Origin of the sequence: Aeromonas sp. S8(2024) (assembly GCF_041403085.1) — a bacterium.
Lineage (GTDB): Bacteria > Pseudomonadota > Gammaproteobacteria > Enterobacterales > Aeromonadaceae > Aeromonas > Aeromonas dhakensis.
Genome location: NZ_JBGLRF010000011.1, coordinates 1 through 56552 on the forward strand (window position 1 = coordinate 1; position 56552 = coordinate 56552).

Annotated in this window: 51 protein-coding genes and 1 pseudogene (1 of these 52 running past the window's edge); 31 read left to right on the plus strand and 21 right to left on the minus strand. The window is 63.5% G+C overall.

The window, feature by feature from the left end; all coding sequences use genetic code 11:
• Positions 1-339 precede the first annotated feature (339 nt).
• Positions 340-840, plus strand: a complete 501-nt coding sequence (locus ACB031_RS19995) for an NUDIX domain-containing protein (protein ID WP_371140118.1) — start codon at positions 340-342, stop codon at positions 838-840.
• 29 nt (positions 841-869) lie between these two features.
• Here ACB031_RS19995 and ACB031_RS20000 read toward each other — a convergent pair whose 3' ends face one another.
• Together ACB031_RS20000 and ACB031_RS20005 are read right to left on the minus strand one after the other, a co-directional pair.
• On the minus strand, positions 870-2153 hold the full coding sequence (locus ACB031_RS20000) for an ATP-binding protein (RefSeq protein ID WP_371140119.1): 1284 nt from the start codon (positions 2151-2153) through the stop codon (positions 870-872).
• Positions 2150-2830, minus strand: coding sequence for a response regulator transcription factor (locus ACB031_RS20005; protein ID WP_211028054.1), 681 nt, complete (start codon positions 2828-2830; stop codon positions 2150-2152). Before ACB031_RS20005 ends, ACB031_RS20000 begins: the two co-directional genes overlap by 4 nt.
• Positions 2831-2991: 161 nt before the next feature.
• Between ACB031_RS20005 and ACB031_RS20010 the strand changes: the two genes are divergently transcribed.
• A complete protein-coding gene (locus tag ACB031_RS20010) occupies positions 2992-4152 on the plus strand; it encodes an efflux RND transporter periplasmic adaptor subunit (RefSeq protein ID WP_371140120.1) in 1161 nt (386 codons plus the stop codon).
• A gap of 2 nt (positions 4153-4154) precedes the next feature.
• Positions 4155-6098, plus strand: a pseudogene (locus ACB031_RS20015) (MacB family efflux pump subunit); the annotation flags it as partial.
• Positions 6099-6406: 308 nt separating this feature from the next.
• Here ACB031_RS20015 and ACB031_RS20020 read toward each other — a convergent pair.
• The 5 genes from ACB031_RS20020 to ACB031_RS20040 form a co-directional block, all read right to left on the minus strand.
• Complete coding sequence (locus tag ACB031_RS20020; RefSeq protein WP_371140121.1) at positions 6407-7243, minus strand: transporter substrate-binding domain-containing protein; 837 nt, start codon at positions 7241-7243, stop codon at positions 6407-6409.
• On the minus strand, positions 7240-8001 hold the full coding sequence (locus tag ACB031_RS20025) for an amino acid ABC transporter ATP-binding protein (protein WP_319906739.1): 762 nt from the start codon (positions 7999-8001) through the stop codon (positions 7240-7242). The genes ACB031_RS20020 and ACB031_RS20025 overlap by 4 nt, the downstream gene beginning before the upstream one ends.
• On the minus strand, positions 7998-8660 hold the full coding sequence (locus tag ACB031_RS20030; RefSeq protein WP_010635061.1) for an amino acid ABC transporter permease: 663 nt from the start codon (positions 8658-8660) through the stop codon (positions 7998-8000). The genes ACB031_RS20025 and ACB031_RS20030 overlap by 4 nt, the downstream gene beginning before the upstream one ends.
• 74 nt (positions 8661-8734) lie before the next feature.
• Positions 8735-9400, minus strand: coding sequence for an amino acid ABC transporter permease (locus tag ACB031_RS20035; RefSeq protein WP_252420687.1), 666 nt, complete (start codon positions 9398-9400; stop codon positions 8735-8737).
• Complete coding sequence (locus ACB031_RS20040; protein WP_010635059.1) at positions 9397-10608, minus strand: threonine synthase; 1212 nt, start codon at positions 10606-10608, stop codon at positions 9397-9399. Before ACB031_RS20040 ends, ACB031_RS20035 begins: the two co-directional genes overlap by 4 nt.
• 234 nt (positions 10609-10842) lie before the next feature.
• Between ACB031_RS20040 and ACB031_RS20045 the strand changes: the two genes are divergently transcribed.
• The 3 genes from ACB031_RS20045 to ACB031_RS20055 all read left to right on the plus strand — a co-directional run bounded on the left by ACB031_RS20045 (position 10843) and on the right by ACB031_RS20055 (position 16025).
• Positions 10843-12990, plus strand: a complete 2148-nt coding sequence (locus tag ACB031_RS20045; protein WP_010635058.1) for a prolyl oligopeptidase family protein — start codon at positions 10843-10845, stop codon at positions 12988-12990.
• A gap of 189 nt (positions 12991-13179) precedes the next feature.
• Positions 13180-15336, plus strand: a complete 2157-nt coding sequence (locus ACB031_RS20050; RefSeq protein WP_319906743.1) for an AsmA family protein — start codon at positions 13180-13182, stop codon at positions 15334-15336.
• A 152-nt stretch (positions 15337-15488) separates the two neighbouring features.
• Complete coding sequence (locus ACB031_RS20055; RefSeq protein WP_010635057.1) at positions 15489-16025, plus strand: GNAT family N-acetyltransferase; 537 nt, start codon at positions 15489-15491, stop codon at positions 16023-16025.
• Between the two features lie 60 nt (positions 16026-16085).
• Here the strand turns inward: ACB031_RS20055 and ACB031_RS20060 are convergent, their stop codons facing one another.
• From ACB031_RS20060 to ACB031_RS20075, 4 genes are all read right to left on the minus strand, one after another.
• Positions 16086-17177, minus strand: coding sequence for a type I restriction endonuclease (locus ACB031_RS20060; RefSeq protein ID WP_010635056.1), 1092 nt, complete (start codon positions 17175-17177; stop codon positions 16086-16088).
• Positions 17178-17423: 246 nt separating this feature from the next.
• Positions 17424-20297, minus strand: coding sequence for a bifunctional [glutamate--ammonia ligase]-adenylyl-L-tyrosine phosphorylase/[glutamate--ammonia-ligase] adenylyltransferase (gene glnE / locus ACB031_RS20065; RefSeq protein ID WP_371140122.1), 2874 nt, complete (start codon positions 20295-20297; stop codon positions 17424-17426).
• Positions 20298-20427: 130 nt separating this feature from the next.
• Positions 20428-20868, minus strand: a complete 441-nt coding sequence (locus tag ACB031_RS20070) for a GNAT family N-acetyltransferase (RefSeq protein ID WP_371140123.1) — start codon at positions 20866-20868, stop codon at positions 20428-20430.
• Between the two features lie 92 nt (positions 20869-20960).
• Positions 20961-22211 (minus strand): methyl-accepting chemotaxis protein, encoded by a 1251-nt coding sequence (locus tag ACB031_RS20075; RefSeq protein ID WP_017764774.1) that lies wholly within the window; start codon positions 22209-22211, stop codon positions 20961-20963.
• 31 nt (positions 22212-22242) lie between these two features.
• On the opposite strand from ACB031_RS20075, the gene ACB031_RS20080 reads away from it, so the two are divergent.
• The 11 genes from ACB031_RS20080 (at position 22243) to ACB031_RS20130 (ending at position 36338) form a co-directional block, all read left to right on the plus strand.
• On the plus strand, positions 22243-23064 hold the full coding sequence (locus ACB031_RS20080; RefSeq protein WP_017782385.1) for a potassium channel family protein: 822 nt from the start codon (positions 22243-22245) through the stop codon (positions 23062-23064).
• 152 nt (positions 23065-23216) lie between these two features.
• Positions 23217-23822: a TIGR04211 family SH3 domain-containing protein gene (locus ACB031_RS20085; protein WP_005309324.1), complete on the plus strand. Its 606-nt coding sequence runs from the start codon at positions 23217-23219 to the stop codon at positions 23820-23822.
• Positions 23823-24091: 269 nt separating this feature from the next.
• On the plus strand, positions 24092-27256 hold the full coding sequence (gene putA / locus ACB031_RS20090) for a bifunctional proline dehydrogenase/L-glutamate gamma-semialdehyde dehydrogenase PutA (RefSeq protein ID WP_371140124.1): 3165 nt from the start codon (positions 24092-24094) through the stop codon (positions 27254-27256).
• A 215-nt stretch (positions 27257-27471) separates the two neighbouring features.
• Entirely contained in the window at positions 27472-28251 is a 780-nt protein-coding gene (gene nudC, locus ACB031_RS20095; protein ID WP_371140125.1) for an NAD(+) diphosphatase, read from the plus strand.
• A gap of 143 nt (positions 28252-28394) precedes the next feature.
• Positions 28395-29462 carry a uroporphyrinogen decarboxylase gene (gene hemE, locus ACB031_RS20100; protein ID WP_010635049.1) on the plus strand — a complete coding sequence of 356 codons (1068 nt, stop codon included), beginning with the start codon at positions 28395-28397 and terminating at the stop codon, positions 29460-29462.
• A gap of 181 nt (positions 29463-29643) precedes the next feature.
• Complete coding sequence (locus ACB031_RS20105) at positions 29644-30573, plus strand: ROK family protein (protein WP_371140126.1); 930 nt, start codon at positions 29644-29646, stop codon at positions 30571-30573.
• A gap of 49 nt (positions 30574-30622) precedes the next feature.
• Positions 30623-31633 (plus strand): erythrose-4-phosphate dehydrogenase, encoded by a 1011-nt coding sequence (gene epd, locus ACB031_RS20110; protein WP_010635047.1) that lies wholly within the window; start codon positions 30623-30625, stop codon positions 31631-31633.
• Between the two features lie 62 nt (positions 31634-31695).
• Entirely contained in the window at positions 31696-32859 is a 1164-nt protein-coding gene (locus ACB031_RS20115) for a phosphoglycerate kinase (protein ID WP_017764769.1), read from the plus strand.
• Between the two features lie 115 nt (positions 32860-32974).
• Positions 32975-34054, plus strand: coding sequence for a class II fructose-bisphosphate aldolase (gene fbaA / locus ACB031_RS20120; RefSeq protein ID WP_005309342.1), 1080 nt, complete (start codon positions 32975-32977; stop codon positions 34052-34054).
• A 221-nt stretch (positions 34055-34275) separates the two neighbouring features.
• Entirely contained in the window at positions 34276-35577 is a 1302-nt protein-coding gene (locus ACB031_RS20125) for an NAD(P)/FAD-dependent oxidoreductase (protein ID WP_371140127.1), read from the plus strand.
• A gap of 320 nt (positions 35578-35897) precedes the next feature.
• Positions 35898-36338: a hypothetical protein gene (locus tag ACB031_RS20130; RefSeq protein WP_371140128.1), complete on the plus strand. Its 441-nt coding sequence runs from the start codon at positions 35898-35900 to the stop codon at positions 36336-36338.
• Positions 36339-36368: 30 nt separating this feature from the next.
• Here ACB031_RS20130 and ACB031_RS20135 read toward each other — a convergent pair whose 3' ends face one another.
• The 4 genes from ACB031_RS20135 to cutA all read right to left on the minus strand — a co-directional run bounded on the left by ACB031_RS20135 (position 36369) and on the right by cutA (position 39488).
• A complete protein-coding gene (locus ACB031_RS20135; protein ID WP_005309347.1) occupies positions 36369-36782 on the minus strand; it encodes a hypothetical protein in 414 nt (137 codons plus the stop codon).
• 78 nt (positions 36783-36860) lie between these two features.
• A complete protein-coding gene (locus ACB031_RS20140) occupies positions 36861-37394 on the minus strand; it encodes a GNAT family N-acetyltransferase (RefSeq protein ID WP_371140129.1) in 534 nt (177 codons plus the stop codon).
• Positions 37384-39174, minus strand: coding sequence for a protein-disulfide reductase DsbD (locus ACB031_RS20145; protein ID WP_371140130.1), 1791 nt, complete (start codon positions 39172-39174; stop codon positions 37384-37386). The genes ACB031_RS20140 and ACB031_RS20145 overlap by 11 nt, the downstream gene beginning before the upstream one ends.
• Positions 39171-39488: a divalent-cation tolerance protein CutA gene (gene cutA, locus ACB031_RS20150; RefSeq protein WP_371140131.1), complete on the minus strand. Its 318-nt coding sequence runs from the start codon at positions 39486-39488 to the stop codon at positions 39171-39173. Before cutA ends, ACB031_RS20145 begins: the two co-directional genes overlap by 4 nt.
• A 193-nt stretch (positions 39489-39681) precedes the next feature.
• Here cutA and ACB031_RS20155 point away from each other — a divergent pair, with 193 nt between their 5' ends.
• Positions 39682-40020: a hypothetical protein gene (locus ACB031_RS20155; protein WP_019839856.1), complete on the plus strand. Its 339-nt coding sequence runs from the start codon at positions 39682-39684 to the stop codon at positions 40018-40020.
• Positions 40021-40115: 95 nt separating this feature from the next.
• On the opposite strand, the gene ACB031_RS20160 is transcribed toward ACB031_RS20155, so the two are convergent.
• Entirely contained in the window at positions 40116-40553 is a 438-nt protein-coding gene (locus ACB031_RS20160) for a PACE efflux transporter (protein ID WP_005309357.1), read from the minus strand.
• A 124-nt stretch (positions 40554-40677) separates the two neighbouring features.
• On the opposite strand from ACB031_RS20160, the gene ACB031_RS20165 reads away from it, so the two are divergent.
• On the plus strand, positions 40678-41556 hold the full coding sequence (locus ACB031_RS20165) for a LysR family transcriptional regulator (protein WP_371140132.1): 879 nt from the start codon (positions 40678-40680) through the stop codon (positions 41554-41556).
• Between the two features lie 18 nt (positions 41557-41574).
• Here ACB031_RS20165 and ygfZ read toward each other — a convergent pair whose 3' ends face one another.
• Positions 41575-42480, minus strand: a complete 906-nt coding sequence (gene ygfZ / locus ACB031_RS20170) for a tRNA-modifying protein YgfZ (protein WP_371140133.1) — start codon at positions 42478-42480, stop codon at positions 41575-41577.
• Positions 42481-42593: 113 nt separating this feature from the next.
• On the opposite strand from ygfZ, the gene ACB031_RS20175 reads away from it, so the two are divergent.
• Together ACB031_RS20175 and ACB031_RS20180 are read left to right on the plus strand one after the other, a co-directional pair.
• Positions 42594-42863, plus strand: coding sequence for a succinate dehydrogenase assembly factor 2 (locus ACB031_RS20175; protein ID WP_005309363.1), 270 nt, complete (start codon positions 42594-42596; stop codon positions 42861-42863).
• 19 nt (positions 42864-42882) lie between these two features.
• Positions 42883-43260: a protein YgfX gene (locus tag ACB031_RS20180; RefSeq protein ID WP_017779326.1), complete on the plus strand. Its 378-nt coding sequence runs from the start codon at positions 42883-42885 to the stop codon at positions 43258-43260.
• A 193-nt stretch (positions 43261-43453) separates the two neighbouring features.
• Here ACB031_RS20180 and nadB read toward each other — a convergent pair whose 3' ends face one another.
• The gene (gene nadB, locus ACB031_RS20185) at positions 43454-45061 is read right to left on the minus strand and encodes an L-aspartate oxidase (protein ID WP_017786464.1); all 1608 of its coding nucleotides are present in this window, start codon (positions 45059-45061) and stop codon (positions 43454-43456) included.
• A gap of 182 nt (positions 45062-45243) precedes the next feature.
• On the opposite strand from nadB, the gene rpoE reads away from it, so the two are divergent.
• The 10 genes from rpoE to pdxJ all read left to right on the plus strand — a co-directional run bounded on the left by rpoE (position 45244) and on the right by pdxJ (position 54078).
• Entirely contained in the window at positions 45244-45825 is a 582-nt protein-coding gene (rpoE, locus tag ACB031_RS20190) for an RNA polymerase sigma factor RpoE (RefSeq protein WP_005309371.1), read from the plus strand.
• A 22-nt stretch (positions 45826-45847) separates the two neighbouring features.
• Positions 45848-46447 (plus strand): RseA family anti-sigma factor, encoded by a 600-nt coding sequence (locus ACB031_RS20195; RefSeq protein ID WP_041203163.1) that lies wholly within the window; start codon positions 45848-45850, stop codon positions 46445-46447.
• 18 nt (positions 46448-46465) lie between these two features.
• Positions 46466-47446 (plus strand): MucB/RseB C-terminal domain-containing protein, encoded by a 981-nt coding sequence (locus ACB031_RS20200; protein ID WP_010635033.1) that lies wholly within the window; start codon positions 46466-46468, stop codon positions 47444-47446.
• 93 nt (positions 47447-47539) lie between these two features.
• Positions 47540-48001 carry a SoxR reducing system RseC family protein gene (locus ACB031_RS20205; protein ID WP_005309378.1) on the plus strand — a complete coding sequence of 154 codons (462 nt, stop codon included), beginning with the start codon at positions 47540-47542 and terminating at the stop codon, positions 47999-48001.
• Positions 48002-48119: 118 nt separating this feature from the next.
• Positions 48120-49913: a translation elongation factor 4 gene (gene lepA, locus ACB031_RS20210; protein ID WP_005309379.1), complete on the plus strand. Its 1794-nt coding sequence runs from the start codon at positions 48120-48122 to the stop codon at positions 49911-49913.
• A gap of 3 nt (positions 49914-49916) precedes the next feature.
• Positions 49917-50840 carry a signal peptidase I gene (lepB, locus tag ACB031_RS20215; RefSeq protein WP_005309381.1) on the plus strand — a complete coding sequence of 308 codons (924 nt, stop codon included), beginning with the start codon at positions 49917-49919 and terminating at the stop codon, positions 50838-50840.
• A complete protein-coding gene (gene rnc / locus ACB031_RS20220; protein WP_371140134.1) occupies positions 50841-51512 on the plus strand; it encodes a ribonuclease III in 672 nt (223 codons plus the stop codon).
• A 58-nt stretch (positions 51513-51570) separates the two neighbouring features.
• Positions 51571-52470: a GTPase Era gene (gene era / locus ACB031_RS20225; RefSeq protein ID WP_005309385.1), complete on the plus strand. Its 900-nt coding sequence runs from the start codon at positions 51571-51573 to the stop codon at positions 52468-52470.
• Positions 52471-53178, plus strand: coding sequence for a DNA repair protein RecO (gene recO / locus ACB031_RS20230; protein WP_017785654.1), 708 nt, complete (start codon positions 52471-52473; stop codon positions 53176-53178). It begins immediately after the preceding gene.
• A gap of 162 nt (positions 53179-53340) precedes the next feature.
• Complete coding sequence (pdxJ, locus tag ACB031_RS20235) at positions 53341-54078, plus strand: pyridoxine 5'-phosphate synthase (protein WP_017779321.1); 738 nt, start codon at positions 53341-53343, stop codon at positions 54076-54078.
• 120 nt (positions 54079-54198) lie between these two features.
• Here pdxJ and ACB031_RS20240 read toward each other — a convergent pair whose 3' ends face one another.
• The 3 genes in view from ACB031_RS20240 to agaF are tightly spaced (each overlapping or abutting the next) and all read right to left on the minus strand, a layout consistent with a single transcriptional unit that may run on beyond the window.
• Positions 54199-55053: a tagatose bisphosphate family class II aldolase gene (locus ACB031_RS20240; protein ID WP_371140135.1), complete on the minus strand. Its 855-nt coding sequence runs from the start codon at positions 55051-55053 to the stop codon at positions 54199-54201.
• On the minus strand, positions 55044-56243 hold the full coding sequence (gene nagA, locus ACB031_RS20245; protein WP_371140136.1) for an N-acetylglucosamine-6-phosphate deacetylase: 1200 nt from the start codon (positions 56241-56243) through the stop codon (positions 55044-55046). Before nagA ends, ACB031_RS20240 begins: the two co-directional genes overlap by 10 nt.
• A protein-coding gene (agaF, locus tag ACB031_RS20250) for a PTS galactosamine/N-acetylgalactosamine transporter subunit IIA (protein WP_010635027.1) crosses the window boundary here: on the minus strand, positions 56244-56552 show its 3' portion. It continues 126 nt past the right edge of the window; only the last 309 of its 435 coding nucleotides appear in the window; its start codon lies beyond the right edge, outside the window — the gene reads right to left on this strand; it ends in the stop codon at positions 56244-56246.

A 56552-nucleotide genomic window follows, 5' to 3' on the forward strand; every position in this document is an offset into this window, starting at 1 on the left:
GGGAAGGCCTTTTTGCTATCTGGCTTTTGCAAACGGGATGAGGAAACAAGAGACAACCGCCAGGGCTGCGACTTGCCACTGGCAACTCGGTCCCTGTCTGTTGTCCTTTGTCCTTTGTGCTTGAGCCGGACTCTGTCCGTCTCCCCGTCCGCTCCGCCACGAACAAGAAGCCCAGTCTAACGACTGGGCTTTTTTTCGTTTGCTTCCCTCTCTATTACCTTTTCTCCCTCTTTTATATCCCGCTGATTTATCACGTCATGGGCGTTGTGCCTCAAGGCTTTCCATCAGGGATGAGGTTCGGCATACAATGCGCCTTTGGTGTCAGATGAGAGTCCCCCTATGTTTTGTCCCCGTTGTGGTTTCGGAACGCTGCAACAGCACAGCGAGAAAGAGTTTGCCTGTGGCTGTGGTTTTCACTATTTCCAGAATGTGGCGTCGGCCGTGATGGTGGCACTGTGCTGGCAGGACGAGCTGCTGGTCGCGGTGCGGGCCCGGGATCCCGGCCGGGGCTTGCTGGATCTGCCGGGGGGCTTCGTCGATCCCGGCGAATCGCTGGAGGAAGCCTTGGTGAGGGAGCTCAAGGAGGAGCTGGGGCTGGATCTGACGGGGGAGACGCTGCGCTACCTGGGCTCCTATGCCAACGTCTATCCCTATGACGATGTGACCTATCACACCTGCGACACCGTCTTTCTGCTGGAGTTGGCGCACAAGCCTTTGGTGGCGGCGGCCGACGATGTGGCCGCCTGTGAGTGGCGCAAGCTGGCCGGCCTTGCCCCTGCCGAGTTTGCCTTTCGCTCTACCGGCGCCGCCATCAGTCAATTGCAGCGGCTGCGGGGCTAACCAGCAGCAGTGATGACTGGGCGGAGCAGCTAGCCCGGCAGGTGGAGGGTGACGATCAGGCCGCCCTCTTCGCCGTTTCTGGCGTCGACCCGCCCGCCCCGGGCCTGGATGGCCTTGCGGGTGATGGCAAGGCCCAGCCCATAGCCCTTGCCTGCGGCGGGGGAGCCGATCCGCACGAAGGGATCGAAGATGCTGGAGAGCTTGCTCTCATCCACCCCCATCCCCTGATCCGCCACCTCGATGACGAACTCGCAGCCCTGGTGCATCAGGGTCAGGTGGATGCACTGGCCTGCTTGCGAGAAGCGCAGGGCATTGCGAAGCACGTTGTCGAGGGCCCGGCGGATCAGCTCCGCCTGTCCGCAGACCGTGTACTCCCGGGTTTCATCCACCCAGGTTTTTATCTCGACCCCCATGTGCTGCGCCTCGTAGCGGGCATCGCTCACCACGGCGTCGACCAGTCCCTGCAGATCGTAATACTCCTCGCCATCCCGCTCGCCATGGCCGGCACGAGTGAGGGTCAGCAGCTCGCCGATCATCTTGTCCATGCGCTGGGTCTCGAGCTGGATCCGCTCGAGGGATCCCTCGATCCTGGCCGGATCCTGCTGGGCGAGGCCGATGGCCAGCTGCAACCTGGCAAGGGGGGATCGCAGCTCGTGGGAGACGTCATGCAACAGCTGCTCGCGGCTCTCCACCAGCAGTTGCAGCCGTTCGGCCATGGCATCGAAGTCGCGGGCCGCATCGCTGATCTCGTCGTGGCGCCGCCGCATGGCGGGGTAGAGGCGCACTGCCAGATCTCCCTGGGCGAGGCGTGCGAACCCCTGTCGGAAGCGGTTCATGGGACGGGTCAGGTGCCAGGCGAGCAGGGCACTGAAGAAGAGGCCGCCAAGCCCGCCGATCCACCACATGGGGGGCGGCATGTTGAGCCAGTTGCGATGGGGCTGGGGCGGGGCCAGCAACTGCAGCAGACCGGCGCCGTCATAGTCGAGCAGATAGCGCTGGCCATCGGCCCCCAGCAGGATGCGGCCGCCCAGCGTCGTGGCTGGCTCTGTTGTGATCGGTTCAAGCTGCAGCAGCCTTCGCTCCTGAGCCGGCCAGCTGGCCTGCAGGGCTGCGACTGCAGCCGGTCCCTGTCGCTGCAGCAGGCTGGCGGCCGCCTCCAGCTGGCGTTCGGCCAGCTGGTTGGCCATGCGCTGCTCCGGCGACCCTTCGTGGCGATAGAGGCTGAACGCCACCCACAGCAGCTGGCTCATCATGATGATGGTGAACCAGAAGCCGAACAGGATCTTCCAGAACAGGCGCCCCTTGAGGATCATGCCAGCCGGTATCCTATGCTGCGCACCGTCTCGATGCCGATGGCTTCGCCCGCGAGGGCCTGCAGCTTCTGGCGGATATTGCAGATGTGCACGTCGACGCTGCGATCATAGGGCTCGCGTGGGCGGCCCAGCCCATGCAGGGAGAGCTCATCCTTGCTGACCACCCGCTCCGGCGATCGCAGCAGCAGCTCCAGCAGGTTGAACTCGGTGGCGGTCAGCTCCAGCGGCTGCGTTTGCCAGTGGCACTGACGGGTGGCGGGGGAGAGCACCAGCTCGCCAAGGCGCAGGCCCTGCTCTTTGCCCGGATGGGCGGGGGCAGGCTCGACCCGGCGCAGCACGGCCCTCAGTCTGGCCACCAGCTCCCTCGGGTAGCAGGGCTTGGGCACATAGTCATCGGCCCCCATCTCGAGTCCGATCACCCGATCGATATTGTCCCCCTTGGCGGTGAGCATGATGACGGGGATCCGGCTGTCGCGGCGGATCTGGCGCAGCACCTCGCTGCCATTCAGATCGGGCAGCATGATGTCGAGCACCACGGCGGCATAGTTGCCGGAGAGGGCGTGCTGCACGCCGCTCTTGCCGGTCAGCACATGGGTGGTGGCAAAGCCTTCGCCGCCCAGGTATTCGCTCAGCATGGTGCCAAGCTCCAGATCATCATCCACCAGCAGGATCTTCATCGCTCTTCTCCGTCTCGGGTTGGCGCCATTTTCCCGTGTCCGTCTCCGCTTGACAGCTGCTTTTACGCAATCCTTACACTGCCCTGCAAGAGGCTTAACCGGACATTGGAGTAGATTGCCCGGGTCTGCTTCACCCTCTGTTTAAGCCAAGGATATCCGCGATGCCCCCTGTCCGTCTCCCTGCTGTTCGCCTGCTGCTGCCCGCCCTGCTGCTGGTCGGCGCCGGCTGGCTGTGGCTGCCTTCCAGGGCGGCGCCGGCTGCCGCCTATATCACGGCTTCGGTCGAGCGGCGGGATCTGGAGCAGAGCGTGCTGGCCGACGGCACCCTGCAGGCCCAGAAGCTGGTGAGTGTGGGGGCCCAGGTGTCGGGGCAAATCAAGGCGCTGCACGTGGCACTGGGGGACGAGGTGAGGCAGGGCGATCTGCTGGTCGAGATCGACGATCTCACCCAGCAGAACGCCCTCAAGGATGCCGAAGCTGCTCTCGACAACGTGCAGGCCCAGCTGGCCTCACGCCGGGCAACTTTGCGCAACAACCAGCTGGCCTTCGAGCGCCAGCGCAAGGTGCTGGCTCGGGGACTGGGCAGTCAGGCCGACTACGACAGCGCGGAGGCGACCCTGACGGCCACCCGTGCCGACATCCGGGCGTTGACGGCGCAGGCGGTGCAGGCCCGCATCGCGGTCGATACCGCCAAAGTGAACCTGGGTTACACCCGCATCGTCTCCCCCATGGCGGGCACCATAGTGGCGATCCCGGTGGAGCAGGGGCAGACGGTCAACGCGGTGCAGAGTACCCCGACCATGGTCAAGGTGGCACGGCTCGACACCATGACGGTGGAGGCGCAGATCTCGGAGGCGGACGTGATCAGGGTGAAGGCCGGCTTGCCCAGCTATTTCACCGTGCTAGGAGCGCCCGAGCAGCGCTACCAGGCCAGCCTGCGTGCCATCGAGCCCGCCCCCGACACCATCAACGACGACACGACCAGCAGCAGTTCGACCAGCACGGCCGTCTACTACAACGGCCTGTTCGAGGTGGAAAATCCGCAGCGGGCCCTGCGCATCGGCATGACGGCCCAGGTGCACATTGTGCTGGCGACCGAACGCAACGCCCTGGTGATCCCGGCCATCGCCCTGAGCGAGGGGCGGGTACAGGTGGTGGATGAGGGCGGTCGCCCCCAGTGGCGGCAGGTGAAGGTCGGCCTCAACAACAAGGTGGATGCCCAGATCCTGGACGGGTTGGCGGAGGGGGAGGCCGTGGTGGTGAGCCAGTTGACGGCCCAGCACCAGCAGAGCGGGCGGATGGGTCCGCCCATGGGGATGTGATGATGAGAGAACCACTGCTGCAACTGAGCGGTATCCGCCGCCATTTTGGCGACGGGGAGCGGCGCGTCGAGGTGCTCAAGGGCATCGACCTGACCATAGCGCGGGGCGAGATGGTGGCCATCGTCGGCGCCTCCGGCTCCGGCAAGTCGACCCTGCTCAATATTCTGGGCTGCCTCGATCAGCCGAGCGAGGGCGACTACCGGGTGGCCGGACGGGAGACGAGCCGGCTGACGGCCGATGCGCTGGCGACCCTGCGCCGCGAGCACTTCGGCTTCATCTTTCAGCGCTACCACCTGCTGGGGGATCTCAGTGCCCGCGACAACGTGGCGCTGCCCGCCCTCTATGCCGGTCTGGCTGGCGATGCGCGCAAGGCGCGGGCCGAGAGCCTGCTGCAGCGACTCGGGCTCGGCAGCCGGCTCGACTACAAGCCGAGCCAGCTCTCCGGCGGCCAGCAGCAGCGGGTCAGCATTGCCCGCGCCCTCATCAACGGCGGTCAGGTGATCCTGGCGGACGAGCCGACCGGCGCCCTCGACAGCCAGAGCGGGGCCGAGGTGCTCGGCATATTGAATGGGCTGCACCGCGAGGGGCATACGCTGGTGATCGTGACCCACGACATGGTGATCGCCGAGCAGGCCGAGCGGATCATCGAGCTGAAAGATGGCGAGGTGGTGGCCGACCGTCGTTATGAGCCGGCACAGCCGCTTCCCGCACACATTGCGTCCCGGGTCGGCGAAGGGGCTCGCGGTGGCCTGGCCGGGCGGCTCGGCGCCGCCTTCAAGATGGCGCTGCTGGCCATGCAGGCCCAGCGCATGCGCACCTTCCTCACCATGCTCGGCATCATCATCGGTATCGCCGCCGTGGTGTCTGTGGTGGCGCTCGGGCGCGGCTCCCAGCAGCAGGTGCTGGCCAACATCAACGCCATGGGCACCAGCACCCTGGAGATCTTCCCCGGCAGCGGCTTCGGTGATCGGCGGGCCGAGGCGATCCTGACCCTCAGGGTGGAGGATGCCGAGGCCCTCGCCGGGCTTGGTTATGTGCACAGCGTGACCCCCAGCCTGGCCACCAGCGTCACCCTGCGCCGGGGCAGTCAGGCGGTGCTGGGTTCGGTGAACGGGGTGGGGGAGCAGTTCTTCCAGGTGCGCGGCTATCGACTGCTGCAAGGCATGCTGTTCGATGCCACCAGCGTGGCCGACATGGCGCAGGAGGTGGTGATCGACGAGAACAGCCTGGCGCGCCTGTTTGCCGCGGGGGAGTCGCCACTCGGTCAGGTGATCCTGCTGGGTAGCCTGCCGTGCCGGGTGATCGGGGTGGTGGCCCGCAACCAGAGCGGCTTTGGCAGCGACGAGAACCTCAACGTCTGGATCCCCCACACCACGGCCATGACGCGGATGCTGGGCCAGAGCCACCTGCGCAGCATCAGCGTGCGGGTGCAGGATGAGGTGGCGCTGGCCGCCGCCGAGGATGGCATCACCCGCCTGCTGCGCGAGCGTCACGGCAGTCAGGATTTCTTCGTGCTCAACACCGACAGCATCCGTCAGGCGATCACCAGCACCAATGCCACCCTGACTCTCTTGATCGCCATGATTGCGCTCATCTCCCTGGTGGTGGGCGGCATCGGGGTGATGAACATCATGCTGGTGTCGGTGAGCGAGCGCACCTGCGAGATCGGCGTGCGGATGGCGGTGGGGGCCAGAACCGGCGACATACTGCAGCAGTTCTTGATCGAGGCGGTGCTGGTCTGCCTGCTGGGCGGGGCGGCCGGGGTGCTGCTCTCCCTGCTGGTCGGCGTCTTGTTCGAGCACTTCAGCAGCCAGTTCAGCCTGAGCTACTCCCTGGACGCCGTGCTGATGGCCTTCTTCTGCTCGAGCCTCATCGGCGTGCTGTTCGGCTTCTTCCCGGCGCGGCGGGCGGCGCGGATGGACCCCATCCACGCCCTGGAGCGGGAGTTGGCACTCTCTTCGGCGCCCGCGGCGCCACCCCATTCGCCGGCGTTGCCGAGGGCTCATCCCGCCCCCGGCGGCGCGGCGAATTGGCCGGACGGCACCCTGTGCCAGTCCGGCAGCCTGAACCGTGTCATCGACGTGACACAGCCTGCTCTGCGCGGGTTTTCAACCGGGCCCCTGGCCCGGTTCTTTTTCCCATGCGAAAAAAAGGCGCCACCCGAAGGGGACGCCTGAAAGGTCAAACCTTGCGGTTTGCGGACCAACGGAACCAAGACTTCACACACATCACACTCTCAGCACTTCTGGCAGGCTCAGCCCTGCCACTTGCCTCCTTCCACTATCACGTCGTCGGGATCGGTATCGGCGCTTAAGTGATCGCGCACATACTGGTCGTAGAGTTTCAGCAGGTACTGCTCTTCCCCCAGCTTGGCGAGACGGTCGTTGACCCAGTCCCGCAGCTCGATATTGCCCTTCTTCACCGCCGGCGCGATGGGGTCTTCCGAGCCCAGCTTCTCGGGCAGCACCCGATAGCCCGGGTTCTCCTTGGCCCAGCTGAACAGCACCAGGTTGTCCTGGGCATAGGCGTCGCCACGGCCCTGGGCCAGCGCCTGCAGGGATTCGGTGTTCTTCTCGAACTTGAGCACCTTCCACTCCGGGTGGTTGCGGGTCAGCCAGATGTCGGCCGTGGTGCCGGTGGTGACGATCAGGGTCTTGTCCGCGAGATCGTCCAGCCCCTTGGCGGCGCTCTTCTCCGGCACCAGCACCTGTACCGCCACTCGCAGGTTCGGGTTGGTGAAGTCCACCACCTGCCGCCGCTCCGGGGTCACCGTCATGTTGGCGAGGATGAGATCCACCTTGTCGCTCTGCAGGAAGGGGATGCGGCTGGCGGGCTCCACCGCCACGAACTCGACCTTGTTCTCGTTCCCCAGCAGATCCTTGGCGAAACGGCGACCGAGGTCGGTGTCAAAGCCGACGTAGTTGCCCTTCTCGTCCACATAGCCAAACGGGGGCTTGTCGGTGAAGACGCCGACGATGAGCTTGTCACGGGCCTTGATCTTGTCGAGGGAACCGTCCGCCGCATGGGAGGCGCCGCTGGCGAGACCCAGTCCCAACAAGGCACTGAACAGAACCGAGGTGATTTTTTTCATGCTGACTCCTTTCGTTTGATGACAGTTGTATAAGAAAACTTGGCGAGGAACTGGCGGGCACGCTGGCTCCTGGGATTGTCGAAAAATTGATGGGGGGCGGCCTGCTCCAGAATGTGGCCGCCGTCCATGAAGACGATGCGATCCGCCACCGCCTGGGCGAACGCCAGCTCGTGGGTGACGATGAGCAGGGTCATGCCGCTGCCGGCGAGATCGCGGATCACCTCCAGCACCTCCTGCACCATCTCGGGATCCAGCGCAGCGGTCACCTCGTCAAACAGCATCACCTGCGGGTTCATGCACAGGGCCCGCACGATGGCGATGCGCTGCTGCTGGCCACCGGAGAGCTGGCGTGGATAGTCGTGGCGCCGCTCCCACAGGCCGATGCGGGTCAGCAGCTGTTCCGCCTGCAGCAGGGCCTCGGCCCGCTCCCGCTTCTGCACCTGCAGGGGGCCGAGCAGCACGTTCTCCAGCACCGTCAGGTTGGGGAACAGGTGATAGCTCTGGAACACCATGCCGATGCGTTGTCGCAGCCGCTGCCAGTCGGTGCTGGCATCCAGCAACTCTCCGTCGAAGCGGATCTCGCCCCCCTGAATGGGTTCGAGCCCGTTGAGGGTGCGCAGCAATGTGCTCTTGCCGCAGCCGCTCGGCCCCAGGATGACGATCACTTCCCCGGCGTTCACCGTGAGGCTGACCTCATCCAGTACCCGGTGTTGGCCGAATTGTTTGCTGACAGCATTGAGCTCAAGCAGAGGTGTCATACCGCATTACCCCATTGTTGCTCCAGCCGGCGCGAGGCGAGCGAGAGCGGATAGCAGACCAGAAAAAAGAACAGGAACAGCAGAGCGTAGATGAGCAGCGAGCCATAGGTGCGCTCGATGATCTGCTGGCCCACCTTGATCACCTCCACCACCCCGATCAGCACCGCTAGCGAGCTGGTCTTGATGATGCGGGTGTAGATGTTGATGGTCGGCGGCGTCAGCCGTTGCAGCGCCTGGGGCAGCAGCACGTGGCGATAGAGCTGCCAGCGGGAGAGCCCGAGCGCCAGGCCGGCCTCCTGCTGGCCGCGGGCGAGGGATCCCAGGCCGCCGCGCACCACTTCGCCTACCTCGCTGGCGCCCCACAGGGCCAGCACCAGCACGGCACACCAGAAGGCCGGGATATCCAGGCCAAAGAAGATCGGCAGCCCGAAGAAGAAGAGGTAGAGCCAGACCAGCACGGGCACCACCCGAAACAGCTCGAGATAGAGACGCAGCAGCCCCTGCACCAACCGACCGCCCTGCTGCGCCAGCACGCCGTAACCGACCCCGCCCAGGGTGGCGAACAGGATGGCTAGCAGCGAGATGGCGAGGGTCTGGCCCGCGCCCACCGCCAGCAGCGGCAGCGCCTGCGTCAGCTGCTCAGTGACCGGACTGACCATAGCGAGCCCTCCTTTCCTGCACCTTGGTGACGAGTGATAGCGGTAGCAGGACGATCGATGCCTGCATCAGCGATTCAATGACCGAACTGACCATGTTGCAGCCTCCTTTCAACGACGCGCAGAGCGAGCGACAGCGGCAGAAAGATCAGCACGCACATCAAGGTCAGCACCGCCAGCATCTCGTAGGTCTTGTAGTAGAGGGCGATGTAGTTCCTGGTGGTGTAGAGCAGCTCCGGCACGGCCACCGCCGAGGCGACCGTGGTCTCTTTGAGCAGGAAGATGAAGTTGGCAAACAGCGCAGGCAGGCTGGCAAGCCAGGCCTGGGGCAGTTGCACGTGGCGCAGCAGCTGCCAGCGGGAGAGGCCGATGGCTCGCCCGGCCTCCAGCTGGCTGGGGGGGACAGCCTGAATGCCCGCCCGCAGCGCCTCGGTCAGGTAGCCACCGCCGAGGAAGGTCATGGCGATCACCGCCGTGGCAAAGCCCGACAGCGACAGGCCGAGCGCCGGCAGCCCGAAGTAGAGAAAGAACAGCTGGATCAAGAGCGGCGTGTTGCGGGCCAGCTCTACATAGGCGCGGATCACCCCGTTCAGCCAGGGCTTGTGCAGGCTCAGCAGGGTCACATTGAGCATCGCCACGGCGAGCGAGGTGAGGATCACGATGGCGCCGAGCTGCAGGGTGACCCAGACCGATTGGCCGAACGCCGGCAGGGTGCTGAGAACAAAGGACCAGTCGAAGCTCATGCCGGGATCCTCCCGTCGCGGCGTAGCCGCTGGGGCACGACCGTGATGGCATCCGGGTACTTGATGCCGGCACCGGTGTTGAGCACCACCACCCGCTCGCCTCCCTGGATCCAGCCCGCTTCCCGCAACTGGCGGGCGGCGGCGAAGGCGGCCGCCCCTTCCGGGCAGACGAAGCAGCCCTCCTGAGAGGCGAGCTGACGCAGCTCGCGCTGGATGGTGCCATCTTCCACCGCGATGGCGCAGCCCTCGGTGCGATAGAGGGCGTCCAGCACCAGAAAATCCCCCAGCGCCTTGGGCACATTGATGCCGAACGCCAGGGTCTGGGAGTCGGGCCAGAAGCGCGATTCGCGCTCCCCCTGCTGCCAGGCCTGGACGATGGGCGCGCAGCCGCTCGCCTGCACCGCTACCAGGCGCGGCAGCGGCCCCTGCACCCAGCCCAGCTCCTGCAATTCCCGCAGCGCCTTGTAGATGCCGATGAGGCCGACCCCGCCGCCGGTGGGGTAGAGGATCACGTCCGGCAGGGTCCAGCCGAGCTGCTCGGCGATTTCAAACCCCATGGTCTTCTTGCCCTCGATGCGATAGGGCTCCTTGAGGGTGGAGGCATCGAACAGCCCCTGCTGCACCACCGCCTCGGCCACCTGGCGACCGGCGTCGCTGATGAGGCCGTCCACCAGATAGAGGCGGGCACCGGCCAGGGCGCTCTCTAGCCGGGTGATGGCGGGGGCTGCCTGCGGCTGGACTATGGTGCTGCACAAGCCGGCGCGGGCGCCGTAGAGTGCCCAGGCCGCACCTGCGTTGCCGTTGGTGGGCATGGCGAAGTGGCTGACGCCGAGTTCGCGGGCGCGGGAGACACCGACCGCGGCGCCGCGGGCCTTGAAGGAGCCGGTGGGGGTGAGGCTCTCATCCTTCATCCAGAGATCCGGAATGCCGACCTGCTTGCCGAGACGCGGCAGCGGCAACAGCGGGGTGAAGCCTTCCCCCAGGGTGACCACCTGGGCGGGGTCGCGTACCGGCAGCAGCTCGTGGTAACGCCACAGGCTGGCGGGACGACCCAGCAGGGCGGCCGGGTGCCAGGCCTGCTTCAGGGCCTCGAGGTCGTAGCTGGCCAGCAAGGGGGCGCCGACCGGGCTCAGCTGCTGGGGCTGATCGGCATCCACCATCTCGCCGGTCTTGCTGCAACGCAGGTGTGATAGGTAGCTGTACGGCATGCTTTATCCTGAATGGCTCACGTTGGCTGGTGTCTTATTTCATCCTGTGACCCAAGTGCCGGATAACAAACAAAATAAACTGGCAAACCTAAGCGAAAAAATTCATATGACTCCGATTTCTCCGGGTTGTGGCGGTTTCCCGCTCATGTTGCCTGGTCACCCGCTGGGGGGTTGGGCCATCCGGCACTCTTTGCTAACCTGCCCGCTTCACTGAAACCGCAGGGAGCCGCATCGATGCGAGCGATTGTCAGCCTGCTGGCCCTGTCACTGCTCTGTGCGTGCAGCGGCCAGCCAACCCAAGAGGATGCCATGTCAGGGAAAACGCGCCTTCACTACCCCGTCACCCGCCAGGGTGAGCAGGTGGATCACTACTTCGGTCAGGCCGTGGCCGACCCCTATCGCTGGCTGGAGGATGATCGCAGCCCCGAGACCGAGGCCTGGGTCAAGGCCCAGAATGCCGTGACCCGGGACTACCTGGCACAGATCCCGTATCGCGCCGCCATCAAGGAGAAGCTGGCCGCCTCCTGGAACTACGCCAAGGAGGGGGCGCCGTTTCGCGAGGGGCGCTACCACTACTTCTTCAAGAACGACGGCCTGCAGAACCAGAACGTGCTGTGGCGCCAGCAGGAGGGCAAGTCGGCCGAGGTGTTCCTCGATCCCAATACCCTCAGCCCCGATGGCACCACGGCGCTGGATCAGCTGAGCTTCTCCCGCGATGGCCGCATCCTGGCCTACTCCTTGTCGCTGGCGGGCAGCGACTGGCGCGAGATCCACCTGATGGACGTGGAGAGCAAGCTGCCGCTGGAGGCGCCCCTCAAGGATGTGAAGTTCAGCGGCATCAGCTGGCTCGGCAACGAGGGCTTCTTCTACTCGAGCTACGACAAGCCCGACGGCAGCGAGCTGTCGGCCAAGACCGATCAGCACAAGGTCTATTTCCACCGGCTCGGCACGGCGCAGGAGGATGACCGGCTGGTGTTCGGCGCCATCCCGGCCCAGCACCACCGCTACGTGGGGGCGACCGTTACCGAGGATGACCGCTTCCTGCTCATCTCGGCGGCGAACTCCACCTCCGGCAACCGCCTCTATGTGAAGGATCTGAGCCAGGAGAACGCGCCGCTGTTGACGGTGCAGGGGGATCTGGACGCGGATGTGAGCCTGGTGGACAACAAGGGCGGCACCCTTTACCTGCTGACCAACCGGGACGCCCCCAACCGTCGGCTGGTGACGGTGGATGCCGCCAACCCGGGGCCGGCCCACTGGCGCGACCTTATCCCCGAGCGTCAGCAGGTGCTGACGGTGCACAGCGGCAGCGGCTATCTGTTCGCCGAATACATGGTGGATGCCACCGCCCGGGTCGAGCAGTTCGACTACGAGGGCAAACGGGTGCGCGAGGTGGCGCTGCCCGGCCTTGGCAGCGTCAGCGGCTTCAACGGCAAGCACGATGATCCCGCCCTCTACTTCGGCTTCGAAAACTATTCCCTGCCGCCCACTCTCTATCGGTTCGAGCCAAAGAGCGGCGCCATCAGCCTCTATCGCGCCTCGGCGGCGCCGTTCAAGCCGGAGGATTACGTCTCCGAGCAGCGCTTCTACCAGAGCAAGGACGGCACCCGGGTGCCGCTCATCATCAGCTACCGCAAGGGGCTGAAACTCGATGGCAGCAACCCGACCATCCTCTACGGTTATGGCGGTTTCGACGTGAGCCTGACCCCGAGCTTCAGCGTGTCGGTAGCCAACTGGCTGGATCTGGGGGGCGTCTATGCGGTGGCCAACCTGCGCGGGGGCGGCGAGTACGGTCAGGCCTGGCACCTGGCGGGCACCCAGCAGAACAAACAGAACGTGTTCGACGATTTCATCGCGGCGGCCGAGTACCTCAAGGCCGAGGGCTACACCCGCACCGATCGGTTGGCGATCCGCGGTGGCTCCAACGGCGGTCTGCTGGTGGGGGCCGTGATGACCCAGCGGCCGGATCTGATGCGGGTTGCCCTGCCAGCGGTGGGGGTGCTCGACATGCTGCGCTACCACACCTTCACCGCCGGTGCGGGCTGGGCCTATGACTACGGCACCAGCGCCGACAGCGAGGCCATGTTCGACTACTTGAAGGGCTACTCGCCGCTGCACAACGTCCGACCCGGGGTCAGCTACCCCTCGACTATGGTGACCACGGCGGATCACGACGATCGGGTGGTGCCGGCTCACTCCTTCAAGTTTGCCGCCACCCTGCAGGCCGACAATGCCGGCCCCCATCCCCAGCTCATCCGCATCGAGACCAATGCCGGGCACGGGGCGGGTACGCCGGTGGCCAAGCTGATTGAGCAGAGTGCGGACATCTATGCCTTCACCCTGTACGAGATGGGCTACCGGGAGCTGCCGCGTCAACCTTGATCCGAGCGAGACGGGCACCAGCCATCCACTATCATCAGGGCCCTGCGGGGCCCTTTTTATTGCCGCGCGTTTGAACGCCGACCTGCGACCATCCCTGTCTCGCCGCTGGCCCGTTTTGGCAGACGGGCCCCATCTGTTATCCCCCCGGTGGTATAGTCAGTCACAAGATCCGCATTCAAGGAGCCCATCGTGAAGAAGATCATCTACATCCTGCTGGGGTTGGCGCTGGCGGCAGTGGTGGCCATCACCGCCCTGGTGTCCCTCATCGACCCCAATCAGTTCAAGCCTCAGCTGGTTGAGCAGGTGCGCAAGAGCACCGGCCGCGAGCTGGTGATGGAGGGGGCGATCGGCTGGCGCTTCTGGCCGAGCCTTGGCCTCTCTCTCGAGAAGGTGGCGCTGCGCAACCCCGCCGGCTTTGCCGAGCCCGACCTGGTGCGCTTCGAGCGCGGGGAGGCCTCGGTGGGCCTGCTGCCGCTGCTCTCCCACAAGCTTGAGATAGGCAAGGTGACCCTGAGTGGTGCCCACCTGTTTATCCAGACCAAGGCTGACGGCAGCTCCAACCTGAGCGATCTCATCAAGACGACCAAACAGGGGGCGGATGCCTCGCCGGCGGGCGAGAGTCAGCCGGCTGCCCCGGCCGCCAGTGACAAGCAACCCTGGCAGATCAGCCTGCAAGGGGTGGAGCTGCAACAGGCCAGCGCCCTGCTGCAGGACGATCGCAACGGCACCGTCTCCCGCCTCGAACAACTGGACCTGAACCTGGGCCAGCTGGTGGTGGATCAGTGGGTGCCGGTGACCCTGGCCGCCAAGGGGGCCCAGGGGGTGCTGGCATTTGATCTCAAGGGGCAGGCCCAGCTCAAGCTGGCCCAGGATGAGAGCCGCAGCGAGCTCAAGGAGCTCAGCCTGGAGGGGAACCTGAAGGATCCGGTGCAGCGGCTCGACGCCTTCTCCCTCAAGGCCGATCGGCTGGCGCTGGGGGAGTGGAGCAGCCTCACGCTCAGTTTGCAGGGCGCCCAGGGGGCGGCGGACAAGCCGACCCTGGCCGGCACCCTGGAGGGCACCCTCAAGGCGCGGCTCGATGAGAACCGGCAACTGCTGGAGGTGTCGGATGCCGTGCTGGCCGCCAAGCTCAGCGGTGATGCCCTGCCACGTCCGCAACTGCAGGTGAAGCTGGCGGGCTTTGCCCGTGCCGAGCTCGACAAGCAGAACGTGACCCTGACCAACCTGGTGATGGGGGTGGATGACGCCCTGCTGAGTGGCAACGGCAGCGTGCAGCTGGGCGCCGTGCCCAGGGTGGAATTCGACCTCAAGGGGGAGAAGCTGGATCTTGACGGCTGGCTCGGTCAGCCGGCCAAGGCCGCACCCGCCGCGGCCAGTTCGGGCGCGGCAGCCCCGGCCGGGACGACGGCGCAGGCCGCCGCCCCCGCCGCCAAGGCGCTCTCCACGGCCGAACCGGATCTGACCGCCCTCAAGTCGGTGGATCTGGCCGGCCGGTTGCAGCTGGGCAGTGTGCGGTTGAAGGGACTGGATCTGAGCGCCGTCGACCTGCAGCTCGCCCTGGCCGGTGGCCAGCTCACCCTCAAGCAGTTCAGCGCCGGCGTGGCCGGTGGCAAGGTGACGGCCAGCGGCGTGCTCGATGCGCGGCAAAAGCCGGCTCGCTATCAGGCCCACAAGCGGGTACAGGGGGTCGATGTGCGGCCGCTGCTGCAGACCCTGGCCCAGACCGATCTGCTGGAGGGCAAGGGGGATCTCGAGGTCGAGGTGCAGGGGGCCGGCCTCTCCGAACTGGCGCTGCGCAGCCGGATGCAGGGCAAGGTGAACCTCAAGTTGAGCGATGGTGCCCTGCACGGCATCAACCTGGCTGAGATGATCCGCGAGGCACGGGCCACCCTGACCGGCAAGGGGGCGGATCAGGTGAAGGAGGCGCGCAAGACCGACTTCAGCGCCCTCACCGCCAGCTTCCGGATTGCCGACGGGGTCGCCCAGAGCGACGACATCCAGCTGTTCGCCCCCGCTCTGCGGGTGAAGGGGCAGGGCCAGACCGCTCTGGTGCCGGAGACCCTCGACTTCCTGTTCCTCACCTCCGTGGTGGAGAGCAGCAAGGGGCAGGGGGGCAAGGATGTGGACGAGCTTAAGGACATCACCATACCGGTGCGCATCGGCGGCCACTGGCAGGCGCCGAGTTACCGGCTCGACGTGAAGGCACTGCTCAGCAACAACAAGCTGCTGGAGGAGAAGGCCCGCAAGGAGGCCGAGCGCGGTCTCAAGAAGCTGCTGGGTGACAAGGCCGACAACGAAGGGGTGAAGGGGGTGGCCGATCAGCTGCTCAAGGGCTTGTTCAAATAGCCTAGCCCTGTTGTTTTATCGCCATGCAGAGCCCGCCCCGTGCGGGCTCTGTGCGTTTTGGCCGGGAGGCGGGGACGCGCCGGTAGTGAAAGAGAGGGGTGTTTGGACCAGATAAAGATGGTATCACTGTGGTTTTACCAAGGAGCAGATGAATGAGTCGAAGTGAAATCGCAAGAGAGATATCCCATCCGGACTGGCCGCTGGTCTGGCAGATCTACGGCAGCAGCTTTCCCCGCTACGAACAGCGCCTGCCGCAGCATCAGCAACGCAAGATGGGGGACTCCCGCTTTCACTGTCAGCTCTTTTATCAGGGCGAGCAGCTGCTCGGTTTCATCTTCTGGTGGGACTGCGGTGAGCAGATCTACATCGAGCATCTGGCCATCAACCCGGCCCTGCGCGGCCAGAACCACGGCTCACGCCTGCTTGCCGCCTTCTGCGAGACGGCGGGGCGCCCGGTCATCCTGGAGATAGACCCGCCAGAGGACGAGATTTCCCTTCGCCGGCTGCGCTTCTATCAGTCGCTGGGCTTTTGCCTGAGCGAGCATGACCACGTGCACCCGCCCTATCAGCCTGATTGCGAGGGACATGCGCTGCGGGTGCTGAGCTATCCGGCCCCGCTCGACAAGGAGGATTATCGGCGTTTCAACAAGGTGCTGGTGGAGACAGTGATGGATCACGGCCCGGCCTGAATCAGTGACAGGCACTCTATTGTGAAGTGAAGGGGGAGGTCTCTCCCCCTGATAGCAGGATTATTCGTAGACGGCAGTAGTATGAAGCAGTTGATCTGCAAAAGTGAAAATCTCATCTATTGAGCCAATCGGATGTCGAGTTTCTTTCTTTTCCTCATCAAACAGGCCTATATATTTTTGGCGAGAGTTAAAATGTAATCTGCAAAGTGGTTTCCGGTTATTGTCATCCAGCAGGATTCCAAAATAACTTTGGGTATCTCTGGGGGCAATCCTGGCGACATCAAATTGCTGTCTGAGTATTGCTTTAACCACATTGAACGCTTCCATTTCTTCAATAGTGGTGTCTACTCTGGATTTTTCTTTATTGTTATCATTTTCGCTGTTGTCACTAGGCAGATCGCTCTCTGAGATTGATGAGACAGTTGAAGTACTGACACTATTACCTATTGCAGACTTCAATCTTGCATTGATGCTATCGTTGAGGAATTGGTTCAGTGCTTTCTTGCTGATATCAGTGAACGACTGCTTCACCCTGGCTGTCAGTACGCCATCATAAATACGAGATGCAAAGAATTTGACGAAATCCTCTTCTGGAGAAGCAAATTGCTCGGCAAGTAGTTTTTTGATCTGGCTAAGATATTTGAGTTCTCCTGCAGCATCAACAACGGACTCAACATCGAAGGCGGTTTTAGTCAGTTTTAATACTTCAGGAACGACATGCTCATCTATGTCCTCAAGATCCAATGTTAGAAATGGTTTTTCATCCATTTTATTTGGTGCATCCAGGTCGGTATAAAATTCATACTGAGCACCATTGGTGAGAATGCCAATTCTGGCATTGGTGACCGAGAAATAACGAAAGAGTTGGCCTGAATGTTTTGCAGACAGCTTTTCACTGTATTTTTTACATTCAACCAGAATTTGAATTTGGCCATCCTTCAGAATGGCATAGTCAACCTTTTCTCCCTTTTTGATACCGGTATCTGCGGTGAACTCGGGGATTACCTCGGTGGGGTCAAAGACATCATAACCGAGAACACGATTGAGAAATGGCATGACAAAGGCATTTTTGGTCGCTTCTTCAGTGGTGATCATCGATGCTTGTTGCGCAATTTTTTTGGATAGACTCTGTAGCTGTTCTGAAAAATCCATTTCTTCCTCTCTGTATGGCGGCAAGGTGGTACTTTTTAACGCTATATTCCCCTCCATCATTTCCGGGCTGAATAATGGAGACTGGATACCCATAACCTCTGCTTATATTCAGCAAAGTGCCATACGATTCCAAGGTTTGTATGCCTGAAACAGGATCTAGCTCACCGCTATTGAGTTTTATGTGAAAAATATTTGGCTCATTGTCGCAAAGAGCAATTAAAAGGGGCGCCTCGGCGCCCCTTCCGTTTACTCCCCCAGCTGTTGTTGCCAGACCGCCAGCACATGGCCTCGTTCGGTCAGCAACTGGTCGTCCCCCACCTTGCGGGAGACCTCGGAGAGGTTGAGGCGATGGCCGAGGTTGCGGATCTCCAGATAGGCGTGCTTGAGCCCCTCCGCCTGCTCCAGGGTCAGCACCCCCGCCAGCACGCACTCGTCGAAGATGCGCACGTTATCGGACCAGCGGGTGAGCGCCTCGGGTTCGCCGCAGGCGTGGGCCAGCACCAGGTACTGGGCGATGAACTCGATATCCACCATGCCGCCGGGGGATTGCTTGAGATCGAACTCTCCGGCACCCGCCTTGAGCAGGTGATCCCGCATCTTGTGGCGCATCTCGCGCACCTCGCGGGCCAGGGTCGGCAGGTCACGCTCCTTGGCCAGCACGGCGCGTCGGATGCGGGCAAACTCGGCGATCACCGCCTCATCGCCATAGATGGGACGGGCCCGCACCAGCGCCTGATGCTCCCAGGTCCAGGCCTCGTTTTGCTGATACAGCTCATAGGCCGACAGCGATGAGACCAGCAGGCCAGAGTCGCCGGAGGGGCGCAGCCGCATGTCGATCTCGTAGAGGATGCCGGAGGGGGTGCGGGTGCTGAACAGGTGCAGGATCCGCTGGGCCAGACGCAGGTAGAACTGGCGACTGTCGATGGGCTTGCGCCCGTCGGTGTAGCTGTTGGGGTCACCGCCGTGCAGGAACACCAGGTCGAGATCGGAGCCGTAGCCGAGCTCGATGCCGCCCAGCTTGCCGTAGGCCACCACCGCAAAGCCGCGCTGGCCGCTCACCGCCACCTCGGGCGGCACTCCGTAGCGTTCGCTCATCTGGGCCCAGGCCTGATTGACCACCTCTTCGGTGATCGCCTCCGCCAGCCAGGTGAGGTGGTCGCTCACCTTCATCAGCGGCAGGGCGCCGGCAATGTCGGCCGCCACGATGCGCAGCAGCTGCACCTGCTTGAACTGGCGCAGCGCCTCCATCTGCTGCTCCACGTCCTCTTCGGGGATGCGCAGCAGGAACTGGCGCAGCTGGGGCTTGTACTGATCGAGCGGGGTGGGGTGATAGAGGTGCTGGGGGTCGAGCAGCTCGTCCAGCAAAATCGGGTAGCGGGCCAGCTGCTCGCTCACCAGGTGGCTGGCGTCGCAGAGCCGCACCAGCTGGCGCAGGGCGCCCGGGTTCTCCGCCAGCAGCTGCAGATAGGCGCTGCGGGTGAAGATGCGGGTGAGTAGCTCGCACACCCGCTCGAACAGACGGGCGGGTTGCTCGCTGGCGACCACCAGTCGCAGCAGTTCCGGCATCAGCCAGTCCAGCGCGATGCGCCCCTGTGGGCCGACCTGACGGCGCTTGTACTCCTCCTTGAAGCGCAGCAGGGCGGTGCAGAGCGAGGCGGGCTCGGCCACCCCCTGGGCGGTCAGCAGTTGCTCCAGCTCGGCGGCGTCAAGCTCGGTGCGCCACAGATCGAGCCAGAGCTGCTCCAGATGGGCGGGGGCCTCTTTTTCCTCCCCCACCACGGCGGCGAACTCTTGGTGGACGGCCGCCATCTCCTCGTCCAGGTGGGCCATAAAGGCGCCCCAGTCGGTAAAGCCGAGGGACGCGATGAGGCGCTGGCGATCCCGCTCCTCGGTGGGCAGGGTCTGGGTCTGCTGATCGCCGATCTCCTGCAAGACGTTCTCGACCCGGCGCAGGAAGCGATAGGCCTCCAGCAGGCGGTCGCAATGGGTGGATTCGAGGGCGCCGCACTGGGCGATGGCGGCCAGCGCCTCCGGCAGATGGCGCACCCGCAGCGCTGGTTCACGACCGCCACGAATAAGCTGCAGCGCCTGGGCGATGAACTCCACCTCGCGAATGCCGCCAGCCCCCAGCTTGATGTTGCCCTCCAGCCCCTTGCGACGCACCTCGGCGGCAATCATCGCCTTCATCTGGCGCAGGCCGTCGATGACGCCAAAGTCGATATAGCGGCGAAACACGAAGGGACGCAGCATCTCGGCCAGCTCCACCGCGTGTTCGCACTGGGGCCCCAGCACCCGCGCCTTGACCATGGCGTAGCGCTCCCAGTTGCGACCGTGGTGCTGGTAGTAATCCTCCATGGCGGCAAACGAGATGGCGAGCGGCCCCGCGTCGCCAAAGGGGCGTAAGCGCATATCAACCCGAAACACCTGGCCGTCGACCGTGCTCTGGTGCAGGGCGTTGATGATGCGTTGGCCCAGCTTGATGAAGAACTGCTGGTTGGCGAGCTCGCGCCGCCCACCGACCGTGTAGCCGTTCTCGGGGAAGGTGAAGATAAGGTCGATGTCGGAGGAGAAGTTGAGCTCGCCACCACCCAGCTTGCCCATGCCGAGAATGAGCAGCGGCTGCGGGTTGCCGTTGCCGTCCATCGGGGTGCCCAGCTCGCCACACTGCTTGGCGTAGAGCCAGTCGCGGGCGGAGCAGATGAGCGCATCCGCCAGTTTGGTGAGGTGGATAAAGCTCTCTTCAACCTCGGCATGACCCAGTAGTTCGCGCCAGGCGATCACCAGCATGCGGCTGCGGCGGAACTGGCGCAGGATGCGCTTGAGCGCCTCCTCGTCGTCCACCTCGGCCAGCAGAGCGGCCAGATCGCGCTGGTAGGCAGGCCAGCGTTCGGCCTGATCCAGATCTCCGGAGGCGAGCAGCTCGGTCAGCAACACCGGCTGTTTGAAGAGGGAATCGGCGACAAAATCGGAGAGACCGAGCAGGGTCAGCAGAGTCTGGCGCACCGGCTCGGGTTGCGTGCCGTAGTCGGGGGCCAGTTCAGTCAGCCGTTGCCAGTGGCGCTGGGCCAGCTCCTGCAGCAGGGGGGAGAAGGCGGAGAAAGAGGGAGAGTGCTGGGCCACGGTTGCCGTCCTTGTGATTAACGAAACTGCCGGATAAAAAGCTGGCTGCCAATCTAGCACTGTCGGGCCCCCGCGTCACAGCGCAGGGGCGAGAAGCATGATCCGGCGGGAATTATCGACAGCCGACCATTCAGGTGCGCTGGTAGATATCGGGGTGGTAGATCTCCATCAGGCTGCCTGGGCTTGCTGGCGGCACGAAGCCAAAACCGGCGTAGAGGCCGTGGGCATCGGAGGTGGCGAGGGAGAGGCGACGCAGCCCCTGCAGCTCGGGATGGTCGAGTATGGTCGCCACCAGTGCCTTGCTGTAGCCGCGGCCGCGATACTCAGGCAGCACGAACACGTCGGCCAGATAGCCGAAGGTGGCGCGGTCTGTGATGACCCGGGCGAAGGCGACCTGCTGGCCGCCGAGGTAGCCACCAAAGCAGAGCGAATGGTTGATGGCCCGCAGCAGGGTGGCAAGGGGGATGCCACGGCACCAGTAGGCCTGTTCAGACAGGAAGCGGTGGATCAGCGGCAGGTCGAGCCGCCCCTGGTCGGCGCTGATTTCAAGCGCAAGTTCTGTGGTCTGCATCCTGGCTCCTTGCCGCGCTGTAAAAAGAAAGGCCCCTCGTGGGGGCCTTTCAGTCTAACCGGATTGCGGCGTTCAACAACAGCGGCCCTGTGTCAGGCCAGCTTGAAGGCCTGAATATGAGTATCCAGGGTCTGGCTGTGGCGCTCCACCAGTTCGGAGGCCTCCTGCAGCTCGCGCAGCACCACGACGGAACCCTCCACCACCTGCTTGACCTGCTCCAGGTTGCCGCTCATCTCCTCGGCCACCGAGCTCTGCTGCTCGGAGGCGGCGGCGATCTGGCGGTTCATGTCGGCCACCCCCTGTACCCGCTGCACTATGGTGGCGAGCTGGTCGCCGGCCTGGGTCACCTGCTCCACCCCCTTGTCGGCCTGCTGCACGCTCTGGGCCATCAGTTCGGCGGCCTGGCGGGCGTTGCCCTGTAGCTGCTCGATCATCTTCTGGATCTCGACGGTGGCGGCCTGGGCCCGGTTGGCCAGCTCCCGTACCTCGGAGGCGACCACCGCGAAGCCACGGCCCGCTTCACCGGCACGGGCGGCTTCGATGGCGGCGTTGAGCGCCAGCAGGTTGGTCTGTTCCGAGATGCCGCGAATGGTGTCCACGACGGAGCCTATCTGATCGACCCCCTGTTCCACCTGGTTGACCACGGTGGAGGAGCGTTGAATGTTGCCGGAGAGGGTGTCGATGGTGTTGACGGTGGCAGCCACGCAGCGGCTCCCCTCTTCCGCCAGCTGGCTGGTTTCGGCAGTGGCGTGGGAGGCCTGCTCCGCATGGGCGGCCACCTCGCGGATGGCGCCCACCATCTGGCTCATGGCGCTGGCCAGCTGCTCAATCTGGGTGAACTCCTCGCTGATGGCCTCGTTGGCCTCCTCCATGCAAAGGGTCACCTGGGAGGCGATGTCGTTGAGCTCCTTGCAGGCGACGCGCTGGGTGCCGAACACCTCCTTGAGGTTCTCCTGGGAGTGGGCCACCGCCTTGGCGATGTCGCCGAATTCGTCACGGGACTTGAGCAGCACCCGGTGGCTCAGATCCTTGCGGGCAAAGCGTTCCAGCAGGCCCACCAGATAGTGCACCTGCTTGACCATCAGGCGCGAGCCGGTCAGCAGCAGTACCACGAAGACCAGCCCCATGATGGCGGTCTCCATCAGCCCGGTCCAGAGCAGGCTGTTGGCGATGGTGTCTGCCTTGTCGGGGGCGATCCCTTCGCTGAGCAAGGTGGTTTCCAGATTGCTGGCGTCGAACCAGAGCTTGATCAGCAGCAGCACAGTACTGAACACCATGAGCAGTACCACTTTGGGTACCAGCCGGATATTGCTCATTCGCTTCTCCAGCGGGTTTAACTGCATAATATTTCTCCTTTTAATGACCGGTTTTCCTTTGTCCTCAGGACTATCGGCATTATCTTCCTTTTTATTAATTCGCACCGTGCCTAAAGTGGGAAAATGTATGCGCCATCACTTAACTCATCTACGCGCCATGGATCTGTTGATGGCGTTTCTGTCGGTGATCTCGGTTGTGCTGGTCACGGCCCGCTGGTGGGGTCATCAAACCCTGGCCCCCCAGACCCTGCAGCTCTTCTATGACGTCGACAGCCTGATCTGCTACTTCTTCCTCGGTCACTTCGCCTATGGCTGGATCCGGGCCCCCGACCGGATGGCCTTCTTCAAGGCCAACTGGTTCTATCTGCCGGGCAGTCTGCCCATGGTGGAGCAGCTGCGCTGGGCCCGGCTCATCCAGTTGTGGCGGATCTACCAGCTGCTGCGGGATCAGCCGGATCTGCTGGCCATGTTTCGCCGCGAGCGCAACGAGACCACCCTCTCCGGCATCCTGTTTCTGTTCTTCCTGCTGCTGGGGGTGGGCTCAGGGGTGATGTACTGGGTCGAGTCGGGCCAGCCCGGCAGCCAGATCCAGACTCCCTACGATGCCTTCTGGTGGACGCTGGTGACCCTCTCCACCGTGGGGTATGGCGATCTGGTGCCCAAGACGGAGGAGGGACGCTTCGTCGCCAGCCTGCTGATCCTGTTCGGGGTCGGTCTGTTCGGTGCCATCAGCGGTTTCATGGCCAGCCTGTTCCTGCAGCCGGGACGGGGGGATGCGGAGCTGGAGAAGTGGCGCCATCACCAGAGCGCACAGCAGGATCTGCTGCTGCAGGAGCTGCGAGCCTTGCGGGCCGAAGTGAAGGCACTGAAACAGAAATAGGCAGCGGCGTCCGGAATGGTCGCGTCGCGATAGAGACAAGTTGCGAGCCACCTCTCAGCTCGGGGGGGAGCCCTTTTCTTTGCTTGTCCTTTGACCCGCCGGCGGCTTAACATTCGCCAGTCACCTAACCAAACGAAGAGAACCGATCGACCATGCGCGCCCTTCTCGGGATCCTGATCTGCTTGTGTGCCCAACAGGCACTGGCCGATACCCGCTATGTTTCAGACAACATCTTTACCTTTATTCACAATGGTCCGGGCACCCAGTACCGGATCCTTGGCAGCGTCAAGGCGGGTGAGCCGCTGGACGTCAAGGCAGTGAACAACGAGGCCGGTTTTACCCAGGTGGTGGACGGTCGCGGCCGTGAGGGCTGGATCAAGAGCAGCGAGTTGCAGGGCGAGATCAGCCTGCGCGAGCGGCTGCCCCAGGTACAGAAAGAACTGGAGGAGGCCAAGGCCCGCCTGCTGAACCTCAACGGTGACAACGAGAAACGCTTCGCCGAGAAGGATGGCAAGATCGCCGAGCAGAGCAAGGAGATCGCCACCCTCAAGGCCCAGCTGGCCAGCCAGGGCGAAGAGATGGGCAACCTCAAGGAACAGAACGACGCCCTGACCCAGAGCTACGACAACCAGGAGCACGACATGCAGATGGACTGGTTCATCCGCGGTGGTGCCATGGTGGGTGGCGGCATCCTGCTCGGCATCCTGCTGCCCATGCTGCCCCGTCGCCGCAGCCGCGGCGATCGCTGGATGAACTGACAACCGCTGTCGGCAGCAGCGTGAAGGGTCGCCATGGCGACCCTTCTTTTTTGCCTGGCGAAAAATTGTATACAAAATAAGGCGATGAATTTTGCCTGGTAGGCATATGGCGCCGATATAGTGCGCCATATGAGCCAATCAGCGATCTTTGTTAATAACAGGCAACAATTTCATTTCATCTATGGGTTGATATTGTATACATTATCGGCGTTTCGGCGGCACGACCGCCTTCGTCGATATCAGCCCTAGGGCGTACAGGAAGACCCCATATGTTCAAAGCTACCCAAGTGCTTGCCGCTGACTACATTCCCTCCGATCTGGTCGCTCTGCGCGAAGCCATCACCCAGAACTACGTGGTGGATGAAAATGCCTATCTGGCCGAACTGTCGGCCATGCTGCCGGGGGATGGCGCCTCGCTGGAACGGGTGACCCAGCGTGCCCGTACCCTGGTGACCAAGGTGCGCAAGGAGAGCGGATCCGGCGACGGCATCGACGCCTTCCTGCAGGAGTACAGCCTGGATACCCAGGAGGGGATCATCCTGATGTGCCTGGCGGAGGCGCTGCTGCGCATTCCCGATGCCGAGACCGCCGATGCCCTGATCAAGGACAAGCTCTCCGGCGCCAACTGGTCGTCCCATTTTCGCAAGAGCGACTCCACCCTGGTGAACGCCTCCACCTGGGGGCTGATGCTGACCGGCAAGATCATCAAGCTGGACAAGAAGCTGGATGGCAACCCGGCCAACCTGCTGGGCCGCATGGTCAACAAGCTGGGGGAGCCGGTGGTGCGCTCCGCCATGTACGCCGCCATGAAGATCATGGGCAAGCAGTTCGTGCTGGGGCGCGACATGAAGGAAGCCCTCAAGGCGAGCCGCAAGTCCCGCGAGAAGGGTTACACCCACACCTACGACATGCTGGGGGAGTCCGCCCTGACTCTGGCCGATGCCGACAAGTATTTCGGTGACTACCAGCGCGCCATCGAGGCGGTGGGCGGCGAGCGCATCAGCGACGGCGGCCCGGCCCCCTCCATCTCCATCAAGCTGTCGGCGCTGCATCCGCGCTATGACGTGGCCAACCGCGAGCGGGTGCTCGGCGAGATGTGCGAGCGGCTGGTGGGACTGGTGCGTCTGGCCCGCGACAAGGACGTGGCCATCAGCATCGACGCCGAAGAGATGGACCGCCTCGAGCTCTCTCTCGATCTGTTCGAGCAGCTCTATCGCTCCGAGGCGAACCGCGGCTGGGGCAAGCTCGGCATGGTGGTGCAGGCCTACTCCAAGCGCGCCCTGCCGGTGCTCTGCTGGCTCACCGCGCTGGCCCGCGAGCAGGGAGATATGATCCCGGTGCGGCTGGTGAAGGGGGCCTACTGGGACAGCGAGCTGAAATATGCCCAGCAGGCCGGTCTGCCCGGCTACCCGCTGTTTACCCGCAAGGCGGGTACCGACATCTCCTACCTCGCCTGCGCCCGCTACCTGCTGAGCGAGCCGACCCGCGGCTTCATCTCGCCCCAGTTTGCCACCCACAACGCCAACACAGTGGTCAGCATTCTGGAGATGGCCGGCGATCGCCAGTTCGAATTCCAGCGCCTGCACGGCATGGGGGAGGAGCTGCACAACGCGGTACTGAACGAGCAGCCCGGCCTGCACTGCCGCATCTATGCGCCGGTGGGTGCCCACAAGGATCTGCTGCCCTATCTGGTGCGCCGCCTGCTGGAGAACGGGGCCAACACCTCCTTCGTCCACAAGCTGGTGGACCCCAACACCCCGGTCGACTCCCTGGCCGAGCACCCGCTGCGCACCCTCAAGCGCTACTCCAGTCTGGCCAACGATCGCATTCCGCAGCCGGTAAACCTGTTCAGCGACCGCAAGAACTCCAGCGGCGTCAACATGAACATCGTCTCCATCCAGCGCCCCTTCTTCGCCAAGTTGAAGGAGCTGGAGAGCAAGCAGTGGCTGGCGGGCCCCATCGTCGATGGCGAGACCCTCAAGCGCAACGAGGCCCGCGTGGTGCTGAGCCCGCAGGATGTGAGCCTCACCGTCGGCAAGATCCACTGGGCCGACGAGCAGGCGGTGGAGCAGGCGCTGGCCTCGGCCCATGCCGCCTTCCCGCGCTGGCGCGAGACCCCGGTGAGCGAGCGTGCCGCCGCCCTTGAGAAGCTGGCGGATCTGCTGGAAGCGAACCGCGAGCAGTTCATCTCCCTCTGTACCCGCGAGGCGGGCAAGCTGCTGCAGGACGGCATCGACGAGGTGCGCGAGGCGGTGGACTTCTGCCGCTACTACGCGGTGCAGGCCCGTGGCTTGATGGGGCAGGCTACCCTGCTGCCCGGTTACACCGGCGAGATGAACGAGCTGTTCCTGCAGGGGCGTGGCGTGTTCGTCTGCATCAGCCCGTGGAACTTCCCGCTGGCGATTTTCCTGGGCCAGGTTGCCGCGGCGCTGGCCACCGGCAACACAGTCATCGCCAAGCCTGCCGAGCAGACCGGTCTCATTGCCCACCTGGCGGTGACCCTGGCCCATCAGGCCGGCATTCCGGGCGACGTGCTGCAACTGCTGCCGGGTGACGGCGCCACCGTGGGTGCCAAGTTGACGGCGGATGCCCGCATTGGCGGCGTCTGCTTCACCGGCTCCACCGAGACCGCCAAGCTCATCAACATGACCCTGGCCCAGCGCGATGGCGCCATCCTGCCGCTCATCGCCGAGACCGGCGGCCAGAACGCCATGATCGTCGACTCCACCGCCCTGCCGGAGCAGGTGGTGCGCGACGTGGTGAGCGCCGCCTTCCAGAGCGCCGGCCAGCGCTGCTCCGCCCTGCGGGTGCTCTACCTGCAGGAAGAGATCGCGCCGCGGGTGCTGGAGATCCTGACCGGTGCCCTGCAGGAGCTCAAAGTGGGCAACCCGGCCGAGCACAACACCGACGTCGGCCCGGTCATCGACGCCGAGGCCAAGGCCGGGCTGGATGCACACCTGGTGCACATGATCCCACGTGCCCGCCTGATCGCACAGGCGCCGATGCCGGCGGTGACCCTGGGGGGCCACTTCGTGCAGCCGACCGCGCTGGAGATCGGCTCCATCCGCGAGCTGACCCGCGAGCAGTTCGGCCCCATCCTGCACGTGGTGCGCTACGCCGCTCGGGATCTGGACAAGGTGATCGCGGATATCAACGGTACCGGCTACGGCCTGACGCTGGGGATCCACAGCCGCAACGAATCCCATGCCGAGGAGCTGGCGAGCCGCATCAACGTGGGCAACGTCTACATCAACCGCAACCAGATCGGCGCCATGGTCGGGGTGCAGCCGTTCGGCGGGCAGGGGCTCTCCGGCACCGGCCCCAAGGCGGGCGGCCCTCACTATCTGAGCCGCTTTGTGACCGAGAAGACCCGCACCATCAACACCACGGCGGTGGGCGGCAACGCCTCCCTGCTGGCGATGGGCGACGCCTGATCGACCGAGACCGACATCAGGCCGCCTGCGGGCGGCCTTTTTCATGGGCGTTTTTCATGGGCATTCTCATGGGTATTGAAAAGCAGCCATCTTGGGGTCGCCACCCGACTTGCCGCGCCTTAATATGGTGGCCGGTTGTCGCTTTCATCCGTCACCGCCGCCCAGCCCCGGGCGCGCATTCCGACCGACGTCACAACATAAAGAGTGCTGCATCTATGCCATTAACCGAACAGGCCCGCTGGTTCGTGCTGGGGGGCGATCACCTCGTCCTGCTGGATGACCAGGGGCGCATTCCACAAGGCCCCCGCGCCTGTCTGCCCAGCCACTTGCAGCATGCCGCCTTTGAGCGCTTTGACGAGTGGGACGGGCTGCCCTGCCTGCTGCTGGATCTGGGGGACGCGGCAGACCCCGCGCCCCTGACCCCGCTGCGCCAGCTGATGGTGGCCGGGGATGAAGAGGGCTTTCGTCTGGCCGGCCGCTCCTGGCAGCTCGCCACCTTTCGCCGTACCCACCGCTTCTGCGGCGAGTGCGGTGCTCCCATGAGCCAGAAGGCGGGGGAGTGGGCGCAAGGGTGCCGCCATGGCCACCTGGTCTATCCGCGCATCTCCCCCTGCATTATCGTGGCGGTGCGCAAGGGGCCCGCCATCTTGCTGGCGGCCCACCGCCGTCACTATCAGGCCGAGGATCCCATGTATACCGTGCTGGCGGGTTTTGTGGAGGCGGGGGAGAACCTCGAGCAGTGCGTGGCGCGGGAGGTGTTCGAGGAGAGCGGCATCCGGGTGACCAACGTGCGTTACGTGGCGAGCCAGCCCTGGCCGTTTCCCCACAGCCTGATGATGGGCTTCACCGCCGATTATGAGAGCGGCGAGATCCGGGTGCAGGACGAAGAGCTGGTGGCGGCCGATTTCTTCGAGGCCGACGGGCTGCCACGGCTGCCGCCCCACGGCACCATAGCGCGGCGACTCATCGCGCTCTGCCTCGACGACCAAGCTTGAGGGATGCAAAGAGGGGCGCTTGTTTGCGCCCCTTCACATCTTTGCACTCCAACGGCGGCGGCAGGCGTTTGAGCCGCCCCCCGCCGCGCACAAAGTGGTATCATATCCGCCATTTTATGCTGGATATGAACTCAGGAACTGGGATGAAAGAGCTGAAGAACGATCGTTACCTGCGTGCCCTGCTGCGCCAGGAAGTGGACATGACCCCGGTATGGATGATGCGCCAGGCTGGCCGCTATCTGCCGGAATACAAGGCCACCCGCGCCCAGGCGGGGGATTTCATGTCCCTGTGCCGCAACGCCGAGCTGGCTTGTGAAGTCACCCTGCAGCCGCTGCGCCGCTATCCGCTCGATGCCGCCATCCTCTTCTCCGACATCCTCACCGTGCCCGATGCCATGGGGCTGGGTCTCTACTTCGAACAGGGTGAAGGCCCGCGCTTCGAGCGTCCGATCACCTCCATGGCCGACGTGCAGGCGCTGCCGGTGCCGGATCCGGAAGACGAACTCGGCTACGTGATGAACGCGGTGCGCACCATCCGCCGCGAGCTCAAGGGCGAAGTGCCGCTCATCGGCTTCTCCGGCAGCCCCTGGACCCTGGCCACCTACATGGTGGAGGGGGGCAGCTCCAAGGCGTTCACCAAGATCAAGCAGATGATGTACGCAGAGCCGCAGACCCTGCACCTGCTGCTCGACAAGCTGGCCGACAGCGTGATTGCCTATCTGAACGCCCAGATCAAGGCGGGTGCCCAGGCGGTCATGGTGTTTGACACCTGGGGCGGCGTGCTCACCCCGCGCGATTACCGCGACTTCTCCCTGCAGTACATGCACAAGATCGTCGATGGCCTGATCCGCGAGCACGACGGTCGCCGCGTGCCGGTCACCCTGTTCACCAAGAACGGTGGTCAGTGGCTGGAGCAGATCGCCGCCACCGGTTGCGATGCGCTGGGTCTGGACTGGACCACCGACATCGCCGACGCCAAGCGCCGGGTCGGCGACAAGGTGGCGCTGCAGGGCAACATGGACCCCTCCATGCTGTACGCTAGCCCGGCTCGCATCCGTGAAGAGGTCGCCTCCATCCTGGCCGGTTTCGGTCACGGCAACGGCCACGTCTTCAACCTGGGTCACGGCATCCATCAGGATGTGAACCCGGAGCATGCCGGCGTGTTCGTCAACGCGGTCCACGAGTTGTCAGCCCAGTACCACGGCCGCTGAGGGCTGCCGACAACACAATGAACAACGGGGCCTGCGGGCCCCGTTTTGCTGCCTGCGGCGGGGGCTGCATCCTGACCGCCGCTCGGGTTACACTGCAACCCGGTAGAGGGCGGTCGACTTCAGGCGGGCACGGCAGCGTGCACCCCGGAGCTGGCGCCCTGCGGTCATGGCTGGAGGCAGGATGAGCAACAGGTTGTTGGATTGGGGTATCGACCTTGGCGGTACCAAGTGCGAGTGCGTGGTACTGGACGGGGACGAGGTGCTGTTGCGTCATCGCATTCCCACCGAGCGTGCCGGCGGTTATGACCACATGATCGGCCAGATCGCCAAGCTGGTGGCAGAGTGCGCCGACAAGCTCGGCCAGCGGCCGACCCTCATTGGCATGGGGACGCCGGGGGCGCGGGATCCGCAAACCGGCCTGATGAAGAACTGCAACACCACCGAGCTCAACGGCAAGCCGTTCAAGGAAGATCTGGAGCGCCGGCTCGGCGTGCCGGTGCTTATCGCCAACGACGCCAACTGCTTCGCGCTGGCGGAAACCCATCTCGGGGCGGTGCGCCAGCACCACCCCTCTGCACGCGTGGTGTTCGGCATCATCATGGGCACCGGGGTTGGCTCCGGCATCGTCATCAACGGCCGCATCCTCAACGGTCACCACGGCATCGCCGGCGAGTGGGGCCACAACGTGCTCTCACCCGACGGCCCCGAGTGCTACTGCGGCAAGCGCGGCTGCGTCGAGACCTTCATCAGCGGCCCGGCGCTGGAGGCCTGGTACGAGGTCAAGGCCAAGCGCCGCCTCCCGCTGGCCAAGATCGCGGCGGTGACGGCTCACGACCACGTGGCCAAGCTCACCATCGACCGGCTGCATCTGCTGTTTGGCCAGGCGCTGGCCAACGTGGTCAACATCCTGGATCCGGACGTGATCGTCATCGGCGGCGGGGTGGGCAACGTGCAGAGCCTGTACAGCGCGGGACGGGAGACTATTTTGCCCTTCCTCTTTAATCCCCGCTTCGCCACCCCCATTATTGCTCCAGCCCTGGGGGACAGCGCCGGGGTATTCGGGGCGGCACTGCTGGCCCGCGGTGAATTTCAGGATGCCCTGCTGTCGTGAGTCAGCCATCCGCTTGTCCCTTTGTCCATGCTGAGGACCCGGAATTTTCATGATCAAGATTGCCATCAACGGGTACGGGCGGATCGGCCGCAACGTGCTGCGGGCCCTCTACGAGAGCGGCCGCGACAAGAACATCAAGATAGTGGCCATCAACGAGCTGGCCGCCCCCGAAGCCATGGTGCACCTGACCCGCTTCGACACCAGCCACGGTCGCTTCCACCATCCGGTGCAGCTGGCCGGCAACAGCATGCTGGTGGGGGAGGATCTCATCTCCCTGTTCGCCGAGCGGGATCCGTCGCGGTTGCCGTGGCGGGCGCTGGGGGTGGACGTGGTACTGGATTGCACCGGGGTGTTCGGCTCGCGGGCCGATGCCGAGCTGCATCTGGCGGCGGGGGCGGGCAAGGTGTTGTTCTCCCATCCGGCCGAGGCGGACGTGGACGCCACCATCGTCTACGGGGTCAACCATCAGGTGCTGACGGGGCGCGAGCGGATCGTCTCCAACGCCTCCTGCACCACCAACTGCGTGGTCCCCGTCATCGAAACATTGCATCGAGAATTCGAGATAAATTGTGGTACTATTACGACAATTCATTCGGCCATGCATGATCAGCAAGTCATCGATGCCTACCACAGCGACTTGCGTCGAACCCGCGCTGCCAGCCAGTCCATCATCCCGGTGGATACCAAGCTGGCCAAGGGGTTGGAGCGGATCCTCCCCCACTTCGCCGGCAAGTTCGAGGCGATCGCGGTACGGGTACCGACCATCAATGTAACGGCAATGGATCTCAGTATTACTGTTCGTAAAAAAGTGACGGTTACTGACGTAAATCAAGCCCTGCAACGGGCATCCAGAGGTACATTAAGCGGTATTCTGGATTACACGGAAGAGCCACTGGTCTCCGTAGACTTTAATCATGATGCTCACTCCTGCATCATTGATGGTACCCAGACCCGGGTCAGCGATGCCAACCTCGTCAAGATGTTGATGTGGTGTGATAACGAATGGGGCTTCGCCAACCGCATGCTGGATACCACCCGGGCCATGATGGCCGCAGGCTGAGAGCCTGCACCGGGCGCAAGGTTACTGTTTTTAACATTACCTGAAAATATAGAGGACTGAATATGTCTGTTATCAAGATGACTGACCTGGATCTGGCGGGCAAACGCGTTCTGATCCGTGCTGACCTGAACGTGCCGGTAAAAGACGGCAAGGTCACCTCCGATGCACGTATCGTGGCGACTCTGCCGACCATCAAGCTGGCTCTGGAAAAGGGCGCCAAGCTGATGATCACCTCCCACCTGGGTCGTCCGACCGAGGGTGAATACAACGAAGAATTCTCCCTGGCTCCGGTTGTCAACTATCTGAAAGACGCACTGTCCTGCCCGGTTCGTCTGGCCAAAGACTACCTGGATGGCGTAGAAGTCGCCGCCGGTGAGCTGGTTGTGCTGGAAAACTGCCGCTTCAACAAAGGCGAGAAGAAGAACACCGAAGAGCTGGCCAAAAAATACGCCGCCCTGTGTGACGTCTTTGTAATGGATGCGTTCGGTACTGCTCACCGCGCCGAAGGCTCCACCTACGGTGTGGCCCAGTTCGCACCGGTCGCCTGTGCCGGCCCGCTGCTGGCTGGTGAACTGGAAGCCCTGGGCAAAGCCATGCTGAAGCCCGAGCGCCCGATGGTTGCCATCGTTGGCGGCTCCAAGGTCTCCACCAAGCTGACCGTACTGGAATCCCTCTCCAAGATCGCTGACCAGCTGGTGGTTGGTGGTGGCATCGCCAACACCTTCATCGCCGCTGCCGGTCACAACGTCGGCAAATCTCTGTGCGAGCACGACCTGATCGACACCGCCAAGAAACTGGCTGCCGAAACCAATATACCGGTGACCACCGACGTGGTTGTGGGTGCCGAGTTCTCCGAGTCTACCCCGGCCACCATCAAGTCCGTCTCTGACGTGACCGACGGCGACATGATCTTCGACATCGGCCCTGACTCTGCCAAGGCCCTGGCCGACATCATCATGAACGCCAAGACCATCCTGTGGAACGGTCCGGTCGGCGTGTTCGAGTTCGACCAGTTCGCCAAGGGTACCGAAGTGATCGCTCGTGCCATCGCTGAATCCCCGGCCTTCTCCATCGCTGGCGGTGGTGACACCCTGGCCGCCATCGACAAGTTCGGCATCGCCGACAAGGTCTCCTACATCTCCACCGGCGGCGGCGCCTTCCTGGAGTTCGTGGAAGGCAAGGTACTGCCGGCTGTTGCGATTCTGGAACAGCGCGCCAAAGCCTAATTGACCCGAGACGGGGGGCAAAAGCCTCCCGTTTCGTTTATCATGTGGCCGCTGTGCCGGTTCATGATGAACCCCCCATTTTTTATTAACGGCATACGAGACAGGACGATTAAACATGTCTAAGAAAATTTTCGACTTCGTAAAACCGGGCGTGATCACTGGTGATGACGTTCAGAAAGTGTTCGCCATCGCGAAAGAGAACGGCTTCGCTCTGCCGGCAGTCAACTGCGTCGGTACCGACTCCGTGAACGCCGTGCTGGAAGCTGCCGCCAAGGTGAAAGCGCCGGTTATCGTTCAGTTCTCCAACGGTGGTGCTGCATTCACCGCTGGTAAGGGTCTGAAGCTGGAAGGTCAGCAGGCTGCCATCATCGGTGCCATCTCCGGTGCCAAGCACGTGCACGCCGTTGCCGAAGCTTATGGTGTACCGGTCATCCTGCACACCGACCACGCTGCCAAGAAGCTGCTGCCGTGGATCGACGGTCTGCTGGAAGCGGGCGAGAAGCACTTCGCTGAAACCGGCAAGCCGCTGTTCTCCTCCCACATGCTGGATCTGTCCGAAGAGTCTCTGGAAGAGAACATCGACATCTGCTGCGAGTACCTGACCCGCATGGCCAAGATGAACATGACTCTGGAACTGGAACTGGGTTGCACCGGCGGCGAAGAAGACGGCGTCGACAACAGCCACATGGATCAGTCCGCTCTGTACACCCAGCCGGAAGACGTGGCCTACGCCTACGAGCGTCTGTCCAAGATCAGCCCGCGCTTCACCATCGCTGCCTCCTTCGGCAACGTGCACGGTGTCTACAAGCCGGGTAACGTCAAGCTGACCCCGTCCATCCTGGACGCTTCCCAGAAGTACGTGTCCGAGAAGTTCGGCATCCCTGCCAAGTCTCTGGACTTCGTATTCCACGGTGGCTCAGGTTCCACTCTGGAAGAGATCCGCGAGTCCATCTCCTACGGCGTAGTGAAGATGAACATCGACACCGACACCCAGTGGGCGACCTGGGAAGGCATCCTGGACTTCTACAAGACCAACGAAGCCTACCTGCAAGGTCAGCTGGGCAACCCGGAAGGCGCCGACAAGCCGAACAAGAAGTTCTACGATCCGCGCGTATGGCTGCGTGCCGGTCAGACTTCCATGATCAAGCGTCTGGAACAGGCTTTCTCCGACCTGAACGCCATCAACGTACTGTAATTCGTTACAGCACCTTGATTGCATGAAAAGGCGCCCTGTGGGGCGCCTTTTGCATGAGTGCGGATCGCGATGGGCGGTCGGCTCGTGACAAGGCGTCCTTTGGGACGCCTTTTGCATTTCTGTGATCCCGGCGGGCTGGATTGGCGGCGGGGGCCTGCGTATTATCGATGACAGGCCGTTTATTTTAGTAAACGCAACGGGACCAGGGCAGGATGCTGAACATGCAGGGAAAGCACAACACACATCAGGAACACGTGGCCTCCTATTACGCGGCCACCCGCAATGACAATCAGCAGTGGCCCGAGCTCAGCGGGGAGTGCAATGCCGAGGTCTGCATCATAGGCGGCGGCTTCACCGGTCTCAATACCGCCATCAATCTGGCCGAGGCGGGCTACAAGGTGGTGCTGCTGGAAGCCAACCGTATCGGCTGGGGCGCCTCCGGGCGCAACGGCGGTCAGCTCATTCGCGGTATCGGCCACGACACCAGCCAGTTCGCCCGCTGGATTGGTGAAGAGGGCGTGCGCGAGCTCGACCTGATGGGGCTGGCGGCGGTCGAGCTGGTGCGCGAGCGAGTCGAGCGCTTCAATATCGACTGCGACCTGCGCTGGGGCTACTGCGATCTGGCCACCCGTCAGCGCCATCTGGCCGGGTTTGCAGAGGAGGCGGCGCACCTGGCTAGCCTCGGCTACCGGCACGAGCTGAAACTGGTGGCGCGCGAAGATATGCATACAGTGGTGGGATCAGATCGCTACATCGGCGGCATGATCGACATGGGCTCCGGCCACCTGCACCCCCTCAACCTGGCGCTGGGTGAAGCACGCGCGGCAGCCAGCCTGGGAGTGGCGCTGTTTGAGCACTCCAGAGTGGTGCACATCGACTATGGCGATCGGTTGCAGGTCACCACGGCCCATGGCCGGGTCAGCGCCGACTACCTGGTGATCGGCTGCAACGCCTATCTCAACGACCTCAGCCCCGAGCTGGGGGGCAAGGTGCTGCCGGCGGGCTCCTACATCCTCGCCACCGAGGTGCTGGATAAACGGCTGCGCCAGCGGTTGCTGCCGCAAAACATGGCGGTGTGCGATCAGAACGTGGCGCTCGACTACTACCGCCTCTCCGCCGACGGCCGCCTGCTGTTTGGCGGGGCCTGCAACTACTCGGGACGGGATCCTCGCGACATCAAGGCCTTCATGCTGCCCAAGCTGCTGCGGGTGTTTCCCGAGCTGGCGGAGACCGCCATCGAGTTCCAGTGGGGCGGCATGATAGGCATAGGGGCCAACCGGCTGCCCCAGATCGGCCGCCTGGCGGATCATCCCAACGTCTTCTATGCCCAGGCCTATTCCGGCCACGGCCTCAACGCTACCCACATGGCGGGCAAGCTGGTAGCGGAGGCGATCAGGGGGGAGAGCCGGGGGCTGGATCTGTTTGGCCGCGTGCCGCACATGACCTTCCCCGGCGGCCCGGCGCTGCGTTCGCCCTTGCTGGCGCTCGGCATGCTCTGGTATCGCTTCAAGGATCTGTTCTAAGCGAGTCAGGGCTTGCCACGGCTCGGCAAGCGGTTGCCGCCCCGTTTGCCGGCCAGCCGGATTTATCCTGCCGTTGCCTCGCTTTATAGTCGGAGTTGTCAAAAATCCATCGTGCGCCAATTTCTTGTGCTGATCAGAGGAACACACCGGATTGGCGCGGGGTTTGCCATCTGTGAACGGGGTTCGAGCCGCTGAGGATCAGCGGCGGCCCCGCTCAGGAGATCAGGACAATGACAACAAACGTAACAGCCGCGGGAAGCGTCGGCTCGCTGGCGCAACTGTTGGCAACGCGCAGCGGCGAACGGCAGGAGAGACCAGAGATGCCGCTCCCGCCACCCCCCGGTGCGAGCAACAAGATGGAGCAGGATCTCAAGTCGGTGCTGGCCGAGCTGGGCCTGTCGGGCAAGAGCGAGGAAGAGAGCGGTGAGAGTACCGCCGCCAGCGGTGGTTCACTCGATTCCTTCATGGCGAGCCTGATGGATGCCCTGCACGCTCAGCAGGAGGGGAGCAAGGCCATCGCCACTGGCAGCAGTGAAAATCCCATGAAGCTGGACCTGCAGAGCCTGCTGGGTCAGCTGGATGGGGAAGGGGAGCCTGGCAGCGAGGTGAGCGCCCTGCAGAGTCAATTCTCCAGCCTGCTGGAGAGCAGCGGCAACAGCGGTAGCGGGGTGACTCTGAAGGATCTGTTGTCGGCCTTTGCCAGCAAGATCCCGAGCGACGCACCCGACCGGAAGGGTTATATGGTGGATACCCAGGCCTGAGTCGGCCCGGGTTGCCTGGCCGGGGCCGCGTCAGTGAGCGGGCTCGGCCAGACGCCAGCCCTGCTCGGTCTTCATCATCCACACCTCGGCCTGCTGGGGCAGCACCTGGCCCGCCTCGAACTCGCCGTACTTGCGCTCCAGCTCCATCAGCCCCATCTCCTGCTGGAAGGGGCCGACCCTGTCATAGACCAGATCCTCGTCCTGCAGTACCTGCAACTGCTCCAGTCCCCGCTTGAAGTGGAGCTGGTAGCTCACCTTGACCAGATAGACCCCCTCCATGCGCTCTTCTTTATCGAGGATGGCGAAGTCGCTGATCTCGAACAGATTGGCGTCGGTGTCGGCCTGCAGTTTGGCGGTGACCTGGGTCCGGATTGCCTCTTCACCTGGACCTGCGTAACAGCCATAGAGCCAGAGGGCCAGCAGGGGGATGAACCACTTTTTCATCAAAACTCCGGACGAACGAGACGGGAAAGGGCAAATTTTGCCATGCTGCCGACCATATACAAGGGATTGCCAGAAAAATCAGTCAGTAAGGGGCGAGAGGGAGGGGGCGCGCCCGGAAGGGGCTGGGTCGATGGCACACTCCAGCACGATAGCCTCGGCCCGGTAGCCGGCCAGCTCGCGGCGATAGCACTCGGTGAACCCTCGGCGCTGCCAGAAGGACAAGGCGACCTCATTGCTGGCAATGACCGACAGGCGCAGCCGGGTTGCGCCCCAGGCGCGAGCCAGCGTGCAGGCGTGTAGATAGAGCGCCTGACCGCGGCCGGCCCCCTGCCAGGGCTCGCCTACCAGCAGCAGCCCCAGATAGGCGGTGGTGGGCTCGGGATAGCCGCGCAGCAGATCGAGCACGGCGGTGAGCTCCCCCGCCTCCCAGCACCCGATCACCTGTTTGGCAGAGAAGGGCAGCGTCGGCGGACAGGCCGTGAGAGCCTCCTCTGCCGCCTGGGCGCAGAGCGGCGCGTGACTTATCGCCGCCTGATAGGCTGGAGCCAGTTCGAACAGCCGCTGCAGGGCGGGCGCATCGCTTGCCTGCAGCTGACGCAGCTCAGTTGGCATCGCCAATCCTGTCCAGCTGGCCGAGGAACTCGGCGGGCCCCATAAAGCCGGTGACCCGCTGGCCGCTCACCTCGTTGCCGGCGCGGTCGAAGAAGATCAGGGTCGGCAGCCCCAGCACGTTGAGGCCGTTGAGCAGCGCCACATCGGCATCGTCGTTGGCGGTGACGTCCGCCTGCAGCAGCACCATCTGGCCGAAGCGCTCGCGCACGGCTGGGTCGCTGAAGGTCTTGTGTTCAAACTCCTTGCAGGCCACGCACCAGTCGGCATAGAGATCGAGCAGCACCGGCTTTCCGCGGGCGGCGGCCAGCTGGGTCTTGAGATCATCCAGGGTCTTGATGCGGATGAAGGCCGGCGCCTCGGTCTGAGCGGCAGTGCTGGCACCCTGGGGTGGCAGCAGCAGATCCTTGCCCACCACCACGGCGCTGATCATCGCCAGCAGCAGCACGAAACCGCGCAGGCTGCGCCCCACCGAATGTTGCTGGTGCTGGTTGTGATGGTAGAGGTAGGCGCACAGCAGCAACCCCCAGCCGAGCCAGGCCAGGGTGGCGACCTGATCGCTCCACAGCCTGGAGAGCAGCAGGATGGGCACCGCCAGCAGCGCAAACCCGAACAGCTGCTTGATCACGTCCATCCAGGCGCCCGCCTTGGGCAGCAGCTTGCCGCCCGAGGTGCCGAGCAGCAGCAGCGGCAGCCCCATGCCGAGCGACAGGGCGTAGAGGGCCGCGCCGCCGAGCCAGAGATCGCCGCTCTGGGCCACGTAGATGAGGGCGCCGGAGAGGGGGGCCGTGGTGCAGGGGGAGCAGACCAGGCCGGAGATCATCCCCATGATGCCGACCCCGAGCACGGAGCCGCCCTGCTGGCGGTTGGAGAGACCGGAGAGTCGGGTCTGCAGGCCGCTCGGCAGTTGCAGGGTGTAGAGCCCGAACATAGAGAGGGCCAGCAGCACGAACATCACCGAGAGCCCGATCAGCACATAGGGGTGCTGCAGCGCGGCCTGGAATTTCAAGCCTGCCGACGCCACCACCAGCCCGAGCAGGGTGTAGGTGACCGCCATCCCCTGCACGTAGACGAAGGAGAGCAGGAAGGCGCGGCGGGTGGAGAGGCGATGGCCGGCCCCGGCGATGATCCCGGTCAGGATGGGATACATGGGGAAGACGCAGGGGGTGAAGGCGAGGCCGAGCCCCAGTGCGAAGAAGGCGGCGACGCTGAGCCAGAAACCCTGGCTGCCGAGGGCGGCCGCCAGCTGATCCTGCTGGCTGCTGGCCGGGGCCGGCGTGGGCGCATCGACCTGGTCATGTGGCGGCTCAGCGACGAGGGGCTCGACGGCGATCCGCTTGTCGGTCGGGGGATAGCAGAGGCCATCGGTACAGCCCTGATAGCTGATCTTGAGGCTGGCCTGCTGGCCCGCCTCGGTCAGGGTGACGGGGATCTGCACCTCCCGGTAATAGACCTGGGTCTTGCCGAAGAAGTCGTCTTCATGATCGGTGCCGGCGGGCAGCACCGGCTCCTCGAAGGTGAGGTTCTCGCCCTGGAAGCTGAAGCGGTGGCGGTAGAGGTAGTAGTCGTCGGCGATGCGCAGGCGCAGCAGCAGCCGGTTGCCCTGCTGTTCGCTCTCGAGGACGAACGCCTCGTCCACCTTCAGGAATTTGGGCTGGGCACTGGCCTCGATGCCGAGGGCACTCAGCAGATCCGTGCTGCTGGCCCGGGCCGGCAGCGAGCCCAGGCTGGCCAGCAGGGCGCAGAGCAACAACAGAGGAAAGAGCAGGCGAGACGGTGTCATGAGGTTTCCTGTTTTATCCAGTCGAGATAGGGCTGGTGGCCCCGGCTTGTCGGCAGCGCCAGGATCTCCGGCACCTCATAGGGGTGATGAGCAAGAATGCACTGGCGCAGCGGCTCGAACAGGGCGGCGTGCGACTTGATGATGAGCTGGATCTCCGTGGCCCGCTCGATCCGGCCCTGCCAGCGATAGACGGAGGTGAGGCCGGGCAGCTGGTTGATGCAGGCCGCCAGTCGCCGATCGAGCAGTTGTTCGCAGATGAGGTCGGCACTGGCCTCATCCGGGCAGGTGCAAAGCACCAGAATGGCGTCAGTCATGGTGAAATTTCTCGTCCGTACCGGGCGGCAAGGCGCCCGCAAACCAGTGGCTACTATACCTAGCGACGGGTCAAATAGCATCTGGCGCACTTTGCGGCTGCGACATGAAAATAAGTGGGGGGCATGAGATAGACGCTGTCAGAGCGACAAGGCAGAATGAGCGGGCTTGTTCCCATTCGACGTAAGGAAATGTATGACCCAACAGAATGAGCAGCAGAGAAACCGCATGTTGAGCCTGTTGCGCGAAGGTGAGCGCCGTATGTTGGTGCAACTGGCCGGTCTGCTGCGTACCAGTGCCGATGAAATCAATGCCGAGCTGGAAAAAGAGGAGTTGCTGGAGACCCTGGAGCAACCGGTCACGGTGGAGTATCTCAACGGCGTGGTGCAACACCATCTGTTCGAGCGCCTGCACAAGGGTGACATGGTGGCGGCCCAGCGTCTGCTGACCCAGTACCAGAGCGACCTTGAGGCCATGCTGACCCAGGAGGCCGAGGCAGAGGCCCAGACCGAAGAGCTGAAGGCACAAGCCTGAAGGCCGCGGCAGGCCCGCCGGGCTTGTCCTCCCCCAGCACCATCATGCCTCTTGCATGATGGTGCCTCGTTTTTCCCACCGTTTTTTGCCGTCGTTCAACCCAGTGCGTTCTGCTGCCACTGACCCGGGATCGGGTACACCTTGTCGTAGCTCCAGTTGTAGACGAAGGCGTAGACCAGATAGAAGGTCACGAAGCCGATATTGAGCGCCAGCGCCGCCAGCAGGGCGAGATCCAGCCACCAGGCGATGACCGGCAGGGTGAGCGCCATGAAGCCCCCTTCAAAGCCGAACGCATGGACCACGCGCTGCCACAAGGTCTTGTGCGGGTGACCCTGGTACTTGAGCAGCAGCTTGTCGAAGCCGATGTTGTAGACATAGTTCCAGACGGTGGCCAGTACCGAGAACAGGACGGCCAGCGGCCCCATGTGGCTGAGCTCGATGCCTGTGATCCAGCTGGCCAGGGGGGCTGCGATGAGCAGACCTATCACTTCAAAGCCGATGGCGTGGCGGATACGGTCATTGCGGGTACGCATAAATTCCTCTCTTTAAACAGCTATGTTGACTGACTGGTTGGCAATCTATCCCTATTTGTTGATAGTTTCACGTTGGTATCCATCGCTAAAATAGATGGATGACCGTATTTGCAGGAGCAGGACGATGAACCCATCGCTGGAACAACTCAGGGTATTGCTGGCCGCCGCGCAGGCAGGCTCCTTCTCGGCGGCCGCGCGCCAGCTGGGCAAGGCGCAATCGGTAGTCAGTACCGCCATCGCCAATCTGGAGATAGATCTGGGGCTGGAGCTGTTCGATCGCAGTGGGCGCTATCCGGTGCTGACCGAGGCGGGCGTGCGCATCAGCCAGGAGGCCGGTATCTTGCTGGCCCAGAGCGCGCGCTTGCAGGCCATCGCCGGCGAGTTGGCCAGCGGCGTCGAGTCGCGCCTGACCCTGGCCATCGATGATGACTCCCACCTGCCCTGGCTCGGCGCCGTGCTGGAGGAGTTCGCCACCCACTACCCGACGGTTGAGCTGGAGCTGCTGTTTCCGCTGATGGAGGATCTCACCGAGATGCTGATCAGCGGCCGCGCCCAGCTTGGCATCAGCTATCAGAAGGAGCACCCGCAGCAGGAGATCGTGGCCCGCTCGCTGGGAGGCGTCGCCATGCCGCTGGTGGTCTCCCCCGAACATCCGCTGGCCCACAAGGCGCCGCTGCGGGAGAGCGATCTGCAGGGGGCTCGCCAGCTGCTGGTGACAGGGCGACGGGAGGGGACGGAGCGCCATCGCTTTCGCCTGTCGGCGCAGGTGTGGTGGGTGGAGGGGGATCTCGGGATCCTGGAGCTGGTGAAATTGGGGCTGGGGTGGGCGGCAGTGCCCGATTTTCTGCTGCACCGGCCGCTGGCCCGGGGCGAGGTGGTGGTGCTCAAGCCGGACTTCATCACCCAGCCCGAGCTGGCGCTGGAGCTGCAGTGGCATCGCGCCCGCCCGCTCGGGCTGGCGGGGCTCTGGCTGAAGGAGGCTCTGCTGGCACGGGTGCGCTAGCAGGGCGCTTGGCTTCGCTTACTCGGTCAGCTGATAGGGGAGGGGCTGCAGGGTCAGGCTTGAGCCCTCTTCCTGCTTGAGCCGGAAGCGGGCGTCGGCCTCGGTGTCCTTGGGCAGCACGGCGGTGAGCCACAGCTCGCCATCCTGCTGCCAGGCGTTGAGCACCATGCCGCTGCGGCGCCAGTTGTCACCGAGCTGGATCTCCAGGGTGTCGCCGCTGGCAACCGGGGTAGTGGCGGTGCCGCTCAGCACGAACAGAGCGCGGTTGTTGGCGCCGCGATACTTGGCGCGGGCCACCGTCTCCTGCCCCATGTAGCAGCCCTTGGTGAAATTGATGCCATCGAGCGCCTGCAGGTTGAGCATCTGGGGAATGTACTCACCCTGATGAACCGCCTCCAGATGGGGGATGCCGGCCTTGATCTCCAGTCCCCACCAGAGCGACTCGGGGCCGCTGGGCAGGGCCAGCGCCAGCGGCTGTTCGCTGACCAGCAGCCAGCGATCGGCTTCGATCCGCACCGCCATGCCACCCTCAATGAGGCCGCTCTCCTGCAGGTCGTATTGCCCCGCGATCCAGCCATCGGTCCCCTGACCGGCCACGCCGACCGCCTGGCCGTGATTTTCGCTGATCTCGACCTTGGCAAAGATCGCGAACTTCTTGAGCTCGGGCAGCTGGCGAGCCAGCACCGACGGCTTGGTCAGCATCAGCAGGCGATCGCTCAGGCAGAGCAGGCGAAAATCGCTCCACAGCTTGCCCTTGGGATCGCAGTGGCCGCCCAGGGTGTGCTGGCCCGGCTGCAGGGCGTTGACGTCACAGGTGACCTGACCCTGCAGGTATTTGGCGCGATCCGGGCCGCTCAGGCTGGTGATGGCCAGATCGGTCAGAGGGAACAGGGTTGGCTCGGCAGGAAGGATTGGCAGGCTCACGATGGCATTCCAGAGACAGAAAGTATGTGACCTGCATGGTAAAGACGTAAGGAATGTTTGTCAGCCGGAAAATCCAGCTGGTACCATCGCCGGGTCTTTGTAAGGAGAGTTCCATGTTGAGCCCAATTGAAAAATCCCGCCTGAAGTGGGCCTGCCGCCGTGGCATGCTCGAGCTGGATGTGATCTTTATGCCCTTCTTCGAGCACGAGTTCGATGGCTTGAGCGAGGCCGATCAGCAGACCTTTATCCGCCTGCTGGAGTGCGAGGATCCGGAGCTGTTCCGCTGGAGCATGGGCCACGGCGTGCCGGAAGACCCCGCCTTCGCCGCCATGATCCCGCTGATCCTGGAACGCAATCAGGCCCGTCACGATCGCCAGCGCTGATCCATCCGTACGGGTGTCGATGCCCGTCACCGTCTCCAGACAGCAGCGTCTGCTGCTGTTGTCGCTGTTTCTGCTGATCCTGTGGCCGCTGGCCGCCCTGATCCACGGCTGGCAGTGGGCACTGTTGCTACCCTGCTGGGGTCTGGGGTTGTGGCGAGCCTGGCTCGACACGAGCCGGATGACCGGCGTGCTGGAGTGGGACGGGCAGTGGCTCAGCTGGCAGGGCAACCGTTATCAGCTGGGGGCGGGTAGCCGCATCTGGCCCGGGGTACTCTGGCTGCAGCTGGTAGCGTTGGAGCGTCCCGCCAGCCGGCTCTGGCTGTTCAGCGATGCGCTGGCACCGGCCCACTACCGCACGCTGGCTCGCGCCATCCACTTCTCCCAGCCGACCCGCTAGCCTCTCTTCCCCATAAAACAGATGACCCCGCCGGAGCGAGGTCATCTTGGTGTTACTGCTTGTTGCTTGCGGCAGAGGTTAGTCCCGCTCCGGCGTCAGCACGGTCGGCTTGGAGTCCGGCTGCATGTCCGGATAGTCCGGGTTGCAGCAGTGCAGGCCGCGGGACCTTCAGGCTCATTGCTGAGCGAAAAGATCAATCCCGCTCCGGTGTCAGCACGGTCGGCTTGGAGTCAGGCTGCATGTCCGGGTAGTCCAGGTTGTAGTGCAGGCCGCGCGACTCCTTGCGCTGCAGGGCGCAGTTGACGATGAGCTCGGCCACCTGCAGCAGGTTGCGCAGCTCCAGCAGGTTGTTGGAGACCCGGAAATTGGCGTAGTACTCCTGCACCTCCTGCTTGAGCAGGTCGATGCGGCGCTTGGCGCGGGCCAGACGTTTGTTGGTACGCACTATCCCCACGTAGTCCCACATCATCAGCCGCAGCTCGTGCCAGTTGTGCTGAATCACCACCAGTTCATCCGAATCTTCCACCTTGCTTTCGTCCCACACCGGCAGACGGGGCGGCTCCACGCTCATCGGTAGCTTGGCCAGGATGTCGGCCCCCGCCTGATGGGCATAGACCACGCATTCGAGCAGGGAGTTGGAGGCCATCCGGTTGGCACCATGCAGCCCAGTGTAGGTCACCTCGCCGATGGCGTAGAGGCCGGGAATGTCGGTCTGGCCGTTGTTGTCGATCATCACGCCACCGCAGGTGTAGTGGGCGGCAGGGACGATGGGCATCGCCTCCTTGGTGATGTCGATGCCGACCGCGAGGCAGCGCTCATGGATGGTGGGAAAGTGCTTGATGATGAAATCGGCTGGCTTGTGGCTGATGTCCAGATACATGCAGTCGGCACCGAGCCGCTTCATCTCGTGGTCGATGGCGCGGGCGACTATGTCCCGCGGGGCCAGCTCGGCCCGCTCGTCGAAGTCGGGCATGAAGCGGCTGCCGTCGGGGCGACGTAGGTAAGCCCCCTCGCCGCGCAGGGCTTCGGTCAGCAGGAAGTTGGGGTCATCGGGGTGGAACAGGCTGGTGGGGTGGAACTGGTTGAACTCCAGGTTCGCCACCCGGCAGCCGGCGCGCCACGCCATGGCGATGCCGTCACCGGAGCTGACGTCCGGGTTGGAGGTGTACTGGTACACCTTGGAGGCACCACCGGTGGCCAGCGCCACGAAACGGGCGCGGATCACCTCGACCTGCTCGGCGTTGCGGTTCCAGACATAGGCGCCCAGTACCCGGTTGCCCGGCAGACCCAGCTTGCGGGTGGTAATAAGGTCGACCGCGTTGAAGCGCTCCATCAGCTGGATGTTGGGGTGAGCCCGCACCTGGTCGATCAGGGTGAGCTGCACCGCCTTGCCGGTGGCATCCGCCGCGTGGAAGATGCGGCGATGGCTGTGGCCCCCTTCGCGGGTCAGGTGATAGTGGGATTCGCCCTCGGCGTCCTCCTCCTGATCGAAGGGGACCCCCTGCTGGATCAGCCACTGGATGGAGTCGCGGGCGTTGCGGGCGGTGAACTCCACCACGGCCGGGTCACACAACCCGGCCCCGGCGTTGAGCGTGTCGCTCACGTGGGATTCGATGCTGTCGGTCTCGTCGAACACGGCAGCGATGCCTCCTTGCGCATAGAAAGTGGCCCCTTCACTGATGGGCCCCTTGCTCAGAACCAGGACTTTGGCCTGGTCTGCCAATCGCAACGCGAGAGACAAACCGGCGGCACCGCTGCCAATGATCAGTACGTCGCAAAGGTATTCAACACTTGCTTTCATAAGTATCATTGGCCTGGATTAAGAACTGGCACCATGGTAGCCCAAGCGAGGGTGGTGATGCAGCCTGCGTCACATTTTTTTCAATGCAAGCGAACTTTCCCTGATTCCTCCTGTCTGAACTTGTGCGCTTAGGAAGGGCCGGAAAAGAAAAACGATAACCTGATGGGGGTTTTACGGCTCTGATGAGCGACCAGAATCTACTGGACGAACAGCTGGTTGAACGGGTCCAGCGTGGCGATAAAAATGCATTCAACCTGTTGGTAAAAAAATACCAGCACAAGGTGGTCAACCTGGTGGCCAGGTATGTCAACAATCCGGGCGATGTACCGGATGTGGCGCAGGAGGCTTTCATCAAGGCTTACCGCGCGCTGCCGACATTCCGTGGCGAGAGCGCCTTTTACACCTGGTTGTACCGGATTGCCGTGAACACGGCCAAGAATTATCTGACCTCTCAGGGGCGCAGGCCGCCCAGCAGTGACGTAGAGGCGGAAGAGGCAGAATACTATGGCGGTGGCGAAGCCTTGCAAGAGGTGGCCACCCCGGAAAACCTGACGCTGACCGACGAGATCAAGCGCACCGTGTTTTCTGCCATAGAAGCTTTGCCGGAAGACTTGAGGACAGCTATCACCCTTCGCGAACTGGAAGGGCTGAGCTACGAAGAGATTGCCGAAATCATGGATTGTCCGGTGGGTACGGTGAGATCCCGCATCTTCCGGGCGAGGGAAGCAATCGATAAAAAGCTGCAACCTCTGATCGAGAATTAACTGGGGAAAGACAGGTTAACTTATGGCAAATAAAGAGCAACTCTCGGCCCTGATGGACGGTGACTTGAGCGATGTTGAGGTTCTGAACGAGCTGGGAACGGATCCGGCTCTGCAAGAGACCTGGTCTCGTTACCACCTGATTGGTGATGCCATGCGGGGGGACCTGCCGGTCAATCTGCAACTGGATCTGAGCGACAGCATCATGGCTGCGCTGGAAGATGAACCCACCATACTGGCGCCCAAGCCGGTGGAGAGCAAACCTGCCGCACCGCAGCCGGGTACCGCCAAGACCGCCACGATAGTGCCGTTCCTGCGCCGTGCCGGCCAGCAGGTAGGGCAATACGCCATCGCCGCCTCGGTCGCTGCCGCCGTCATCTTCGGGGTGCAGCAGTATCAGGGGCAGGATGGTGTGCCGACCAACCCGGTACTCAACACTATCCCCGTTGGTGGCAGTGCCTCGCCGGTGAGCGTGCACTATCCGCAGGACGGCAATCGTGCGACCCAGCGTCAGCAGGGGTTGAGCGAACAGCAGATGCAGGAGCAGCGCGAGCGCATCAACGCTTTCCTGCGCGACCACCAGTTGCAACAGCGTCTGCTGCAAGACAAGCAGATTCAGGAATAACGGATTAGGGATCAGAACGTGCGCCAGTCCAGCCGTATTTTGCTGGCCTCTCTCCTGTTGATCAGTGCCAAGGCCTCGGCCGACGACAAGTCGGCCGAGGCCTTGTTGCAGCAGATGCAGAGTGCCGTCTCGCAACAGAATTTCGAATTGTCCATGGTCAAGGCCCGGCAGGGGCGACTCGAGCCTATCCGCTTCAGCCACGGCGTGATCGATGGCAAGGAGGTGGCTCACCTCAGCTACCTCGATGGCAAGACCATCGAGTACCTGCAGCGCCAGGACGAGTACACCTTTTTTGAAAATACCCATGAACCCTACACCCTCAAGGGGGCGCGTTTCCCCGGGGTATGGGCCACCCTGGTGAGAATGCCGTTGCCGCGGGTGCTGGAGAGCTATGATCCTGTGCTGGCCGGCCGCAGCCGGGCTGCCGGGCTGGTGGCACAGGTGGTGCGGCTGGTGCCCAAGGAGGCCGACAAGTACGGCTTCGTGCTCTGGATTGACGAGCAGAGCAGCCTGTTGCTGCGGGTGGACATGGTGGATCGGGAAGGAAATCTGGTGGAGCAGGTGTTGGGGGTGGATCTGGATCGGCTCCCTGCGCCGGCTCCCTGGCTGGTGAAGCTGGCCAGCAGCAAGTTGCCCCAGGCGCTGGCGCTGGAAGATGCCTATCCGGCGCCGCAGCAGCAGCTGAACTGGCACCTCACCTGGCTGCCTGAAGGCTTCAAGGTGCTCTCCCGGGATCGTCACCAGCTGGTGACTACCAGTCTGCCGGTGGATTACATGATGCTCTCCGACGGGCTGGTGGATCTCTCGGTCTATGTGGCCCGGGTCGATCCCAAGCAGGCGGTGCGCCAGCAGCTGATCCGCCAGGGCGCCACCTCGCTGGTGAGCTTCGTCAATGACGTGGGGGTCGAGATAACCGTGGTCGGGGAAGTGCCGGCCGACACCGCCAAGCGGATTGCCGAATCGGTGCAGCCGCTGGCCCGCAACGAGGCCGTACAGTAAGCCGTCAGACGCGGCTGCTTGCCCAAGGCCGACAGTCGTGTTCAGATTGGGTCAATCTATCTTTCGTTATTGTGGAACCGTCTTGTGAGTGGAATGAGCGAAGAGCTGGCGACCGTGGTGGCCATTGATGGAGAACATGCCTGGGTGGAGTGCGAACGACGCTCCGCCTGCAGCGGTTGTCATCAACAGTCCAACTGCGGCACCGGCACGGTGGCCAAGGCGTTTCCATTGAAAGCGCAGCGACTGCGGGTGGCGCTCACCGCCGAGGTGAGCGTCGGCCAGCAGGTGAGGCTCGGCATTCCCCAGGCGAGCATCCTGCAGGGGGCCGCACTGGTCTATGTGCTGCCACTGTTCTGTCTGCTGGCGGGTGCCCTGCTGGGGCAACTCTGGCTGGCCCCCCTGCTCTCTGCGGGGGAGGGGGTCACCATCCTCTGCTGCCTGCTGGGGGGCCTCGTCGGTTTTTCACTGGTTCGTTACTTTTCCAACCGGCTCGATCAGGGGGCCTATGGTCCCCGCATGCTGGGTGTGGTCCTGCCCACCCGCCACCTCTCCTGACCGTGCAGGCCGCTATTTCTGGTGCTTCGTCGACTAAAGATTGGCCGTCGACCGGGTTATCCAGTAAAATCCTGCCTCCATATCCGGCCCTAACCTAATTTTGAGTGATTCTTGCTCGATGAAACACATTCGTAACTTTTCGATTATTGCGCACATCGACCACGGTAAATCGACCCTGTCGGACCGTCTGATCCAGACTTGTGGCGGCCTGTCCGACCGCGAGATGCAGGCTCAGGTGCTTGACTCCATGGAACTGGAGCGCGAGCGCGGCATTACCATCAAAGCACAGAGTGTGACCCTGAACTACCAGGCACAAGACGGTAACACCTACCAGCTGAACTTTATCGACACCCCGGGCCACGTGGACTTCTCCTACGAGGTCTCCCGCTCGTTGGCGGCCTGTGAAGGGGCTCTGCTGGTGGTGGATGCCGGCCAGGGGGTTGAGGCACAGACTCTGGCCAACTGCTATACCGCCATGGAAATGGACCTGGAAGTGGTGCCGGTGCTGAACAAGATCGACCTGCCGGCCGCCGAGCCAGAGCGGGTTGCCGAAGAGATCGAGGACATCGTCGGCATCGACGCGGTCGACGCGGTGCGCTGCTCCGCCAAGACCGGCCTCGGTGTCGATCTGGTGCTGGAAGAGATCGTGGCCAAGATCCCGTCTCCGGAAGGGGATCCGGATGCCCCGCTGCAGGCGCTGATCATCGACTCCTGGTTCGATTCCTATCTGGGCGTCGTCTCTCTGGTGCGGATCAAGAACGGTTCGCTCAAGAAGAACGACAAGATCAAGGTGATGAGCACCGGCCAGACCTGGGGCGTCGATCGCATCGGGATCTTCACGCCCAAGCAGGTGGATACCGACGGTCTGGGCTGCGGCGAGGTAGGTTGGGTCGTCTGCGGCATCAAGGACATCCACGGCGCACCGGTGGGCGATACCCTGACCCTGGCCAAACACGGTGCCGAGAAGGCGCTGGCCGGCTTCAAGAAGGTGAAGCCGCAGGTCTATGCTGGTCTGTTCCCCATCTCCAGCGATGACTACGAGTCCTTCCGCGATGCACTGGAGAAGCTGTCGCTCAACGACGCCTCCCTGTTCTACGAGCCGGAGAGTTCCACCGCACTGGGCTTTGGCTTCCGTTGCGGCTTCCTCGGCATGCTGCACATGGAGATCATCCAGGAGCGGCTGGAGCGTGAGTACGATCTGGATCTGATCACCACGGCGCCGACCGTGGTCTACCAGATCGAGCAGACCGACGGTACCACCATCCACATCGACAGCCCGGCCCAGATGCCCGCCATCACCAGCATCAAGGAGATGCGTGAGCCGATCGCCGAGTGTCACATCCTGCTGCCGCAGGAGTACATGGGTAACGTGATCACCCTCTGTATCGAGAAGCGTGGCGTGCAGACCAACATGGTCTACCACGGCAAGCAGGTGGCACTGACCTACGAGATCCCGATGGCGGAAGTGGTGCTCGATTTCTTCGACCGCCTCAAATCCACCAGCCGCGGTTACGCCTCGCTGGATTACGGCTTCAAGCGTTTCGAAACCTCCGACATGGTCCGTCTGGACATCATGATCAACGGCGAGCGGGTCGACGCCCTGGCCATCATCACCCACAAGGAGAACGCCCAGTACCGCGGTCGCCAGGTGGTGGAGAAGATGCGCGAGCTGATCCCGCGCCAGATGTTCGATATCGCCATCCAGGCTGCCATCGGCAACCAGATCATCGCTCGCAGCACCGTCAAGGCCCTGCGCAAGGACGTGACCGCCAAGTGTTACGGTGGTGACGTGAGTCGTAAGAAGAAGCTGCTGAACAAGCAGAAAGAAGGCAAGAAACGGATGAAGTCTCTGGGCCGTGTCGACGTGCCGCAGGAAGCCTTCCTCGCAATTCTCCACGTCGGAAAGGATTAATAGATGGCAAGCACGTTTTCCCTGATCCTGGTGGTGGTCTGCGCGATCACCGGTGTTATCTGGTGTCTGGACAAGATGATCTGGTCCAAGCAGCGGGCCGCCAAGATTGCCGTGGCCCGTGCCCACGGCGGCGCCCATCTGGACGAGAAAACCCTGGCCAAGGTGGCCCCCGTGCCGGTCTGGATCGAACAGACCGCCGGGGTCTTCCCGGTCATCACCCTCGTACTGATCCTGCGCTCCTTCATCTTCGAACCGTTCCAGATCCCGTCTGGTTCCATGATGCCCACCCTGCTGGTGGGCGATTTCATCCTGGTGGAGAAGTTTGCCTACGGCCTCAAGGATCCGGTGACCAACACCAAGTTCCTCGAGACCGGTGAACCCAAGCGCGGCGACGTGGTGGTGTTCAAGTATCCGCTGGATACCCGGGTGGACTACATCAAGCGCGTAGTCGGCATGCCGGGGGATCGGGTCATCTATCGCAACAAGGAGCTGATGATCCGGCCCAAGTGCGAGGAGCAGGAAGGGAAAACGTGCCCGGGCTTCCAGAAGCTCGACGTCAAGTTTGAACAAAGGGGTGAATTTACCCAGATGGGGATCCCGCTTGACCGCTATACCGAGCAGCTGGGCGAGGTGTCTCACGAGACCCTGCGCAACCCGCTGATGCCCGATATGGTCGGCCGTTACTACCGCCAGCCCGGCACCTACCCCGACGAGTGGGTCGTACCGGAAGGTCAGTACTTCGTCATGGGCGACAACCGTGACAACAGTACCGACAGCCGTTTCTGGGGCTTCGTGCCCGAGCAGAACCTGGTGGGCAAGGCGGTCGCTATCTGGATAAGTTTTGAATTCGAGCGCGAAGAAGGCTCCCTGCTGCCGAGCTGGGTACCGACAGGGGTGCGCTTCAACCGCATTGGCGGAATCAAGTAAATGAATATCAAGATGAACAGACTGCAGTCCCGTCTCGGGCATGTCTTTCAGGATCAAGAACTGCTGACCCGGGCGCTGACTCACCGCAGCGCCGGCTCCCGTCACAACGAGCGACTGGAATTTCTGGGTGACTCCATTTTGAGTCTGGTGATTGCCGACGATCTGTTCCACCGCTTCCCGCAGGCGGCGGAAGGGGATCTCAGCCGGATGCGCGCCACCCTGGTACGCGAGAAGACCCTGGCCGAACTGGGCCGGGAGTTCGACCTCGGGGATCACCTGATCCTGGGGCCGGGAGAGCTGAAAAGCGGCGGTTTTCGCCGTGAATCCATTCTGGCCGACACGGTCGAGGCGGTGATCGGCGCCGTCTATCTGGATACCAATCTTGAGACGGTACGGACCCTGCTGCTGGGCTGGTACGCCAGCCGCCTGGACGAGATCAAGCCGGGCATAGAGCAGAAGGATCCCAAGACCCGTCTGCAAGAAATTCTGCAGGGAAGCCGCAAATCCCTGCCGACCTATACAGTGACCAACGTCAAGGGCGAAGCCCACAACCAGGAGTTCACCGTCCAGTGTGAGGTGGAAGGCCTGGATGGTCCGCTGGTCGGGGTCGGCACCAGCCGTCGCAAGGCCGAACAGGCCGCGGCGCAGCAAGCATTGGAAAGACTGTCATGACTGCTATTGATGCAAGAGGCCGCGGTCTTTCAACACAACAGGCATTGGAAAAACTGTCATGACAGATAGCACTTATTGCGGCTTTGTCGCCATCGTGGGCCGCCCCAACGTGGGCAAGTCCACCCTGCTCAACAAGCTGCTTGGCCAGAAGGTCAGCATCACCTCGAAGAAGCCCCAGACTACCCGTCACCGGATCCTGGGGATCGACACCGAGGAGAACTATCAGACCATCTACGTGGATACCCCGGGTCTGCACATTGAAGAGAAACGGGCCATCAACCGCCTGATGAACCGCGCCGCCACCAGTTCGCTGGGGGACGTGGCCATGGTGGTGTTCGTGGTCGACGGCACCCACTGGACCAAGGACGACGAGATGGTGCTGGGCAAACTGCGCAATCTCAAGTGTCCAGTGGTGCTGGCGGTCAACAAGATCGACAACGTCAAAGAGAAAGAGGATCTGCTGCCCCACCTGGAGTGGCTGGGCCAGCAGATGAACTTTTCCCATATCCTGCCCATCAGTGCCGAGAAGGGCACCAACGTGGAGAAGATCCGCGAGTGGGCCAAGGATCTGCTGCCGGAAAACGTCCACTTCTTCCCGGAAGATTACGTGACCGACCGCTCCTCCCGCTTCATGGCCTCCGAAATCATCCGCGAGAAGCTGATGCGCTTCACCGGTGAGGAGCTGCCCTACTCGGTGACGGTGGAGATCGAGCGCTTCAAGGTGGAAGAGAACGGTCTCTACCACATCCACGGCCTGATCCTGGTGGAGCGCGAAGGCCAGAAGAAGATGGTCATCGGCAATAAGGGCGAGAAGATCAAGACCATCGGCACCGAGGCCCGCATCGACATGGAACGGCTGTTCCAGAACAAGGTGCACCTCGAGCTGTGGGTCAAGGTCAAGTCCGGCTGGGCCGACGACGAGCGCGCCCTGCGCAGTCTCGGCTATGGCGACGACTGATTGCTGACCCCGGCTTTCGTCATCCACAGTCGGCCCTATCGGGAGACCAGCCAGCTGGTCGAGGTTTTCACCCAGGATAGTGGCCGTTTTACCCTGGTGGCTCGCGGTTCTCGCGGGCCACGCTCGCCTCTGAAGGGGCTGTTGCAACCCTTTACCCTGCTCACCATCGCCTGGCGTGGCAAGGGGGATCTCAAGAATCTCATCCAGGTCGAGTGCCCGGATCACTCCCTGCGCCTCGGTGGCGATCGCCTCTTCTACGGCCTCTATCTCAACGAGCTGGTCTACTACCTGCTGGAGGCGCACACCCCCTTCCCCGAGGTGTTCGATGCCTATGCCCGCGCCATCATGGCGCTGGCCGATGGCGAGACGCCGGAGCTGCCGCTGCGTCGCTTCGAGTTCCTGCTGTTGCAGGCGCTGGGCTATGCGGTGGACTTCGAGTACACGGCGGATGACGAGTCGCCAATTGAACCAACCCTGCTCTACGGCTTCGAGCGGGAGTTGGGCTTTGTCGCTTGCGAGCGGGCGCCGGATCCCCGTACCCTGTTTCTCGGCGCCCACCTGCTGGCCTTTGCCGAGGGGCGCTTTGATACTCCCCCCCTGTTGCAGGCGGCCAAGCGTTTCAGCCGGCTGGCGCTGCAACCCTATCTGGGACGGCGTCAGTTGAAGAGCCGGGAGTTGTTTTTAAAACGCCGTAATAGCTTGGGTTAACCGCCCTGCGGCGTTACCCAACACGGCAAGAATGTTACCTAGGTCCGATTACGCTGCGCTAATCGAACCTACGAGCTGCCACACACGTGACATACGGATATCGGCGCTGGCGTCAAGGCGCCAGCTGCACAGTTAACAGTGAAGAGCTTCAAGGAGTCGTCAATGAGCGAAATCTATCTGGGTGTGAACATCGATCATATCGCCACCCTGCGCAATGCCCGGGGCACCCAGTATCCGGATCCGGTACAGGCCGCCTTCGTGGCCGAGCAGGCCGGTGCCGATGGCATCACGGTGCACCTGCGGGAAGATCGCCGCCACATCACCGACCGTGACGTGGAGATCCTGCGCCAGACCATCCAGACCAGGATGAACCTGGAGATGGCGGTGACCGAGGAGATGGTCGGCATCGCCTGCCGTATCAAGCCTCACTTTGTCTGCCTGGTGCCGGAGAAGCGCACCGAGGTGACCACCGAGGGGGGCCTGGACGTGGCCGGCCAGCTGGACAAGGTGACCGATGCGGTGACCCGTCTGGCCGCCGTCGGCGCCCAGGTGTCGCTCTTCATTGATGCCGACCCCATCCAGATCGATGCGGCCGCCGCGAGCGGTGCACCCTTCATCGAGATCCACACCGGTCGCTACGCCGATGCCACCACGGATGCCGAACGCAACGCCGAGTTCAAGCGCATCGCCGCCGGTGCCTCCTATGCCGCCGGCAAGGGCTTGAAGGTCAACGCCGGTCACGGCCTGCACTACCACAACGTCAAGGCCATCGCCGCCATCCCCGAACTCTATGAGCTCAACATCGGCCACGCCATCATCGGCCGCGCCGCCTTCGACGGCCTGGCCAAGGCGGTCAGCGACATGCGCTTGCTGATGCAGGAAGCCCGTCAGGGGATCTGAGCTGTCGGCAGGGGCTGGGCCCCGCCACACGAAGAGAAAAGGGACGCCACGGCGTCCCTTTTTGTTGCGGCATGATGGAAAGGTTGGTGACAGCCAGATTTGCACTGCCCCCTGCGATGTTCAGAGCTTGCCGTTGCTCATGCACATGCGGATCTTGGCGGCGACCACCTCCTCCATGGCGGCCATGGCGGGCACCAGATACTGGCGCGGGTCGCTGGCGTCGGGGTGGGAGGCCAGGAACGCCTTCATGGCGTCGGAGAAGGCGATCTTGAGCTCGGTGGCCACGTTGACCTTGCACACCCCGAGCTCGATGCAGCGGTGCACGTCCCGGTCGGGAATGCCGGAGGCGCCGTGCAGCACCAGCGGCACCGCTACCCTGGCCCGGATGGCGGCGAGGCGCTCGAAGTCCAGGCGCGGCTCCTCCTTGTAGAGGCCGTGGGCCGTGCCGATGGCGACGGCCAGGGAATCGATGCCGGTGCGCGCCACGAACTCGGCCGCCTTGTCAGGGTCGGTCAGATGGGCGTTGGCGGCGTCCACTATGAGGTCATCCTCCTGGCCGCCGAGCTGGCCCAGCTCGGCCTCCACGCTCGCCCCCATGCGGTGGCAGAAGGTGACGACCCGCTGCACCTTGGCGACGTTCTCCTCGAACGGCAGGTGGGAGGCGTCGATCATGGCGGAGTGGATGCCGGCCTCGACCTTGTAGTGGATATCCTGTTCGTCCTCGTGGTGGTCCAGATGCAGTACCAGCGGGATGCGGTACTGGTGGGCGGCCGAGGTGCAGATGGAGACCAGGTATTCGACCCCGGCGTGACGGTAGGTGCCCGGGGTGGCGGCCAGGATCACCGGGGAATTCAGCTTGGCGGCGGTGCGGGCCACCACCTCGACGGTCTCCAGGTTGTGGATGTTGAAGGCGGGCACCGCATAGCCGCGGCGCTGGGCATCTTTAAGCATTTCGTGGGACGAGATCAGATACATGAGGACTCCTTGGCACCCTGGCGGGCACCAGCTTCAGGGAAAGAGAGTGGGGCAGGGGCGGGGAGGATCTTCCGGCCGGCCACCCAGATATGTTGTTGATTGAGTTCCGCAGTCAGGGCGAGCAGGTTGGCCTGCTTGCCGACGGCCAGCGAACCGAGGCGATGTTCCATCCCCAGCATCCGGGCCGGTGCCAGCGAAGCCATGCGGATGGCCTCTGCCAGAGGCACGCCGGCCAGCTGCACCATGTTGCGCACGGCGCCGAGCAGGGTGAGGGTGCTGCCCGCCAGGCCGCCGGTGTCGGTGCGCACCACCCCGTCTTTCATCTCCACCCGGTAGTCGCCGAGCAGGTAGTGGCCGTCCGGCATGCCGGCGGCGCGCATGGCATCCGTGATGAGCAGCAGGCGATCCCTGGCGCAGCAGTGACAGAGTCTGAGCACGCTCGGATGGACGTGGTGGCCGTCGGCGATGAGCTCCAGCCAGGCATCGGGATGCACCAGGCCGGCGCCGACCATGCCGGGCTCTCTGTGGTGCAGGCCGCGCATGCCGTTGAAGCAGTGCACCAGCCCGGAGGCCCCCGCCGCCAGCGCCGCCTTGGTGGTGTCATGGTCGGCGGCGGAGTGACCCAGCATCACCCGGATGCCGGCCTGCTTGAGATGACGGATGGCGGCCAGCGCCCCGGTTTTCTCGGGGGCGAGGGCGACCACTTTCAGGGTGCTTCGCGCCACCTGTTGCAGCCGGTCGAGCTCCGCCAGATCCAGCTCCCGGAACAGGGCCGGGTCATGGGCGCCCTTGTTGTCCGGGGTGAAGTAGGGCCCCTCCAGATAGCTGCCGAGCAGTTGCGCGCCCGGCAGGGGGCTCGCCATGGCATCGGCGATGCGGCCGAGGGTGCTGAGGATGGCGGGTAGCGGGGCGGTGACCGTAGTGGCGAGGAAGGCGCCGACCCCCTCTGCCGCCTTGGCAAGGGAGAGGCGGGCCAGGGCGTCGACCGCCTCGTCCATCACGTCGACGCCGGCTCCGCCGTGGACGTGGCCATCGATGAGGGCGGGCACCAGCAGCTCGACCTCCCGCACCGGGTCGTCGGCCGGGATGGGGTCGATGGCGGTGATGACGCCCCCTTCATGGGTCAGTACCTGATGTTCCCGCCAGCCCTGCTCGGTCAGCAGGCGGCGGGCGCGGATCCGCTCTGCCATCTAGATCCCCTCCTCGGCCAGCGTCTCGGCCCGCTCGCGCGCCAGCTCGTCCACCAGGCTGGTGAGGCCGCGATGACCGCAGCACAGCGCCTGTTCGCGAAACTGGGACGGGGTCAGCTCGCCGCGCTCCATCACCATCTCCAGCAGCAGCTGCAGATTGGTGCCGGTGACTACCTCCCGCCCGGGCTGGCGCAGCGCCAGGGTGGAGGCGACCCGAAACGGGGTTCCCCCCAGCAGGTCGGTCAGAAAGACCACCCCATCCCCTCGCTCAACCTGGGTCAGGGCGGTTTCGCACTGATCCTGCAGCAG

Coding starts and splice junctions, on each gene's coding strand:
- ACB031_RS19995 (WP_371140118.1), top strand. CDS start 340: ATGTTTTGTCCCCGTTGTGGTTTCGGAACGCTGCAACAGCACAGCGAG.
- ACB031_RS20145 (WP_371140130.1), bottom strand. CDS start 39,174: ATGACACCGTCTCGCCTGCTCTTTCCTCTGTTGTTGCTCTGCGCCCTG.
- lepB (WP_005309381.1), top strand. CDS start 49,917: ATGGCAAGCACGTTTTCCCTGATCCTGGTGGTGGTCTGCGCGATCACC.
- cutA (WP_371140131.1), bottom strand. CDS start 39,488: ATGACTGACGCCATTCTGGTGCTTTGCACCTGCCCGGATGAGGCCAGT.
- rpoE (WP_005309371.1), top strand. CDS start 45,244: ATGAGCGACCAGAATCTACTGGACGAACAGCTGGTTGAACGGGTCCAG.
- ACB031_RS20030 (WP_010635061.1), bottom strand. CDS start 8,660: ATGGTCAGTCCGGTCACTGAGCAGCTGACGCAGGCGCTGCCGCTGCTG.
- ACB031_RS20040 (WP_010635059.1), bottom strand. CDS start 10,608: ATGCCGTACAGCTACCTATCACACCTGCGTTGCAGCAAGACCGGCGAG.
- ACB031_RS20195 (WP_041203163.1), top strand. CDS start 45,848: ATGGCAAATAAAGAGCAACTCTCGGCCCTGATGGACGGTGACTTGAGC.
- ACB031_RS20130 (WP_371140128.1), top strand. CDS start 35,898: ATGCCGCTCCCGCCACCCCCCGGTGCGAGCAACAAGATGGAGCAGGAT.
- ACB031_RS20175 (WP_005309363.1), top strand. CDS start 42,594: ATGTTGAGCCCAATTGAAAAATCCCGCCTGAAGTGGGCCTGCCGCCGT.
- pdxJ (WP_017779321.1), top strand. CDS start 53,341: ATGAGCGAAATCTATCTGGGTGTGAACATCGATCATATCGCCACCCTG.
- ACB031_RS20160 (WP_005309357.1), bottom strand. CDS start 40,553: ATGCGTACCCGCAATGACCGTATCCGCCACGCCATCGGCTTTGAAGTG.
- lepA (WP_005309379.1), top strand. CDS start 48,120: ATGAAACACATTCGTAACTTTTCGATTATTGCGCACATCGACCACGGT.
- ACB031_RS20155 (WP_019839856.1), top strand. CDS start 39,682: ATGACCCAACAGAATGAGCAGCAGAGAAACCGCATGTTGAGCCTGTTG.
- ACB031_RS20125 (WP_371140127.1), top strand. CDS start 34,276: ATGCAGGGAAAGCACAACACACATCAGGAACACGTGGCCTCCTATTAC.
- rnc (WP_371140134.1), top strand. CDS start 50,841: ATGAATATCAAGATGAACAGACTGCAGTCCCGTCTCGGGCATGTCTTT.
- ACB031_RS20140 (WP_371140129.1), bottom strand. CDS start 37,394: ATGCCAACTGAGCTGCGTCAGCTGCAGGCAAGCGATGCGCCCGCCCTG.
- ACB031_RS20135 (WP_005309347.1), bottom strand. CDS start 36,782: ATGAAAAAGTGGTTCATCCCCCTGCTGGCCCTCTGGCTCTATGGCTGT.
- ACB031_RS20000 (WP_371140119.1), bottom strand. CDS start 2,153: ATGATCCTCAAGGGGCGCCTGTTCTGGAAGATCCTGTTCGGCTTCTGG.
- ACB031_RS20075 (WP_017764774.1), bottom strand. CDS start 22,211: ATGCAGTTAAACCCGCTGGAGAAGCGAATGAGCAATATCCGGCTGGTA.
- ACB031_RS20180 (WP_017779326.1), top strand. CDS start 42,883: ATGCCCGTCACCGTCTCCAGACAGCAGCGTCTGCTGCTGTTGTCGCTG.
- nudC (WP_371140125.1), top strand. CDS start 27,472: ATGCCATTAACCGAACAGGCCCGCTGGTTCGTGCTGGGGGGCGATCAC.
- fbaA (WP_005309342.1), top strand. CDS start 32,975: ATGTCTAAGAAAATTTTCGACTTCGTAAAACCGGGCGTGATCACTGGT.
- ACB031_RS20010 (WP_371140120.1), top strand. CDS start 2,992: ATGCCCCCTGTCCGTCTCCCTGCTGTTCGCCTGCTGCTGCCCGCCCTG.
- ACB031_RS20205 (WP_005309378.1), top strand. CDS start 47,540: ATGAGCGAAGAGCTGGCGACCGTGGTGGCCATTGATGGAGAACATGCC.
- putA (WP_371140124.1), top strand. CDS start 24,092: ATGTTCAAAGCTACCCAAGTGCTTGCCGCTGACTACATTCCCTCCGAT.
- ACB031_RS20020 (WP_371140121.1), bottom strand. CDS start 7,243: ATGAAAAAAATCACCTCGGTTCTGTTCAGTGCCTTGTTGGGACTGGGT.
- ACB031_RS20055 (WP_010635057.1), top strand. CDS start 15,489: ATGAGTCGAAGTGAAATCGCAAGAGAGATATCCCATCCGGACTGGCCG.
- ACB031_RS20025 (WP_319906739.1), bottom strand. CDS start 8,001: ATGACACCTCTGCTTGAGCTCAATGCTGTCAGCAAACAATTCGGCCAA.
- epd (WP_010635047.1), top strand. CDS start 30,623: ATGATCAAGATTGCCATCAACGGGTACGGGCGGATCGGCCGCAACGTG.
- ACB031_RS20115 (WP_017764769.1), top strand. CDS start 31,696: ATGTCTGTTATCAAGATGACTGACCTGGATCTGGCGGGCAAACGCGTT.
- nagA (WP_371140136.1), bottom strand. CDS start 56,243: ATGGCAGAGCGGATCCGCGCCCGCCGCCTGCTGACCGAGCAGGGCTGG.
- ACB031_RS20165 (WP_371140132.1), top strand. CDS start 40,678: ATGAACCCATCGCTGGAACAACTCAGGGTATTGCTGGCCGCCGCGCAG.
- ACB031_RS20070 (WP_371140123.1), bottom strand. CDS start 20,868: ATGCAGACCACAGAACTTGCGCTTGAAATCAGCGCCGACCAGGGGCGG.
- ACB031_RS20035 (WP_252420687.1), bottom strand. CDS start 9,400: ATGAGCTTCGACTGGTCCTTTGTTCTCAGCACCCTGCCGGCGTTCGGC.
- ACB031_RS20105 (WP_371140126.1), top strand. CDS start 29,644: ATGAGCAACAGGTTGTTGGATTGGGGTATCGACCTTGGCGGTACCAAG.
- ACB031_RS20060 (WP_010635056.1), bottom strand. CDS start 17,177: ATGGATTTTTCAGAACAGCTACAGAGTCTATCCAAAAAAATTGCGCAA.
- ACB031_RS20045 (WP_010635058.1), top strand. CDS start 10,843: ATGCGAGCGATTGTCAGCCTGCTGGCCCTGTCACTGCTCTGTGCGTGC.
- ACB031_RS20085 (WP_005309324.1), top strand. CDS start 23,217: ATGCGCGCCCTTCTCGGGATCCTGATCTGCTTGTGTGCCCAACAGGCA.
- hemE (WP_010635049.1), top strand. CDS start 28,395: ATGAAAGAGCTGAAGAACGATCGTTACCTGCGTGCCCTGCTGCGCCAG.
- nadB (WP_017786464.1), bottom strand. CDS start 45,061: ATGAAAGCAAGTGTTGAATACCTTTGCGACGTACTGATCATTGGCAGC.
- ACB031_RS20005 (WP_211028054.1), bottom strand. CDS start 2,830: ATGAAGATCCTGCTGGTGGATGATGATCTGGAGCTTGGCACCATGCTG.
- ACB031_RS20240 (WP_371140135.1), bottom strand. CDS start 55,053: ATGTATCTGATCTCGTCCCACGAAATGCTTAAAGATGCCCAGCGCCGC.
- era (WP_005309385.1), top strand. CDS start 51,571: ATGACAGATAGCACTTATTGCGGCTTTGTCGCCATCGTGGGCCGCCCC.